Source organism: Paracidovorax oryzae ATCC 19882 (assembly GCF_000687165.1).
In the GTDB taxonomy this organism is placed as follows: Bacteria; Pseudomonadota; Gammaproteobacteria; order Burkholderiales; family Burkholderiaceae_C; genus Paracidovorax; species Paracidovorax oryzae.
Genome location: NZ_JMKU01000027.1, coordinates 1 through 56556 on the forward strand (window position 1 = coordinate 1; position 56556 = coordinate 56556).

Annotated in this window: 49 protein-coding genes (1 of these 49 only partly in view); 27 read left to right on the forward strand and 22 right to left on the reverse strand. The window is 70.4% G+C overall.

What is annotated here, in order from left to right; genetic code table 11:
- Positions 1-1049: tartrate dehydrogenase (locus T336_RS0118430; protein ID WP_026433654.1), on the reverse strand; the 1049-nt coding region annotated here is incomplete at its 3' end.
- A 105-nt stretch (positions 1050-1154) separates the two neighbouring features.
- Here T336_RS0118430 and T336_RS0118435 point away from each other — a divergent pair.
- The 3 genes from T336_RS0118435 to T336_RS0118445 all read left to right on the forward strand — a co-directional run bounded on the left by T336_RS0118435 (position 1155) and on the right by T336_RS0118445 (position 3530).
- Entirely contained in the window at positions 1155-2072 is a 918-nt protein-coding gene (locus T336_RS0118435) for a LysR substrate-binding domain-containing protein (protein WP_209435984.1), read from the forward strand.
- Positions 2069-2782 carry a helix-turn-helix transcriptional regulator gene (locus T336_RS0118440; RefSeq protein WP_026433656.1) on the forward strand — a complete coding sequence of 238 codons (714 nt, stop codon included), beginning with the start codon at positions 2069-2071 and terminating at the stop codon, positions 2780-2782. The genes T336_RS0118435 and T336_RS0118440 overlap by 4 nt, the downstream gene beginning before the upstream one ends.
- Positions 2783-2846: 64 nt before the next feature.
- Positions 2847-3530 carry a glutathione S-transferase family protein gene (locus T336_RS0118445; RefSeq protein WP_026433657.1) on the forward strand — a complete coding sequence of 228 codons (684 nt, stop codon included), beginning with the start codon at positions 2847-2849 and terminating at the stop codon, positions 3528-3530.
- A 78-nt stretch (positions 3531-3608) separates the two neighbouring features.
- Here T336_RS0118445 and T336_RS0118450 read toward each other — a convergent pair whose 3' ends face one another.
- Positions 3609-4073, reverse strand: a complete 465-nt coding sequence (locus tag T336_RS0118450) for a GatB/YqeY domain-containing protein (RefSeq protein WP_026433658.1) — start codon at positions 4071-4073, stop codon at positions 3609-3611.
- A gap of 351 nt (positions 4074-4424) precedes the next feature.
- Positions 4425-4637 (reverse strand): 30S ribosomal protein S21, encoded by a 213-nt coding sequence (gene rpsU / locus T336_RS0118455; RefSeq protein ID WP_007833691.1) that lies wholly within the window; start codon positions 4635-4637, stop codon positions 4425-4427.
- 320 nt (positions 4638-4957) lie between these two features.
- On the opposite strand from rpsU, the gene T336_RS0118460 reads away from it, so the two are divergent.
- The gene (locus T336_RS0118460) at positions 4958-8209 is read left to right on the forward strand and encodes an EAL domain-containing protein (RefSeq protein WP_026433659.1); all 3252 of its coding nucleotides are present in this window, start codon (positions 4958-4960) and stop codon (positions 8207-8209) included.
- Between the two features lie 3 nt (positions 8210-8212).
- On the opposite strand, the gene T336_RS0118465 is transcribed toward T336_RS0118460, so the two are convergent.
- Together T336_RS0118465 and T336_RS0118470 are read right to left on the reverse strand one after the other, a co-directional pair.
- Positions 8213-8605: an antibiotic biosynthesis monooxygenase family protein gene (locus T336_RS0118465; RefSeq protein ID WP_026433660.1), complete on the reverse strand. Its 393-nt coding sequence runs from the start codon at positions 8603-8605 to the stop codon at positions 8213-8215.
- A complete protein-coding gene (locus tag T336_RS0118470) occupies positions 8602-8979 on the reverse strand; it encodes an NIPSNAP family protein (RefSeq protein WP_026433661.1) in 378 nt (125 codons plus the stop codon). Before T336_RS0118470 ends, T336_RS0118465 begins: the two co-directional genes overlap by 4 nt.
- Positions 8980-9102: 123 nt before the next feature.
- On the opposite strand from T336_RS0118470, the gene T336_RS0118475 reads away from it, so the two are divergent.
- Complete coding sequence (locus T336_RS0118475; RefSeq protein ID WP_026433662.1) at positions 9103-9870, forward strand: winged helix-turn-helix domain-containing protein; 768 nt, start codon at positions 9103-9105, stop codon at positions 9868-9870.
- A 39-nt stretch (positions 9871-9909) separates the two neighbouring features.
- Here T336_RS0118475 and T336_RS0118480 read toward each other — a convergent pair whose 3' ends face one another.
- The 4 genes from T336_RS0118480 to T336_RS0118495 form a co-directional block, all read right to left on the reverse strand.
- A complete protein-coding gene (locus tag T336_RS0118480) occupies positions 9910-11172 on the reverse strand; it encodes a BaiN/RdsA family NAD(P)/FAD-dependent oxidoreductase (RefSeq protein WP_026433663.1) in 1263 nt (420 codons plus the stop codon).
- Positions 11172-12296 (reverse strand): sterol desaturase family protein, encoded by a 1125-nt coding sequence (locus T336_RS0118485; protein ID WP_013595451.1) that lies wholly within the window; start codon positions 12294-12296, stop codon positions 11172-11174. Before T336_RS0118485 ends, T336_RS0118480 begins: the two co-directional genes overlap by 1 nt.
- A gap of 102 nt (positions 12297-12398) precedes the next feature.
- The gene (locus T336_RS0118490) at positions 12399-14066 is read right to left on the reverse strand and encodes a SulP family inorganic anion transporter (RefSeq protein WP_026433664.1); all 1668 of its coding nucleotides are present in this window, start codon (positions 14064-14066) and stop codon (positions 12399-12401) included.
- Between the two features lie 19 nt (positions 14067-14085).
- The gene (locus T336_RS0118495; protein ID WP_019701897.1) at positions 14086-14751 is read right to left on the reverse strand and encodes a carbonic anhydrase; all 666 of its coding nucleotides are present in this window, start codon (positions 14749-14751) and stop codon (positions 14086-14088) included.
- A 231-nt stretch (positions 14752-14982) separates the two neighbouring features.
- Here T336_RS0118495 and T336_RS0118500 point away from each other — a divergent pair, with 231 nt between their 5' ends.
- Positions 14983-15489: an acyl-CoA thioesterase gene (locus T336_RS0118500; RefSeq protein WP_013595448.1), complete on the forward strand. Its 507-nt coding sequence runs from the start codon at positions 14983-14985 to the stop codon at positions 15487-15489.
- A 54-nt stretch (positions 15490-15543) separates the two neighbouring features.
- On the opposite strand, the gene T336_RS0118505 is transcribed toward T336_RS0118500, so the two are convergent.
- Positions 15544-16983, reverse strand: coding sequence for a cellulase family glycosylhydrolase (locus T336_RS0118505; RefSeq protein ID WP_026433665.1), 1440 nt, complete (start codon positions 16981-16983; stop codon positions 15544-15546).
- Between the two features lie 118 nt (positions 16984-17101).
- Positions 17102-17836 carry a maleate cis-trans isomerase family protein gene (locus T336_RS0118510; protein ID WP_019701895.1) on the reverse strand — a complete coding sequence of 245 codons (735 nt, stop codon included), beginning with the start codon at positions 17834-17836 and terminating at the stop codon, positions 17102-17104.
- 155 nt (positions 17837-17991) lie between these two features.
- Here T336_RS0118510 and T336_RS0118515 point away from each other — a divergent pair, with 155 nt between their 5' ends.
- On the forward strand, positions 17992-18735 hold the full coding sequence (locus T336_RS0118515; protein WP_019701894.1) for a GntR family transcriptional regulator: 744 nt from the start codon (positions 17992-17994) through the stop codon (positions 18733-18735).
- Between the two features lie 9 nt (positions 18736-18744).
- Here the strand turns inward: T336_RS0118515 and T336_RS0118520 are convergent, their stop codons facing one another.
- Positions 18745-20169, reverse strand: coding sequence for an amidase (locus T336_RS0118520; RefSeq protein ID WP_051647326.1), 1425 nt, complete (start codon positions 20167-20169; stop codon positions 18745-18747).
- A gap of 269 nt (positions 20170-20438) precedes the next feature.
- Here T336_RS0118520 and T336_RS0118525 point away from each other — a divergent pair, with 269 nt between their 5' ends.
- The 7 genes from T336_RS0118525 (at position 20439) to T336_RS0118555 (ending at position 27854) form a co-directional block, all read left to right on the forward strand.
- Positions 20439-21542: an ABC transporter ATP-binding protein gene (locus T336_RS0118525; protein ID WP_026433667.1), complete on the forward strand. Its 1104-nt coding sequence runs from the start codon at positions 20439-20441 to the stop codon at positions 21540-21542.
- Between the two features lie 73 nt (positions 21543-21615).
- Entirely contained in the window at positions 21616-22665 is a 1050-nt protein-coding gene (locus T336_RS0118530; RefSeq protein WP_209435985.1) for an ABC transporter substrate-binding protein, read from the forward strand.
- Between the two features lie 25 nt (positions 22666-22690).
- A complete protein-coding gene (locus T336_RS0118535) occupies positions 22691-23560 on the forward strand; it encodes an ABC transporter permease (RefSeq protein WP_026433669.1) in 870 nt (289 codons plus the stop codon).
- An 18-nt stretch (positions 23561-23578) separates the two neighbouring features.
- Positions 23579-24391, forward strand: a complete 813-nt coding sequence (locus tag T336_RS0118540; RefSeq protein ID WP_026433670.1) for an ABC transporter permease — start codon at positions 23579-23581, stop codon at positions 24389-24391.
- Between the two features lie 55 nt (positions 24392-24446).
- Positions 24447-25877, forward strand: a complete 1431-nt coding sequence (gene hydA, locus T336_RS0118545; RefSeq protein ID WP_026433671.1) for a dihydropyrimidinase — start codon at positions 24447-24449, stop codon at positions 25875-25877.
- Positions 25878-25906: 29 nt separating this feature from the next.
- Positions 25907-26653: an aspartate/glutamate racemase family protein gene (locus T336_RS0118550; protein ID WP_026433672.1), complete on the forward strand. Its 747-nt coding sequence runs from the start codon at positions 25907-25909 to the stop codon at positions 26651-26653.
- A gap of 4 nt (positions 26654-26657) precedes the next feature.
- On the forward strand, positions 26658-27854 hold the full coding sequence (locus T336_RS0118555) for an MFS transporter (protein ID WP_026433673.1): 1197 nt from the start codon (positions 26658-26660) through the stop codon (positions 27852-27854).
- Positions 27855-27890: 36 nt separating this feature from the next.
- Here T336_RS0118555 and T336_RS0118560 read toward each other — a convergent pair whose 3' ends face one another.
- From T336_RS0118560 to T336_RS0118575, 4 genes are all read right to left on the reverse strand, one after another.
- Positions 27891-28592 carry a type IV pili methyl-accepting chemotaxis transducer N-terminal domain-containing protein gene (locus T336_RS0118560; protein ID WP_026433674.1) on the reverse strand — a complete coding sequence of 234 codons (702 nt, stop codon included), beginning with the start codon at positions 28590-28592 and terminating at the stop codon, positions 27891-27893.
- A gap of 45 nt (positions 28593-28637) precedes the next feature.
- A complete protein-coding gene (gene cobA, locus T336_RS0118565) occupies positions 28638-29498 on the reverse strand; it encodes a uroporphyrinogen-III C-methyltransferase (RefSeq protein ID WP_026433675.1) in 861 nt (286 codons plus the stop codon).
- Entirely contained in the window at positions 29495-30421 is a 927-nt protein-coding gene (ybiB, locus tag T336_RS0118570) for a DNA-binding protein YbiB (RefSeq protein ID WP_026433676.1), read from the reverse strand. The genes cobA and ybiB overlap by 4 nt, the downstream gene beginning before the upstream one ends.
- Positions 30422-30495: 74 nt before the next feature.
- The gene (locus T336_RS0118575) at positions 30496-33453 is read right to left on the reverse strand and encodes a nitrate reductase (protein WP_026433677.1); all 2958 of its coding nucleotides are present in this window, start codon (positions 33451-33453) and stop codon (positions 30496-30498) included.
- Between the two features lie 161 nt (positions 33454-33614).
- Between T336_RS0118575 and T336_RS0118580 the strand changes: the two genes are divergently transcribed.
- From T336_RS0118580 to T336_RS0118595, 4 genes are all read left to right on the forward strand, one after another.
- A complete protein-coding gene (locus T336_RS0118580; protein WP_026433678.1) occupies positions 33615-34559 on the forward strand; it encodes an electron transfer flavoprotein subunit alpha/FixB family protein in 945 nt (314 codons plus the stop codon).
- 127 nt (positions 34560-34686) lie between these two features.
- Positions 34687-36480 (forward strand): acyl-CoA dehydrogenase, encoded by a 1794-nt coding sequence (locus tag T336_RS0118585; protein WP_026433679.1) that lies wholly within the window; start codon positions 34687-34689, stop codon positions 36478-36480.
- Between the two features lie 59 nt (positions 36481-36539).
- Entirely contained in the window at positions 36540-37496 is a 957-nt protein-coding gene (locus tag T336_RS0118590; protein WP_026433680.1) for an NAD(P)H-dependent flavin oxidoreductase, read from the forward strand.
- A 161-nt stretch (positions 37497-37657) separates the two neighbouring features.
- Positions 37658-38833, forward strand: coding sequence for an acyltransferase family protein (locus T336_RS0118595; RefSeq protein WP_026433681.1), 1176 nt, complete (start codon positions 37658-37660; stop codon positions 38831-38833).
- A 103-nt stretch (positions 38834-38936) separates the two neighbouring features.
- On the opposite strand, the gene T336_RS0118600 is transcribed toward T336_RS0118595, so the two are convergent.
- On the reverse strand, positions 38937-39551 hold the full coding sequence (locus T336_RS0118600; RefSeq protein ID WP_244883986.1) for a hypothetical protein: 615 nt from the start codon (positions 39549-39551) through the stop codon (positions 38937-38939).
- A gap of 139 nt (positions 39552-39690) precedes the next feature.
- On the opposite strand from T336_RS0118600, the gene T336_RS0118605 reads away from it, so the two are divergent.
- Positions 39691-40809: a PA0069 family radical SAM protein gene (locus T336_RS0118605; RefSeq protein WP_026433683.1), complete on the forward strand. Its 1119-nt coding sequence runs from the start codon at positions 39691-39693 to the stop codon at positions 40807-40809.
- 316 nt (positions 40810-41125) lie between these two features.
- Here T336_RS0118605 and T336_RS0118610 read toward each other — a convergent pair whose 3' ends face one another.
- On the reverse strand, positions 41126-42160 hold the full coding sequence (locus T336_RS0118610) for a hypothetical protein (protein WP_244883987.1): 1035 nt from the start codon (positions 42158-42160) through the stop codon (positions 41126-41128).
- Between the two features lie 272 nt (positions 42161-42432).
- On the opposite strand from T336_RS0118610, the gene T336_RS0118620 reads away from it, so the two are divergent.
- On the forward strand, positions 42433-43131 hold the full coding sequence (locus tag T336_RS0118620; protein WP_026433686.1) for an HAD-IA family hydrolase: 699 nt from the start codon (positions 42433-42435) through the stop codon (positions 43129-43131).
- Complete coding sequence (locus tag T336_RS0118625) at positions 43128-44312, forward strand: amidohydrolase (RefSeq protein ID WP_026433687.1); 1185 nt, start codon at positions 43128-43130, stop codon at positions 44310-44312. Before T336_RS0118620 ends, T336_RS0118625 begins: the two co-directional genes overlap by 4 nt.
- A 690-nt stretch (positions 44313-45002) precedes the next feature.
- Here T336_RS0118625 and T336_RS0118630 read toward each other — a convergent pair.
- From T336_RS0118630 to T336_RS0118645, 4 genes are all read right to left on the reverse strand, one after another.
- A complete protein-coding gene (locus tag T336_RS0118630) occupies positions 45003-45497 on the reverse strand; it encodes an Lrp/AsnC family transcriptional regulator (protein WP_026433688.1) in 495 nt (164 codons plus the stop codon).
- A 69-nt stretch (positions 45498-45566) separates the two neighbouring features.
- Complete coding sequence (locus T336_RS0118635; RefSeq protein WP_019701813.1) at positions 45567-46970, reverse strand: aspartate aminotransferase family protein; 1404 nt, start codon at positions 46968-46970, stop codon at positions 45567-45569.
- A 160-nt stretch (positions 46971-47130) separates the two neighbouring features.
- Positions 47131-48057, reverse strand: a complete 927-nt coding sequence (locus T336_RS0118640; RefSeq protein ID WP_026433689.1) for a 2-hydroxyacid dehydrogenase — start codon at positions 48055-48057, stop codon at positions 47131-47133.
- Positions 48057-48950 carry a GNAT family N-acetyltransferase gene (locus tag T336_RS0118645; protein ID WP_019701815.1) on the reverse strand — a complete coding sequence of 298 codons (894 nt, stop codon included), beginning with the start codon at positions 48948-48950 and terminating at the stop codon, positions 48057-48059. The genes T336_RS0118640 and T336_RS0118645 overlap by 1 nt, the downstream gene beginning before the upstream one ends.
- 622 nt (positions 48951-49572) lie before the next feature.
- Between T336_RS0118645 and T336_RS0118650 the strand changes: the two genes are divergently transcribed.
- The 6 genes from T336_RS0118650 to T336_RS0118675 form a co-directional block, all read left to right on the forward strand.
- On the forward strand, positions 49573-50238 hold the full coding sequence (locus T336_RS0118650) for a haloacid dehalogenase type II (RefSeq protein WP_026433690.1): 666 nt from the start codon (positions 49573-49575) through the stop codon (positions 50236-50238).
- A 31-nt stretch (positions 50239-50269) separates the two neighbouring features.
- Complete coding sequence (locus T336_RS0118655) at positions 50270-51559, forward strand: NAD(P)/FAD-dependent oxidoreductase (protein ID WP_026433691.1); 1290 nt, start codon at positions 50270-50272, stop codon at positions 51557-51559.
- A 73-nt stretch (positions 51560-51632) separates the two neighbouring features.
- A complete protein-coding gene (locus tag T336_RS0118660; RefSeq protein ID WP_019701818.1) occupies positions 51633-53252 on the forward strand; it encodes an ABC transporter substrate-binding protein in 1620 nt (539 codons plus the stop codon).
- 208 nt (positions 53253-53460) lie between these two features.
- The gene (locus T336_RS0118665; protein ID WP_026433692.1) at positions 53461-54417 is read left to right on the forward strand and encodes an ABC transporter permease; all 957 of its coding nucleotides are present in this window, start codon (positions 53461-53463) and stop codon (positions 54415-54417) included.
- A 31-nt stretch (positions 54418-54448) separates the two neighbouring features.
- Positions 54449-55348 (forward strand): ABC transporter permease, encoded by a 900-nt coding sequence (locus tag T336_RS0118670; RefSeq protein ID WP_026433693.1) that lies wholly within the window; start codon positions 54449-54451, stop codon positions 55346-55348.
- Positions 55348-56556 carry the 5' portion of an ABC transporter ATP-binding protein gene (locus T336_RS0118675; protein WP_019701821.1) on the forward strand. 432 nt of this gene lie beyond the right edge of the window, so the window shows 1209 of its 1641 coding nt (coding positions 1-1209); it begins with the start codon at positions 55348-55350; its stop codon lies beyond the right edge, outside the window. Before T336_RS0118670 ends, T336_RS0118675 begins: the two co-directional genes overlap by 1 nt.

Here is a 56556-nt window from a genome sequence, read left to right on the forward strand (position 1 = left end):
CTGGCCGAGCCGCCCAGGTCCGGCGTCTTCGGCCCGCTCTTGATCACTTCTTCGATCGCCGCCACGATCGCATCGTGCGCCTGCCGCCCCGCGCCCTGGCCCTGCGTCAGGAAGTCCAGCATCAGCGCCCCAGACCAGACCATCGCGATCGGGTTGGCGATGTTTTTGCCATAGATGTCCGGCGCCGAGCCGTGCACCGGCTCGAACAGGCTCGGGAACGTGCGCTCCGGGTTCAGGTTCGCCGACGGCGCCAGCCCGATCGTGCCGGTGGTCGCCGGGCCCAGGTCCGACAGGATGTCTCCGAACAGGTTCGTCGCCGCCACCACGTCGAAGCGCCCCGGCTGCAGCACGAAGCGCGCCGTCAGGATGTCGATGTGCTGCTTGTCCAGCGTGATCTCCGGATACCCCCGGGCCACAGCATCGGCCCGCTGGTCCCACCACGGCATGCTGATGGCGATGCCGTTGCTCTTGGTGGCCAGCGTCACGTGCTTCTTCGGGCGGCCCTGCGCGAGGTCGAAAGCGAACTTCAGCAGCCGCTCCGCACCACGGCGCGAATACACCGACTCCTGGATCACGATCTCGCGGTCCGTGCCCTCGTACATGATCCCGCCCAGCGAGGTGTATTCGCCCTCGGTGTTCTCGCGCACCACGTAGTAGTCGATGTCCCCGGGCTTGCGGCCCGCCAGCGGGCACGGCACGCCCTCGAACAGACGCACGGGCCGCAGGTTGATGTACTGGTCGAACTCGCGGCGGAACTTCAGCAGCGAGCCCCACAGCGAGACATGGTCCGGCACGGTGGCCGGCCAGCCCACGGCGCCGAAGAAGAGCGCATCCATGCCCTTGAGCTGCTCCTTCCAGTCATCGGGCATCATCTGCCCGTGCGCGAGGTAGTAGTCGCAGCTGGCCCACTCGAAGGTGTGCAGCTCCAGCGCGAAGCCGAAACGCCCGGCCGCCGCCTGGATCGACCGCAGCCCCTCGGGCATGACTTCCTTGCCGATGCCGTCTCCGGGCAGCACCGCGATCCTGAACGTGGGGGTAGGGCTGGACATGTGCGAAGTCTCCTGAAATGGGGCAGAAAAATGGAAGTGCGCCGATTCTTCGGCAAACCACCACGCAATACAATCCGCTGCCTGTGGTTCCATTGTTCACATATCGTGCATAAAACGCCCGCCACCGACGACCTGCGTGTCTTCACCACGGTGGTCCGCAAGGCCAGCTTCGCCGAGGCAGCCGCCGAGCTGGGTGCCTCGCCCGCCTATGTGAGCAAGCGCATACGCCTGCTCGAGGAAGAGCTGGCCGTGAAGCTGCTGCACCGCACGACGCGCCGCGTGGCCGTGACGGAGGAGGGCGAGCGCGTCTTCCACTGGGCGCAGCGCATCCTGGACGATTGGGACCAGCTGCTGCAGGAGGTGGCCGTGACGCGGCGCGAGCCCCGCGGACTGCTCCGGCTGAGCTGCAGTTTCGGCTTCGGGCGGCGCATCGTGGCGCCCGCGGTGTCGCGGCTGGTGGAGCGCCATCCGGGCCTGCAGGTGCGGCTCGAGGTGTTCGACCGGCTGGTGGACGTGGCGGGCGAAGGCTTCGACCTGGACATTCGCGTGGGCGACGAGATCGCCCCGCACCTGATCGCCCGCCGGCTGGCGGGCAACCACCGCGTGCTGTGCGCGGCGCCGGTCTACCTGGCACGCAAGGGCACGCCCCGGGCGGTGGATGACCTGGCCGGCCACGATTGCCTGGTGATCAAGGAGCGCGACCATCCCTTCGGCGTCTGGCGGCTGCGCAGCGGCGCGGCAGACCGCACGGTGAAAGTGCGCGGACCGCTGTCGGCCAACCATGGCGAAATGGCCGTGCAATGGGCCGTGGACGGGCGCGGCATCGTGCTGCGGTCCCTGTGGGACGTCGGGCCCGACCTGGCCGCGGGCCGCCTGGTGCGTGTGCTGCCCGAATGGCAGCAGGAGGCCAACGTATGGGCCGTGTATCCCACGCGGCTGGAGCGTTCGGCCAAGGTGCGGGTATGCGTGGAGTTCCTGCAGGCCCATTTATCGCAGGCAACGTGGGGGGGAGAAGTGGCATGAACCGTCCCGTCCGTTCCGCCCGGTTGCTGCAACTGCTCGATGAACTGCGCCGCTGCCGCAGCCCCGTCTCCGGCGCCCGGCTGGCCGAGCGCCTGGGCGTGAGCCTGCGCACGCTGTACCGCGACATCGCCGTGCTCCGGGCCCAGGGTGCCGACGTGGCAGGCGATGCGGGCGTCGGCTACCAGCTGCGTCCCGGCTTCCTGCTGCCGCCGATGATGTTTCCGGCCGAGGAGCTGGAGGCGCTGCTGCTGGGCGCGCGCTGGGTGGCCGCGCATGCCGATCCGGTGCTGGCCCGCGCCGCGGCGCAAGGCATGGAGCGCATCGCCAGTACCTTGCCGGCCCTGCTGCGCCTCGAAGTGGAGACCAGCGGGCTGTTCGCGCCCCAATGGGCGGGCCCGCCGCCCGAGCCGTGGCTGGGGGCCTTGCGCAATGCGATCCGGGTGGGCCACGCGGTGCGCATGCGCTACACGGATGCGGACGGTGCCGTGACCGAACGGGTGGTGTGGCCCTTCGCCATGGCATTCCTCGACCAGATGCGCCTGCTGGCGGGCTGGTGCGAGCTGCGCCAGGACTTCCGCCATTTCCGGGCGGACCGGGTGCTGGCGCTGGAGGATACCGGCGTACGCTATCCGGCCCAGCGCCATGACCTCCTGCGGCGGTGGCGCAGGGAGCGCCTGCCGGCCGGCAGCGATGCGCGGGACCTGGCCTGACTGCTGACAGGATCTGACAGCGGCGGCGCGCAGACTGCGGGCTCTTTCAACCCTGGAGCGCGTGATGCACAACGAATCCCTGACCTTCTACACCCATCCCATGTCCCGCGGCCGGGTCAGCCGCTGGATGCTGGAGGAGACTGGCCTGTCGTACGAGGAGGTCATCCTGGACTATGGCAGCACCATGAAATCGCCGGATTACCTCGCCATCAACCCCATGGGCAAGGTGCCTGCGCTGCGGCACGGCGGCGTGACGGTCACGGAGAACGCCGCCATCTGCACGCACCTGGCGGACCTGGTGCCGGAGAAAGCGCTGCTGCCGCAGCCCGGCTCGCCGCTGCGCGGCCTGTGCTACCGCTGGCTGTTTTTCGCCGCCGGGCCGCTGGAGTCGTTCCTCACGGCGCGCAAGTACGGCACCCTGGCGCCGACCTCCGAGGCGGGCTACGGCAACGAGGCCGACCTGCTGCGCACCCTGGAGCAGGCGGTGGCCGGCAAGGCGTACCTGGTGGGTGACGCCTTCACCGTGGCCGACCTGTACATGGCATCGCTGATGGGCTTCTACATGCGCTTCGGGATGCTGGAGCGCAGGGCCGCTTTCGAGGACTATGTCCGGCCGCACCAGCAGCGCCCCGCCGCGCTGTGCGCTGCCACCCGCGACGAAGCCTTGATGGCCGCCCATCCGCATCCCGCGGCGGCTGCAGCTGCGGCGGCCGCAGCAGCCAGGACGACGGCAACGGGAGCACCATGAAAAACTGCCAGCCTCCCTGCGGGAGCGCTGGCAGTCACCGTGCGGCGCATTGCGGCGCACCGGCAGGGCGGGGAGCCGTCAACCGGCCAGGGCGGCCTTCACGGCGGCCGAGACCTGGCCCATGTCGGCCTTGCCGGCCAGGCGCGTCTTCACCACGCCCATGACCTTGCCCATGTCGCCTGGGCCCGCTGCACCCAGTTCGGCCACGATGGCCTTCACCGCGGCGGTCACTTCGTCGGCCGACATGCGCTCGGGCAGGTAGGCCTGCAGCACGGCCATCTCGGACTTCTCCTTGTCCGCCAGGTCCTGGCGGCCCGCGCCCTCGAACGCGGCGATCGAGTCCTTGCGCTGCTTGATGAGCTTGTCCACGATCGCGACGATGGCCGCGTCGTCCAGAGTGACGCGCTCGTCCAGAGTGACGCGCTCGTCCACTTCTTTCTGCTTCATCGCGGCCTGCAGCAGGCGGATGGTGCCCAGGCGCTCGGAGTCCTTGGCGCGCATGGCGGTCTTCATGTCTTCGGTGATCTGTTCTTTGAGTCCCATGGCAGATTTCCTTGTATTGATTGGATCAGGCAGAGAGGAAGGGTTTGCACAAAGCCTTCCTGGCTAGGCGCAACGCCGCAGACAGTAGTGTTGCTACGGCAAGGCGTTGCAACTAAGAGCCGCTAACAGAACCCTTCTGGCGTCGTTGCCTCATCTTGTCGTACTACTCGTACTGCCTGCGATGCGGCGCCTAGCCAGAACCGCTTCGCTGGGTTCTGTTAGCGGCTCTAAGCCGGAGGGGCTTTTTGCAGACCCGTAAAACGAAAAAACCCGCGCTTGGCGTCCCTAGCGCGGGTTTCTCGGCGGCGAGGCCGGCCGTATGAATCGTCGATACGGCGACCGATGTGCCGATCAGTACAGCTTCTTCGGCAGCTGCATGCTGCGAACGCGCTTGTAGTGGCGCTTCACGGCGGCAGCCTTCTTGCGCTTGCGCTCGGCCGTCGGCTTTTCGTAGAACTCACGGGCGCGCAGGTCGGTCAGCAGGCCCAGCTTTTCGATGGTGCGCTTGAAGCGGCGCAGTGCCACGTCGAAGGGTTCGTTCTCTTTTACACGGATGGTGGTCATTCAGTGATGTTTCCAATAGGTGCTGCCAGCGGGTTGCGGGGAAGATCGGGCCCTGCAGCCATTCACAGCGGTTTTCCCCGTCTCTAACTAGTATTGGCCGACGGGGGTTTGCCAGCAAAGCCGAGGATTATAGCGTTTCCGGCTGCGGCGTGCCATGTCCCATGCCGGCCCGATGGCAGCCGCCTCCTGATGTCCCCGGAAGGCCCGGCCGCAGCCTGTGATGGTGCGGAAATTGCTAATAGTTGTAACGGCCTGGATTCGCCAGGCTTTTCCGGGGACGGGCGGGCGGGACGGTGCCTGCCTTCCCCCGCTGCAACCTCATGTCGATCATGCACCGCATCACGGGCCGGCTGGGCCGCTGGCTGGGCCGTCTCAGCGTGGGCCGCAAGCTCATGCTCATCTACCTGCTGGACCTCACGGCAGTCATCTACGTTTCGGGAATCCTGATCCACGAGAAATTCCTCGCCATCGATTTCGCGCGCAAGGAGATCGTCGGCACGGAGTACGCGGCGGTGGTGCGCGACGGCCTGATGGGCTCCTTCCTGCCTGGCGATCCGGTGGCGCGCGTCCTGCTGCGGGACCGCTTGCGGGATGTGCGCGCCGATCACGATGCGGCCCTGCGCACCGGCGACATGGCCGAGCGCTTCGCGCAATCGCTGCAGGCCGCGGCGGAGGATGGCTCCGCGCCCGTGCGCCCGCAGGAGCGGGGCGCGCTGCTGCGACAGGGGCGCGAGCTCCTGACCACCGTGGCCAACCAGTCGAACCTGATCCTGGACCCGGACCTGGACAGCTACTACGTGATGTCGCTCACCATGCTGCGCTACCCCGAGCTGCTGCAGGTGGTGCACGACACGCTGGGGTTCCTCTCGGCACGGCCTGCGCCGCGCCCGCAGCAGGCCGTCCCGGGGCCGCACCGTGCCGCCGAGCTGCTGACGCTGGTGGGTCGGCTCGATGCCGTGCTGGTGGGCATCGATTCGGATTTCGACCAGGCTTTCATCGCCGGCAAGCCGGCACTGCGCGAGCGGCTGGGCGCGACGCGCCAGGGCCTGCAGGCGTCGGGACAGGCCTTGCAGGCGCTGCTGCAGCGCGTGGCCCAGGGCGAAGTCGGGCCCGACACCGCGGCGCAGGAGCTGCACGGCCGCCAGCAGGCGCTGCTGGCCTCCCTGGGCAGCGCCTGGGTGGCCGGCACGGAGGCCATGGACGATCTGCTGCGCACGCGGGTGCACGACCTGTTCGCGCGCATGTGGCTGCATCTGGGCACGGCCGTGCTGCTGCTGGGCTGCATCCTGAGCCTGGTCACCCTGGTGGCGCGGCAGATCGCCAAGCCGCTGCAGCAGCTCGCGCGGGTGGCGGGGGAGGTGCGGCGCACCGGCGACCACTCGCTGCGCGCGCACTGGAACAGCGGCGACGAGATCGGCCGCCTGGTGACCGCGTTCAACGACATGCTCGCGCAACTGGACCGCGAGCGCCTGCTGCAGCAGGAGCTGGCCGCCAGCGCGCGCGCCGCGGAAGCCCAGCGCGAATTGGTGGAGGCGCTCCCGATCCCGATGGTGGTGACCTCGGTGCCGGAGCACGAGGTGCTGCATTCCAATGCGCCCGCCGGCCACTGGCTGGATGGCGTCACCCATGACCCCTGGCGCGCCGGGCTGGAGCCGGGCGTGCGGGCGCGGTTCTTCCAGCGCCTGGCGGACCATGGCGTGGTGGACGAATTCGAGGTGCGCTGGAAAGGTGGAAAGGAACCTGCATGGGCGGTGCTGTCCGCGCGGCGGCTGCGCTTCCAGGGCCGCGACGCGATGCTCACCGCGTTCGCGCCGATCAATGTGCTCAAGGTGATGGAGCAGCGGCTGGAGCTGTGGGCGAAGGTGTTCGAGGCCTCGTCCGAGGGCATCATCATCATGAACGCCGCGCAGCGCATCGTGAGCGTGAACCAGGCGTTCTGCCGCAGCACGCACTACGATTTCTACGAGGTGATCGGCGAGCAGCTGGGCATGCTGCTCGATGCGCCGGGCGAGTCTGCGCCGGGCGAGGCCATCGCGCGCGCGCTGGCGGACAAGGAATCCTGGCAGGGCGAGGTGCGCTTCCGCCGGCGCTCGGGCGAGAGCTACCCGGCCTGGCTCATGGTGTCGGCCGTGCGGGAAGGCGGCAAGGGCGGGGCGGTCACCAACCACATCGGCATCGCCATCGACATCACCGACCGCAAGCGCAACGAGGAACGCATCCGCTTCCTGGCGCACCACGACGTGCTCACCGAGCTGCCCAACCGTTCGCTGTGCGTGCAGCGCCTGCAGGCGGGGCTGGAGCAGGCGGCCCGGACCGGCGAGCAACTGGCCGTGCTGTTCATCGACCTGGACCGGTTCAAGGCGATCAACGACACGCTGGGCCACCACATCGGCGACGGCCTGCTGCGCTCGGTGGCGGCGCGGCTGGTGCAGTCCGTGCGGGAAGGTGATACGGTCAGCCGCCTGGGGGGCGACGAGTTCGTGATCGTCATGCGCCAGGTGGAAGGCGCGCAGCAGGTGCTGCGCGTGGTGGAGGAGCGCCTCATCCCGCTCATCCGGCAGAGCCATCCGGTGGAAACGCATGAACTGAGCGTGTCGTGCAGCGTGGGTATCGCGGTCTATCCCGAGGATGGCGCGGACCTGGACGAGCTGATGCGCAGGGCCGACGCGGCCATGTACGAGGCCAAGACGGCCGGGCGGGACATGGCGCGCCTGTATTCGCTGGAGACGGACCGCCGCGTGCAGGCCCGGCAGGCCATGGAGCAGTCGCTGCGGCGCGCGCTGGAGCGCCGGGAGTTCGCGCTGCACTACCAGCCGCGCATGTCCGCCCGCACCGGCATGCCCACCGGCCTGGAGGCGCTGCTGCGCTGGCGGCATCCTTCCCTCGGGGAGGTGCTGCCGGGCGAGTTCATCCCCATCGCGGAAGAGGCCGGCCTCATCCGCGCCATCGGGGCCTGGGTGCTGGACCAGGCCTGCGCGCAGTGGGCGGCCTGGCGGGCGTCGGACGCGGGCGGCGGCCTCGCGGGCCTGCCGGTGTCGGTGAACCTGTCGGCCGCGCAACTGGCCGACCCGCTGCTGGTGCCGGACATCGCCGCGCTGCTGACGCGCCACGGCATGCCCGCGCGCTGCCTGGAATTGGAGATCACCGAGTCGCAGCTGATGGACAACGCCGGCGTTGCGCAGGGGCAGCTCGCGGCGCTCAAGCAACTGGGCGTGCAGCTGTCCATCGACGATTTCGGGACGGGCTATTCGAGCCTGGCCTATCTCAAGCGCTTCGCGATCGACAAGCTGAAGGTGGACAAGTCCTTCATCCGCGACATGCTGGCGAGCCCGGCCGACATGGCGATCACGCGCGCCATCATCGGCCTGGGCCGCACCCTCGGGCTGCAGGTGGTGGCCGAGGGCGTGGAGGATGCGGCCACCCTGCGCATGCTGGAATCGCTGGACTGCGACGAAGTGCAGGGTTACCTGTTCAGCCGGGCGCTGCCGCCCGAGGCGCTGCAGCGTTGGGTGGCGGAGGCGGCGGCGCAGCCGCCGCGCTCCCGTCGGCCGGTGGCGGCCGTGGATGGATGACGTTCAAGGGTTGCAGGAAGCGGTGCCGGCGGTACCGTGCGCCTGCATGTCGGGGCAGGAACCGGGGCCTGTGCCGTCCGGCGCCTCGGCGCGGTCGTGCAGGCCGTAGTCCCGCAGCACGCGGGCCACGCGCAGCCGGTAGTCCGCGAAGACACCGCTGCGGCCCGCGGCCTGCGCACCGCGGTGGCTCGCATGGCCGCGCCAGCCCACCACCGCGGCCTCGTCGCGCCAGAAGGACAGCGACAGCAGCTTGCCGGGCGTGGCCAGGCTCTCGAATCGCTCCAGGCCGAGGAAGCCGTCCATGTCCTGCAGTGCCGCATGCAGGGCCGCGGCGCGCGCGAGGTATTCCTCGCGGCCCGCGGCAGAAGGCAGTGCCTCGAAGATCACCGCGATCATGGCGCGGCTCCTCCGGCCGGAGGCGCTTCGCTGCCGGCGTCCACGGGCCATGCGGGCTTGCCGAACGTGCCCGGCACCGCCACGGCGAAGCGGCGCTCCTCGCGCAGGATGAAGCGCTGGCGCTGCGCCCGCTCGAAATTGGCGCGGCCTTCGGGATCGGTGCGCAGGCGGGCGCGGTAGGCCTCGTAGGCCGCGAGGCTGTCGAAGGCGACCAGGCCCCAGGCCTCGAAGTTGCTGCCCTCGTGGGGCAGGAAATAGCCCACGAGGTGGCCGCCGCAGCGGGGGATGATGCGGCCCCAGTGCTCGGCGTAGTCTCTGAAGGCGTCGATCTGGAAGGGATCGATCTCGTAGCGGATGAAGCAGGTGATGGGCACGGCGTGCGCTCCTGGTGAGGGTGGCAGGGAATGGCGCGGTGCATGCGGCGGAAGGTGCATGCGTTGCGCACCACTCCATTGGACGGGCCGTGCCGGAGGGGATGCTTCGCCCGGGAGCGAAGCGTGCCGGTGGCCGCCTGCGGCACACTGCGGAGCGTGAACACCAACCAGATCGCCCGCGTGGCCGGGCTCATCGGCGAACCCGCCCGCGCGGCCATGCTGCTGGCCCTCATGGACGGGCGGGCGCTCACCGCGCGCGAGCTCGCGGGCGCTGCGCGGATCTCCGCGGCCACCGCCAGCCGGCACCTGGCGCTGCTGGTGGATGCCGGCCTGCTGGCCGTGCGCAGCCAGGGGCGCCACCGCTACCACGCCCTGGCCGGCGCCGAGGTGGCGCGGCTGCTCGAAGGGCTGATGCAGTTCACCGTGCGCCCCGCGGCCCTACCGCCGCCCACCGTGGCCGCGGGGCCGCGCGATGCGGCGCTGCGCATGGCGCGCACCTGCTACGACCATCTGGCGGGCCGGCTGGGCGTGGCGATGGCCGACCACCTGCAGGAAGAGGGCGCCGTCGTGTTCGACGGCGAGGAGGGCGGCCGCGCCACGGACCGGGCCGCCGCCGTGCTCGCGCGCCTGGGCCTGGAGGCGGTTGCCGCCCTGGACGGCGGCTCGCGCCGGCCCGTGTGCCGCCCCTGCCTGGACTGGAGCGAGCGCCGTCCCCACCTGGCCGGCCGGATGGGCGCCCTGGTCTGCGCCCATTGCCTGGACAGCGGCTGGCTGGCGCGCAGCGCCGGCTCCCGCGCGCTGGCCATCACGCCGCGCGGTGCGGTGGCGCTGCGGGATGCGCTGGGCGTGGCCCGCTGGGCCGAGGTCGTGGGGCCCGCGGAGAGGGGCTGAGCAGGGGCCGGGGAGGACGCGCGCCGCCCGCCCGTGCAGCTATGCTCCGGTGCCGTCCCGTGCCGCCGGCAGCGCCTGCGCACAGGCATGCGCGCTCGCCCACGCCCACTGGAAGTTGTAGCCGCCCAGCCAGCCGGTGATGTCCACCACCTCGCCGATGAAGTACAGGCCGGGCTGCGCGGTCGCCTCCATGGTCTGCTGCGACAGCGCGCGCGTGTCGATGCCGCCCAGCGTCACCTCGGCCTTCTTGTAGCCCTCGGTGCCGGTGGGCGTCAGTTCCCAGCGCGCCAGCTGGTCCGCCAGCCGCGCCAGCGCCTTGTCGGAGGCTTCGTTGATCGGGCGCTGCCATTCCGGGCTCTGCTGTGCCCAGGCATCGGCCAGGCGGCCGGGCACCAGCGTGGCGAGCTCGTTGGCGATCAGCTTTTTCGACCGTGCCTTGCCCTGCGCGAGTGCTCCGGGCAGGTCGGTGCCGGGCGCCAGGTCGATGGCCAGTGGCGTGCCCGGCTGCCAGTAGCTGGAGATCTGCAGCACGGCCGGCCCCGACAGGCCGCGGTGCGTGAACAGCAGGTCTTCCAGGAAGGCCGTGCGCTGCTTCTTCGTGCCGGTGGCGATCTCGACGGGAAGCGCCAGGCCGGCCAGTTGCGCATAAGGCGCCCAGGCATCGCCGTCGAAGGTGAGCGGCACGAGGCCTGGGCGGCGTTCCACCAGCGGGATGCCGAACTGCTGCGCCAGCCGGTAGCCGAAGTCGGTCGCGCCGATCTTGGGAATGGAAAGCCCGCCCGTGGCCACCACCACGCTGCGGGCCTGCACCGGGCCGCGGTCGGTATCGACGTGGTAGGTGGCAGCGTCCGCTCCCTGGGCGCCTGCCGGGAGGAATCCCACCTTCTTCACGGCGCAGGGCTGCCAGCGCTCGACCTGGCCGGCCTCGCATTCGGCCAGCAGCATCCGGATCAGGTCTTCGGCCGACCGGTCGGCGAAGAGCTGGCCCTTGTGCTTCTCGTGGTAGGCGATACCGTGGCGTTCGACCAGCGCGATGAAGTCCGACGGGGTGTAGCGCGAGAGCGCCGAGCGCGCGAACTGCGGGTTCTGCCCCACGAAGTGCCTGTGGGGCGCACGCACGTCCAGGTCGCGGTTGGTGAAATTGCAGCGCCCCCCGCCGGAGATGCGGATCTTCTCGGCCACCTTGTCGGCATGGTCGATGAGCAGCACCTTCAGCCCCCGCTGGCCGGCCTGTGCGGCGCAGAACAGGCCGGCGGCGCCGGCCCCGACGATGACGGCGTCGAACCGTGGCGGGGGAAGCATCAGCCTTTCCAGGTGAACGGGAACTTCAGCTGCTTGATGAACCCGTTGGGCACGTAGTCGCCCAGCACGCCGTACTTCTCGGGCCAGAGCCGGTCGCTCCGCACCGCGGTGCCGAAGAGGTAGTCGAGGAAGGCGAAGTGCGCGGCATAGTTGCGGTCCAGCGCCTCCTGGTCCTGGCTGTGGTGCCAGTGGTGGAAGTTGGGCGTGACGAGCACGTAGCGCAGCGGGCCGAGGCGCACGCTCACGTTGGCATGGTTGAACACCGCCTGGAACCCGACGATGACGATGTAGGCATCGATCACTTCCTTCGAGAAACCCAGCACGTAGATGGGTGCCAGCACCAGCGTGCGCGTGATGAGCAGCTCCAGGATGTGCTGGCGCGAGCCGGCCATCCAGTCCATGCTCTTGACGCTGTGGTGCACGGCGTGCAGGCGCCACAGCGTGGGCACCTCGTGGTAGGCGCGGTGCGTCCAGTACTGCACGAGGTCGGCCACCAGGATGATGAGGAAAAGCGCTACCCAGAAGTTCAGGCCCTGCACCCAGCCGCGGATGCCGTCGCTGGCGGCCCAGCCGAACAGCTTGTGCACCAGCAGGTTGGTGGCCAGCAGCACGAAGCCCACCACCATGTGGTTCACGATGAAGTGGTGGAAATCACACTGCCACTCGGGGCGGAAGATGGGCTGGTCGCGCCGCAGGGCGAAGAGCTTCTCGATGAAGATGAAGATCAGCGCGCTGCCCAGCAGGTCGAGGATGAACCAGTCCAGGCCGATGTAGGGCGTGTTGTCCGCGAAATCGTGCACGGGCACCTTGTGGCCGCCGAGCAGCGCGGCCGAGGTCACGAGCAGGAAGGCCGCGGACGACAGCCAGCGCGAACGGTTGAACACGATGTTGACGAGCGAGAGCCCCCCGGCGACCACCAGCGCCGCGAACAGCACCATGCGCAGCACATCGACGTTGTAGGCCTTGCGCAGTTGCGGCGTGGTGAGGTATTCGGGGAAGTGGAAGGCGAGCACGCCCAGGAAGCTCAGGATGCCGAGCGAGAGGGCGATGACGCCGGAGATGTGGCCGCGGCCCGGACGCAATTCGCCGTGGCTGGCGGTGAAGTCGTTGAGTTTGTCGAGCATGGGACTGCCGCTGGGGTCTGTAACGCGAGGCGCGAGTGTAGCGAACCCGCGCCCCGCCGGGCAGCCCCCACCAGGGTGGGGACGCCTACGCGCCCAGGCGGTTCAGCCCGCGGCAGCGCGGGGGCGCAGCAGGGCAGCGAGGCCGGCGATGCCCACCGCGCCCCCGAGCCCGGAGTCCGGCGTGGCGGCCGGCAGGGAGCGGCATTCCACGTGGATGCCGCGCTCTTCGGCGTGCGCGAGGAAGTCCTGCAGCGTCTCGCGGATGTCCCGGTCCAGGAAGCGGCAGTCGCAGCCGTCGATCACCAGCGTCTGCCCTTCATGGACCCGCGAGAGGTAGCCGCGCAGGCTGGCGCGGCTGAAGAACGAGACGTCCTTGTTGAGCCGCAGCAGGTGCATGTCACCGTCCGACACCATCGACAGCGCGCCGCGCGTGTTGGACTCGATGACGAACAGCATGCTGCTGGCCAGGCCGATGAGGATGCCCATGAGCAGGTCGGTGGCGAGGATGGCCCCCACGGTGACCGCGAACGGAATGAACACGCCCCAGCCTTCGCGCCACACGGCCGCCACCAGCGAGGGCTTGGCGAGCTTGTAGCCGGTGTGCAGCAGCACGGCGGCCAGCGCCGCGAGCGGAATCCATTCGAGGAACTCGGCCAGGAACAGCAGGCTCGCGAGCAGCAGCAGACCGTGCAGGATGGCCGAAAGCCGGGTGCGCGCGCCGGCCTGCACGTTGGCGGAACTGCGCACGATCACCGCGGTGATCGGCAGGCCGCCGAGCAGGCCCGCGACGATGTTGCCGATGCCCTGGGCGCGCAGTTCACGGTTGGGCGATGCCACGCGTTTCATGGGATCGAGCCGGTCGGTGGCTTCGAGGCTCAGCAGCGTCTCCAGGCTGGCGACGAAGGCCAGGGTCAGCGCGACGGTATAGACCTGCGGGTTCGCGAGCGCCGACCAGTCGGGCGTGGAGAACTGCGCCCAGAGCCCCGCGAGGCTGTGGACATCCGGCAGGGCCACGCGCTGCGCGTCGGTGAGGGCGGCCGAGGGGCGCGCGGCGAGCGCGGCGGCATGGCAGCCCACGCCCCAGACCACGGCGACCAGCGGCCCGGGCAGCCGCCCGAGCACCGGCAGCCGCTTGACGAAGGCGGTGTCCCAGGCGAAGAGGATGGCCAGGGCGCCGGCCGCGATCACCGTGGCGCCCACGCTGACGGAGCCGAAGAGATGGCGCGCGGCATCGAACGTGTCCGCTGCCGAGGGCACGGTGCGCATCGCGTGCTCGGTGGACTGGAAGCCGAAGGCCACGGGCAGCTGCTTGATGATCAGCAGCAGGCCGATGGCCGCGAGCATGCCCTTGATGACGGCAGCGGGAAAGCAGGCGCCGATCTTGCCGGCATGCAGCCGTCCGAGTACCCATTGCAGCACCCCTGCCAGCACCACGGCGGTGAGGAAGGCCGGGTAGCCGCCCAGGCTGGCGATGGAGCCCACGACGATCACGACCAGCCCCGCGGCGGGGCCGCTGACGCTCAGGTGGGAGCCCGAGAGCGCGCCCACGACGAGGCCGCCCACGATGCCGGAGACGAGCCCGGCCATGAGGGGGACCCCGCTGGCGAGCGCGATGCCCAGGCACAGCGGCAGTGCCACGAGAAAGACGACGAGGCTCGCGGGCGCATCCTGCCGTACATGGGCGAACAGGCCGTGCGGGGCGTGCGCCGCGGGGGCTGAGGAGGGCGTGGAGGTGGCAGCCTGGGCTGCTCGCAGGTGGGGAGTGGACATGGCGTGTCTCCTGGTGGCGTCAGGCCGCTTCGGCCCAGTGGCGGCTTTCGGCGTCGAGGGCGATCACCTGGCGCAGGCGCCCGTCGCGCAGCGCATAGACCCAGCCCAGCAGGGCGAGCGGCTGGCCCCGTTCCCAGGCCTGGCGCACCGGCGCGGTGGCAGACAGCACATGCACCTGCTCGGCCACGTTGAGCGCGACGAAGCGATCCACGCGCGAGCACAGGTCCTGCTCGGAGTCCGGCAGGTTCTCGCCCGCTTCGATCTCCTGCACCCGGCGGCGGTAGAGCGAGCGCAGCGGGCGGATGTGGCGGCCGAGGTAGTCGCCATCGCCGGGCTCGCCCACCCGTTCGCGCGACTGCAGGAGCGCGGCCCGTACGCCGCCGCAGCCTTCGTGGCCGCAGACGATGACGGCCGGCACGCGCAGCACGTCGATGGCGTACTGGAGTGCGCTCATGATGTTGGTGTCGTCCGGCCGCACGAGGTTGGCGACGCTGCGGTGGACGAACAGTTCGCCCGGCAGGGCATTGGTGATGCGCTCGGCGGGCACGCGGCTGTCGGCGCATCCGATCCAGAAGGCCCGGGGTTGCTGGCCGCTCACGAGGTTCTCGAAGAAGGCGGGATCGCGGGAAGTCATCTCGTCGGCCCAGGCGCGGTTCTGGAGCAGCAGGCGGGTGGTGAGGTCCATGGTTTCCTCCTTGGAGTGGGCGGTGATTCGGGATGTTGCAGTGCAGCATTCAAGGTTACCGCCAGACGGAATTCCTGCCAGTGGAATTTCGGATGCTTACATGGATGTTTCTCTGCATGCGTTGGATAACAGCCCGTTGCAGATCCGCCGCCCGCTTCTCCCCGGAACGGCCGGGTCGCCGACCCTGCGGAAAGCAAGGGCTTTCAGCCGCCGCCCCCTAGAATCGCCGCCATGACCATGCCCCACAGCCCCGCCCACCAGCTCAGCATGACGGTGCTCATGTCGCCCGACATGGCCAATTTTTCCGGCAACGTGCACGGGGGCGCGGTCCTCAAGCTGCTGGACCAGGTGGCCTACTCCTGCGCCGCCCGCTATTCGGGCAGTTATGTGGTGACGCTGAGCGTGGACCAGGTGACCTTCCTGCAGCCCATCCACGTGGGCGAACTGGTCACCTTCCTGGCGAGCGTGAACTACACCGGCTCCTCGTCGATGGAGGTGGGCATCAAGGTGGTGGCCGAGGAGATCCGCACTCAGGTCGTGCGGCATGTGAACAGCTGCTTCTTCACGATGGTGGCGGTGGACGAGGCCCGCAAGCCCACGCCGGTGCCGCCACTGTCGCCTTCCACGGCGGATGAGCGGCGGCGCTGGGAGGCGGCGTTGCTGCGCAAGAGCCTGCGCAAGGAGCAGGCGGAGCGTTTCGCGCAGATCCAGCGCGAGGCGGCGCTGGCGCACGGCTGACGGCGCGAGGCAGGGCGCAGGCACCGCTGCGCCTGGCGCCTGCCGGCATGGCGGTCAGCGCGCCGCGCAGAAACCGAATTCCGCGGTGCCCCCGGGCGCGAGCGTCCGGTTCCACGACACGCCGGAGGCCTGCAGCGTGCTGCCCGACTGCGCCCAGACCGCATTCCAGAGATTGTTGACCGTGCCCTGCACGCCTATGGATACCGTCCAGTCGCCCGCTGCTGCGCCGCTGTTGGTCACCTGCACGCGCTGGCAGTAGCCTGCGCCCCAGTCGTTGTCGGTGACCTGCTGCACACCGAAGCTCGCCCCCGGGTTCGGGTTCGGGTTCGGATTCGGATTCGGATTCGGATTCGGGTTCGGGTTCGGGTTCGGGTTGGCCCCGCCCGTGCCCCAGAGCCGGTTCAGGAGTTGCACCTTGTCCGTGCGCACCGTGTTCCAGTCGTCGTCCAGGATGCCACCGGTGTCGCTGCTGTTGGGGTTCCACGACCAGTAGAAGCCGCTGCGGATGCCCTTGCCGATGAGGTAGTCCACCAGGGCGTTCTGCCACTGCACGTCGCGCGGGTCGCCGCGGCCGTACTTGCCGCCGAATTCGCCCGGCAGCACGGCGTGGCCGGCCTGCACGAAGCGGCCGAAATGCTGCTCCCAGATGGCGGACATGTTGGCCGGGAAATCCGCTGCGTTGAAGTACGACTGCATGGCCACGTCCGGCCCGTAGGTGTGCGGCGCCAGCAGCAGGCGGTCGGCGGGGATGTCCAGCGGCGTGCAGGCCAGGGGTTCCAGGTTGCCTCCCCAGAAGTGGCCGCTGCTGGCGGAGCACGAGGGGTTCTCGCCGATGCCCTCCACCGCGACGATCCAGCGCGGCGCGGCCTGCACGACTGCGGCGGCGGCACGCTCGGCGGCACGGTTCCAGTCGGTGGCGGCGTTGCCGGTGCCCCAGGTGGCGGCGCCATGGGGCTCGTTCTTGAGGTCGATGCCGATCACCCCAGGCACGCTCTTGTAGCGGTTGGCGGCGAAGACCAGGTCGGCGATCCACTGCTGCTCGCTGTAGGCCGGCGTGTACCAGAGTTCGCTGATGGCCTGGCAGTCCGGCGTGTGGTGGTCCAGCAGCACGAACATGCCGCGGTCGCTGATTTCCTGCACGACCTTGTCGAGGATCTGTTGCGAGTTCAGTCCCTGCAGGTCGGGGTTGCGGCTGTAGTCGATGCTGCCGGGGGCGGTGCCGCGCAGGCTTTGCGGGCAGAAGGGCAGGCGCACGGCATTGAAGCCCTGCTGCTGCATCTGGCCGATCATGTCCTTCCAGTTGCGCGCCCAGAGGCCGTGCACCACGTGTTCTCCGCCCTCGAAGCCGAACCAGTTCACGCCGCGCAGCTGCACCGCCTGGCCGGCGTCGTCCACCACCTGGCCGTTCTGGATGCCGTAGCTCCAGGCCATGCCGGAGGCGAGCAGGCAGCCTGCGAATGCCAGCGCCCGGCCAATGGATCGTGTGAATGCCATGGTGTTTCCCTCTCCCAGTGTTGGATCATCGACGGCCTGGATGTTAGGCGGGGCGGGACGGTGCGGCACACCCGGATTCCGCAGTTTTGTAAGAACGTGTGCGCGTCGCCATACGGCGCTAGCGGATGCCGAAGATTCGGCCCCAGCCCGCGAGGGGGGCCGTGTCCACGCCGGCCAGCTGCAGCGCCTTCCAGACCACCGTGGCCACGGAGTCGTACACCGGCACGCCCCACTGCGCTTCCAGTTCGGCCGCCAGCGGCGCGCCGCGCAAATTGGTGCAGTAGATGGCGATGGCCTCCGGGCGTTCGCCGCCGGTGGTCATCACGTCGTGCACGCACTGCCGCAGGGTGCCGGCATCGACTTCGGAGAACGCGAAGTTGTCCTGGATGCCGAGGTGGCGCTCGGCCACGCAGGCGATGCCCAGGCCCGCGTAGTTGCGCACGATGGCCTGCTGCACCTCGGGCAGGTAGGGCGAGACCAGGCCCAGGCGCCGCACGCCCGTGCGCAGCAGGATCTCGTTGAGCGCCAGCACGGAGGTGCAGGCGCGTACGCCCGTGGCGGCCTCGATGGCGGCGCACAGGGCGTGGTCGGTGTCGAAGCCGAGCCAGCCGGCGGAGGTGCCGTTCCAGCCGATCACGCGGCAGCGGGCGTGCGAGAGCAGTTCGGCAGCGTCCAGCATGCCGCGGTTGCCGAACTGTGCATTGGCCTGCGCGGAGAGCGCGATCTCCGTGACCTTGAAGCGCCCGAAGTGCGCGGACACGTGGGGCAGGCCGTGCAGCATGGCCGCGGTGACGGGCTCCAGCACGGTGTTGGACGAGGGCGTGAGCATGCCGATCAGGGTGCGTGGTTCCATGGTGTGCGGGGCGGGAGGAGCTTTTCGATGCGGGCCGTGATGCGAGAACCGTGCCATGCCGGCCCGTCTTGGATGCAATATGCTTGGGCATTGCATCCAATTGTTGCGCCTGCTGTGGACGGCCACTGCGCACGATTCCTGCATGGACCCTTGCCATGACCACCCAGCGATCCTCCCGTAAAGCCGCGGCCGCGCCGGCCGCCGAGCCCGCGCCCCGCCGCGTGGCCAGCCAGGCCGACATCCACGAGACCATCTACAACGCCATCGTGGAGCACCGCCTGCTGCCAGGCACCAAGCTGGCCGAGGAGAAGATGGCCGAGCTTTTCGCCGTGAGCCGCACGCAGGTGCGCGGTGCGCTGCAGCGGCTGGCCGTGGCGCAACTGGTGACGCTGGTGCCGCACCGCGGCGCCTTCGTGACCACCCCCACGGCGGACGATGCCCGCGACGTGCTGTGGGTGAGGCGCACGCTGGAGCCCGCGGCCATGGCCCGCCTGATCGAGCGCATCGCCGCAGGCAAGGCGCCCAGCGCCACGCGGCAATTGCGGGCCCTGGTGCAGCGCGAGCAGCAGGCGCACGCCCGGGGAGACCGGCGCAAGGCGGTGCGCCTGTCGGGCGAGTTCCACGTGCTGCTGGCGGAGCTGTCGGGCAGCCCGCAGCTTGCGCGCATGGTTCGCGAGCTGACGCCGCTGACCTGCCTGGCCATCCTCGCCTTCGATGCGCCCACCGATTCGGCCTGCCCGAACGACGAGCACTCCCAGCTCATCGACGCCATCGAGCGGCGCGACACGGCCGGCGCCTGCCGCCTCATGGAGGAGCACCTGGAGCACATCGAACGCTCGCTGCGGCTGGACGGGCGCCCCGAGGTGGAGATCGACCTGGCCGAAGCGCTGCTGGGCTGATCCGCGCTTTCACCCGGCCATCAGGGGTGAGGGCGCGCACGTGCCCAGCACCTGCTCGGCGTGCCTGGCCAGCCGGAGCACGAGCGCATCCGCGAAACGCGGCCCCGCGATCTGCAGGCCCACGGGCAGGCCACTGCGGCCGGTGCCGCAGGGCAGCGACAGGGCCGGCACGCCGCCGTAGTTGAAGAGCGGCGTGAAGGCTGCATGTCCGCGCGGCCCGGCCGGCAGGCCGCCGATCTCGGCCGGGCCCAGGCTGCCCAGGGGCCAGGCCTCGACGGGGCTGGTGGGGCAAAGCAGGGCATCGTACCGGTCGAAGAACTGCGTGAAGCTGGCGTGGAAGGCCTCGCGCAGCTTGAGCAATTCGGTAATGCGCGTGCCGGTGATGGCGAAACCCAGCTCGATCTGTGCGCCGATGTCCGGGTCCAGCCGCTCGGGCTGGGTGCGCCAGATGTCGCCGAAACGCTGGGCCAGGCCTGCCTGCTGCAGCGCGATCATGGGGTACTCGCGCGCGCCTTCGGGCCAGGCCGGGTCGGCCTGCTCGATCTGCCAGCCCGCGCCACGCAGGCGTTCCACGGCGGCTTCCAGCGTGGCCAGCACGTCGGCGTCCACGGGCAGGCCGCAGCCCAGGTGGGGCGACCAGGCCAGGCGCGGGGCCCCCGGCGGCCGGCGCAGGCCGGCCATGGCGTCGGGCACGGCGAAGGCGGGCGAGGAGAGCGGGTCGGCCGGGTCCCAGGCGGTGAGCGCGTCCAGCAGGAAGGCCACGTCTTCCACCGTGCGGCCGACCTGCCCGATCACCGACAGCAGGTGGTTCGGATCATCGAATCCCCAGGCGTTGGGCACGCGGCCCAGGGTCGGCTTCATGCCGACCAGGCCCGTGTGCGCAGCGGGGCGGCGGGTGGAGCCTCCTGCATCGGTCACCAGCGCCAGTGGACCCAGGCCGGCGGCCACCGCAGCGACGGCACCGCCGGAGGAGCCGCCGGGCGTGCGCTCCAGGTCCCAGGGGTTGCGCGTGGCACCGTGCAGGGGTGTGTCGGTAATGCCCTTGCAGGCGAATTCGGAGCAGTTGGTCACGCCCAGCGGAACGGCGCCCAGTGCGCGCAGGCGGGCCACGCACCAGGAGTCGCGCGGGGCGATGAAGTCGGCGAACACGCGCGAGCCGAAGGTGGCGGGGCGCCCGCCCAGCCACAGGTTGTCCTTCACGGTAAACACGACGCCCGCCAGCGGCAGGGACTCGCCGGCTGCCAGCCGGGCATCGACGTCGCGCGCGGCCTGCAGCGGCACCTGGGGGTCGAAGTCGGCGAAGGCATTGAGCCGAGGCTCCAGCCTCGCGACGCGTGCGCAGATCGCCTGGGCGATCTCGGTGGCGGAAATGCGGCGCGCGGCCACATGGGCGGCGGTCTGCAGTGCGGTCCACTGGTGGACGGGGTCTGTCATGGCGGCTCCTGGAAAGGGGGCTGGGAGAGATGAGGGCGTCGCACGCATGGATGCACTTTTTTCGGGATTTGTATCCAAAATGGACCATCGATGCACCACGACGGAACGCGGGCAGTGTCGCGGGATTGGATACAAGCAAGACGGGTTCCAGTTCTTCGGGTAGCGGTTTTTCGTGGTGGATTGGCCGTCCGTGTCTGGTTTTTCCTGGCATGCGAAGACTTTCCAAATTGGATACAAGAACTGGCACGCCGATTGCGTAAGTCCTGCCCATGGACAAGACCTTCGGACAAAGCCTCACGCTCGACGACATCGTTCACCGCTACGGCGGCGCGCTCGCCGTGGACCACGTGACCCTCGAGATCGCCGCGGGCGAACTGGTGGCACTGCTGGGCCCCAGCGGCTGCGGCAAGACCACGCTGCTGCGCATCATCGCGGGCTTCATCCAGCAAAGCGGCGGCAAGGTGGTGGTGGGCGGGCGCCGCATCGACGAGCTGCCGCCCGCGCGCCGCAACATCGGCATCGTGTTCCAGAACTACGCCCTGTTCCCGCACATGACGGTGCAGGAGAACGTGGCCTACGGCCTGGCCGCACGGGGCACCGACCGGCAGGCGGCCCGCAAGCGCACCGCCGAGATGCTGGAGATGGTGCAGCTGGGGCACCTGGCGGGCCGGCTCACGCGCCAGCTCTCGGGCGGCCAGCAGCAGCGCGTGGCCTTGGCCCGGGCGCTGGCCATCGAGCCGCAGGTGCTGCTGCTGGACGAACCGTTCTCGGCGCTCGACAAGAGCCTGCGGCTGGACATGCAGATCGAGATCAAGCGCATCCAGCGCGCCGCGGGCACCACGGCCCTGATCGTGACCCACGACCAGGAGGAGGCGCTGGGCATGGCCGACCGCGTGGCGGTGCTGAGCCAGGGCCGGCTGGAGCAGTTCGATGCGCCCTCGGCCGTGTACGACACGCCAGCCACCTATTTCGTGAACCAGTTCGTGGGTACGGCCAATGTGATACCCGGCACGTTGCAGGGCGTGGACGCCGGCCAGGCCCTGGTGCGGCTGGACGGCGGCGGCCTGATCGCCGCGCGGCCGCCGGCCGGCGTGGCGGTGGGCAGCCGCGTGGTGGCCTGCATCCGGCCGGAGAACCTGCGCGTGCTCGATGCCGGCGATGCGACCGTCCACGGCGAAGGCGTGCTGCACGGCGCGGTGGAACTCGGCATGCCGCTGGGCGCCACCGTGGTCCATGAGATCCGCACCCGCTCCGGGCAGGCGCTCAAGCTGGTGGAGCCCCGCGTTCCCGGCCTGCAGCCGCGCGGCGCGGGCACCACGGTGGCCGTGCTGCCGGCCTCGGCCCAGAGCGTTTCCGTGTTCGCCGCTCCATGACGTGTGCCGGCTTCCCGCCTTTTCTTTCTTTCCTCCGTTTCCTCCCGCAACCTTCCCCACCAAGAGAATCGCCATGACCCTGCCTCTCTCTCGCCGCAACATCCTGGGCAGCGCGCTCACCCTGGGCGCCATGCAACTGTTCCCCGGCATCAGCCGCGCCCAGGCGCGCAAGCTGGTGTTCGCCACCTTCACCGGCAGCTGGGAGGAGGCGCACCGTGCCGTGCTGGTGCCCGCTTTCAAGAAGGTCACGGGGCAGGACGTGCTGCTCGATCCCATGCTGTCGGTGGACCAGATCGCCAAGGTCACGGCGGCGCGCAACAACCCGCCCATCGACGTGATGCTGCACGACCCGGGCCCGGCCCTCACCGCCGTGGCGCAGGGCCTGGTCGAGCCCTTCCCCCATGCGCAGAGCGCGAACTACAAGGACCTGATCCCCGAGGCGCAGGATCCGAACGGTCCGGCCATGTTCTTCCAGGTCGTGGGCATCACCTACAACCCCGAGAAGATCAAGACACCGCCCACCTCGTGGGCCGACCTGTTCAAGCCCGAATACAAGGGCCGCGTGGGCATCACGAACCTCAATTCCACGCTGGGCACGGGCTTCCTGGTGGAGCTGGCGCGCATGCACGGCGGCAACGAGGGCAACGTGGAAGAGGGCTTCAAGGCGATCGAGCGCCTCAAGCCCAACCTGGCGGCGGTGGCCGCCAACCCGGGCGCGCTCGCCGCGCTGTTCCAGCAGGGGCAGATCGACATCAGCCCGGGCAACTTCAACGCGATCCAGCTGCTGAAGGCGCGCGGCGTGCCGGTGGAGTTCGTCGCGCCCAAGGAAGGCGCCATCGCCTTCCGCACGCAGATCGAGATCGTGAAGAACACGCCCCACAAGGAGCTTGCCGCCAAGCTGATCGAGGTGGCGCTATCGCCCGAGGTGCAGACCAGGCTGATGCAGGCGCCCTACCTGGTCGTACCCACGAACAGCAAGGTCAAGCTGGACGGCGAGATCGCGCGCGTGCTGGTCAAGGACGTGGCGGAGATGAAGAAGAAGTTCGTCTTCCAGGACTGGGCGAAGATCAACGAGCACCGCGCCGCCTGGATCGACCGCTTCAACCGCGAGATCAAGCTCTGATCCGCCCGACGAGGAATCCCGCGCGATGACCGCTGCCACCGCCAAGCTCCCTTCCGCCACGGGCTACAGCCTGGCGTTCGCCACGCCGCTGGCGGCTTTCTTCGTGCTGTTCTTCGTGGCTCCGCTGCTGCTGCTGTGCGTGGTGAGCTTCTACACCTCGCCCGAGCTCAAGGGCTTCGGCCTGGACCAGTACATCAAGGTCGCCACCGACGGGTTCACGCTACCGGTGCTGTTCGACACCCTCTGGCTGGGCGTGCAGACCACCCTGCTGTGCCTGGTGCTGGGCTATGCGCTGGCCTGGTGCTACGTGCGCAGCCCGGGCAGCGTGCAGCGCGTGCTGATGATCGCCATCCTCATGCCGCTGCTCACCAGCGTGGTGGTGCGCACGTTCGCGTGGGTGGTGATCCTGGGGCGCCAGGGCATCGTCAACGCGGTGCTGCTGGACCTGCACTGGATCCAGGAGCCGCTGAAGCTGCTCTACACCCGCCACGGCCTCATCGTGGTGCTGGCGAACGTGCAGCTGCCGCTGATGGCGCTTCCCCTCATCACCGCGCTGCAGAAGCTCGACCCGAACCTGGAGGACGCCTCGGCGGCCCTGGGCGCGGGCGCGCTGCGCACGTTCTGGCGCATCACGCTGCCGCTGACGGTGCCGGGCATCCTCGCGGGCTGCCTGCTCACTTTCTCGGCCAGCATCACCGCGTTCATCTCGCAGTCGCTCATCGGCGGCGGGCAGATGCTGTTCATGCCCATGTACATCTACCAGCAGGCGTCCTCGCTGCAGAACTGGCCGTTCGCTGCGGCGATCTCGCTGGTGTTCCTGGTGGCCGTGCTCGGCTGCGTGTCCCTGTTCAACCTCGTGGGCCGGCTCAGCCAGCGCCACGCCACCGCTGCCTGACCGCAGGCCGCCGCCACCATGACCGCTCGCCGCCGCGAAACCTCCGCCATCGTCCTGGGCCTCGTGCTCGGTTCCCTGGCCTTGCTGGCCTTCCTGCTGCTGCTCGCCCCCACCGTGGTGGTGGTGGTGCTGTCGTTCACCGATGGCTATTCGCTGAAATTCCCGCCCCCGGGCTACTCGCTGCGCTGGTATGCCGCGCTGGCCGATGCCGACCAGTTGCAGTACGCCGTGCTCAACAGCCTGCAGGTGGCGGGCGGCGCCACGGCGGCTTCGGTGGTGATGGGGGTGGGCGCGGCCCTGGCCATCGCCCGCTCGGAGTCGCGCGTGGCGCGGGGGCTGGATGCGTTCTTCATGTCTCCGCTGATCCTGCCGGGCCTGGCCTTCGGGCTGGCGGCGCTGATCTATTTCTCGCACGTGGGCGTGTCGCTGTCGCTGTGGACGCTCATCATCGGCCACACGGTGGTGGGCGTGCCCTACGTGATCCGCACCACGGGCGCGGCGCTCACGCAACTGCCCGGCGCGCTGCTGGAAAGCAGCGCCAGCCTGGGCGCCAGCCGCTCCTACACGTTCCGGCGCGTGACGCTGCCGCTGATCGCGCCGGGCATCGCGGCCGGGGCGTTCATCTGCTTCATGTCCTCGTTCGACAACGTGCCGGTGTCGCTCTTCCTGCGCGATGCCTCCAACGACATGCTTCCCATCCGCATGTGGTCCGACCTGGAGAGCCGGCTGGACGTGAGCATCGCCGCCATCTCCAGCCTGATGGTGTTCTTCACGCTCGTCCTGATGGTGCTGATGGAGCGCTTCGCCGGCATCAGCCGCCGCATGCGCTGAGCCGTTCCGCGCCGCCTCTCCATTCCCTGCATCCCGCCGTCACCACGCCCTGTCCATGAGTACTCCCGACTTCGACCTCGTCGTGCGCCATGCGCACGTTTTCACCGCCGCCGACGAGATGCACTGCGACATCGCCGTCCGCGCCGGCCGCATCGTGCAACTGGGCCAGGGCCTGGGCCCGGGCGCGCGCGAGATCGACGCCGCCGGGCGCGCCGTGACGCCGGGTGGCGTGGACGCGCACTGCCACCTCGACCAGCCCATGGAGCCGCCCGCCCGCATGGCGGACGACTTCGACACCGGCACGCGCTCGGCGGCCTGCGGCGGCACGACCACGGTGATTCCCTTCGCCGCGCAGCACCGGGGGCAGTCCCTGCGCGCGGCGGTGGAGGACTACCGGGCCCGCGCGGCCGGCAAGGCCCACGTGGACTACGCCTTCCACATGATCGTGAGCGACCCGACGCCCGCCGTGCTGCGCGATGAGCTGCCGGCGCTGATCCGCGAGGGCTTCACCTCGTTCAAGATCTACATGACCTACGACGACATGAAGCTGGACGACGGGCAGATCCTCGATCTGCTGGACGTGGCGCGGCAAGAGGGTGCCATGGCCATGCTGCATGCCGAGAACGCCGACTGCATCGAGTGGCTCACGCGGCGGCTGGAGGCGGCGGGCCGCACTGCGCCTCGCTACCACGCGCATGCGCGCCCCATGCTGGTGGAGCGCGAGGCCACCCACCGCGCGATCGCGCTGGCCCAGCTGGTGGACGTGCCGATCCTGATCGTCCACGTCTCGGGCCGCGAGGCGGTCGAGCAGATCCGCTGGGCGCGGGCGCATGGCCTGCAGGTGTTCGCCGAGACCTGCCCGCAGTACCTGTTCCTCACCGCGGAGGACCTGGGCATCGACGACAGCTACCAGGGCGCGCGCTGCGTGTGCAGCCCGCCGCCGCGCGATGCCGGCAACCAGCAGGTGATCTGGGACGGCCTGACCGACGGGCTCTTCACCGTGTTCTCGTCCGACCACGCGCCCTTCCGGTACGACGCGCCCGAGGGCAAGAAGCCCGGCGGGAAGGAGGTGCCGTTCCGCCACATTCCCAACGGCATCCCGGGCCTGGAGACGCGCATGCCGCTGCTGTGGTCCGAGGGGGTACTGGCAGGGCGCATGACGCCGCAGCGCTTCGTGGAACTGACGGCGACCGGCCCGGCCCGGGCCTACGGACTGCACCCGCGCAAGGGCTCGATCGCGGTGGGCGCGGATGCCGACCTGGTGGTGTGGGACGAACGCCCGGTGGAGATCCGCAACGAGCGCCTGCACCACGCCGTGGACTACACGCCCTACGAAGGGCGCATGCTGCGCGCCTGGCCGGGCCTGACGCTGAGCCGGGGCGAGGTGGTGTGGGACGGGCAGGACTTCCACCCCCGGCCGGGGCGCGGCGAGCTGCTGGTCTGCGGGCGGCCCAGCCTGTGGCCCCGCCGCCGTGCCGGCCATTGAGCTTGCATCCAGAAACGAAGGACCTGGCCATGCGTATTCTCGTGCTCAATCCCAACATCTCCGACAGCGTGACCGCGCTGATCGGCGCCGAGGCACGCCTCAGCGCTTCGCCGGGGACGGAGATCACCCTGCAGACCGCGCCGCTGGGCGTGGCCTACATCGAAACCCGCTTCGAGGCGCTGATCGGCGCCTACGCGGCGGCGCAGATGGCCGCCGAGCACCATGCCGGGCACGACGCGGTGATCGTGGCCGCGTTCGGCGATCCGGGCTTGGCCGGCCTGCGCGAGGCGCTGCCCGTGCCCGTGCTGGGCATGACCGAGTCCGCGCTGGCGAGCGCCTGCCTGCTGGGGCAGCGCTTTTCGATCATCGCGATCTCGCAGCGCATCCAGTCGTGGTACCGCGAGGTGGTGCAGGCCAACGGACTGGCCGGGCGGCTGGCCAGCATCCGTGCGCTGGACCAGCCCCTGTCACGCATCGACCAGGTGCAGGGCGACCATGCCCAGGCCCTGCGCACGCTGTGCGAACGGGCGGTGGCGGAGGACGGCGCCGACGTGATCGTGCTGGCCGGCGCCCCGCTGGCGGGGCTGGCGCGCAGCCTGCACGGGCAACTGCCTGTGCCGGTGGTCGAGGGCGTGTCCAGCGCCGTGCGGCATGCCGAATCGCTGGTGGCTCTGCAGCCGGGCAAGGCCGTGGCCGGCAGCTTCGCGCGGCCGCCGCGCAAGCCGCACCGCGGCCTGCCCGAGGCGCTCGCCCGCCTGCTCGACGGCCCGCCCTGACCGCATGGCGCGCCCCGCAGACTCCGGCCTGCCCACGGCGCTGCCGGCCATGACGGCGGTGCAGGCGGCCGTGGCCCTGGGCACCTTCGCGCTGTCGGTGCTGGCCCCGCAGCTGGGCGTGGGCGTGCAAGCGCTGGGCTGGCTGGGCAGCGCGTTGTTCGGCGTGGGCGCGCTGGCCGCGCTGGGCAGCGGCGCGCTGATCCGCCGCTGGGGCGATGCGCGGCTGGCGGCGCTGTGCATGCTGCTGGTGGCGCTGGCCATGGCCTGCCTGGCCGCCGATGCGCTGGGCCTGGGACCGGCCCGGTGGTCGCTGTGGCCGGCCGTGCTGCTGCTCGGGCTCGCTTTCGGGCCCGAGACCCCCGCCAGCGCCTCCGTGCTGGCCCGCGTGACGCCCCCTGCGCGGCGGCCCTGGGTGTTCTCCATCCGCCAGACGGGCAACCAGATCGGCGCGATGGCCGGCTCGCTGCTGCTGCCCTGGCTGTTCCTGCGCCACCGTGCTGCGCCCTTCATGGCGGTGGCAGCCGTGGCGCTGGCCGTGGGCGTGGCCTGTCTGCGGGTGGCCCGCGCCCTGGCCGGGGCGCACGCCGCGCCGGCCGTGCCACCGGACGCGGCCGGGCGGCGCAGCGGGCTGCGCGACATCGCCGCGTCGCCGCACCTGCGCATGCTCACGCTCGCGGCGGCGGTGTTCACGGCGGTGCAGGTGTGCCTGAACTTCTTCGCCGTGAGCCATGCGGTGCACCACTGGCACCTGCCCGTGCCCACGGCCGTGGCCTGGGTGGCCTGGATGCAGGCGGGCGGCCTGGCCGGGCGGCTGCTGTGGGGCCGGGTGGCCCTGCGGCCGGGCGTGGCCTTGCGGCGCCTGCTGGGCGCGCTGGGCTGCACCATGGGCGCCGCCGGCCTGCTGCTGTTCCTGTGGCCGGGCGTGCCTGGGCCCGGAGTGCTGGCCCTGTTGCTGGGATTGCTGGGGCTGAGCGCGAGCGGCTGGAACGGCGTGCTGCTGGCCGAGGTGGCGGGCACGGCCGGGCCTGCGCGCGCGGGGGCCGTCACCGGTGCGGTGCTGCTCTTCGGCTATGCGGCGCTGGCGCTGGCGCCGCTGGGTTTCGCGGCCCTGGGCGCCCGGATGGGAACCGGCGCCGCGTACTCCGTGTTGCTGGCCCTGGCCGGGCTGCTCGGGGCGGGGCTGCTGGCCCGCCGGCCCTAGCGACCTGTTCCCGCCCCGGGAGCGGCCACGGCGCCTTCAGGCGGCCCGGCGCCCGCCGCGCCCCGCGAGCGATACGGCCTGCAGCGACAGGCGGTCGATTTCCGCCGTGATGCCCGAAAGCACGTTGGCCACGACGGCGAACTCGCGGCCGTGCGCGGCGGCACGGGCGGCCATGACCTGGGCGTTGAAGCTCACCACCTTGGCCTCGCGGGCGACGGTCTGGATGGAGGCGACGATGCCCGACAGCTCGCCCATCATGGCCTCGGACTGCCGCCGCTGGATCTGGTCGAAGACCGTGGTGGCGGCATTCAGGGCCTCGAGTACGCCATCGGTGGCGGCCACCAGCGGCGCCAGGGCATCCGCCGCGCGGGCGCTGCTCTGGTCGGCCAGGTCCAGCGTGGCGCGGGCCTGGCGGGCAAACGCATCGATGGTGGCGCCGACGCCGCGGGGGCCGTGGTACATGGCATCCACCTCGCGTGCCGAGGCGGCATCCAGGTGGCGCGGCGTTTGCACGAGGCGGGCCTGGCTGGTCTCGAAGGTCTGGAGGGTCTGGCGCGCCGCCCGGGCCTGGGCGGCGTCACCCTGCACGGCCAGGATGGTCTGCAGGACGATGCGCTGCGACAGCATGCGCTGGCGCGCGGCGAGGTTCACGAGGGAGATGTCCGCCTCCCCGCTGCCGGCCGGGCCCGGGGTGGAAGGCTTTGGGGAGTGCGCTGCGGGGATCGGGAGGGCGGCCATGGAAACCTCTTCGGGTGAAAACTCTCGCGCAGGCCGCCGGCGCCTTCAGCCGGCGTGCCGCAGCGGTGGCGGCGCCACCGACAGGGGCTGGCCCAGGCCGTTGCCGGCCGCGGCGGCCACGCCGGCAGTCACGTCGCCCACCACGATGACCGAGGGGCTGCCGAGCTGTTCGCGCTCGATGGTGGCGTGCAGCTCGCCCAGCGTGGTGAGCGCGTGGCGCTGGCAGGGCAGGCTCACGTGCTGGATGATGACCACGGGGGTGCAGGCCGGCAGGCCGGTGAGCAGTTCTTCCTGGATGTGCGCGGCGCTGCTCACGCCCATGTAGATCACCAGCGTCAGGCGCGCGGCGCGGGCCGTGGCGGCGAGCTGGCGCCAGTCGATGCCGCTGTCGCCGGGCTTGGCGTGGCCGGTGACGAAGACCACGCCGTGGGCGTGCTCGCGGTGCGTGAGCGGCGTGCCGAGCAGCGTCATGCCCGCGAGGCCGGCCGTGATGCCGTTGACCACGGTGACCTCGATGCCGGCCGCGCGCAGGTGCTCGACCTCTTCGCCGCCGCGTCCGAAGATGAACGGATCGCCGCCCTTGAGCCGCACCACGTTCTCGCCTTCGTTCACGGCCATGACCATGAGCTTCTCGATGAAGGCCTGCGGCGTGCTCTTGCAGCCGCCGCGCTTGCCGACATGCACCACCCGCGCGCCGGGCGCGGCGAGGGCGACGATCTCGTCGCTGACGAGGTCGTCCACCAGCAGCACGGTGGCCGCCTGGATGGCCTTGAGGGCCTTGAGGGTGAGCAGTTCGGGATCGCCCGGCCCCGCGCCGACGAGCGTGCAGGTGCCGCGCGGCGCGGCGCCATAGGGGCGGGCCGGCGGAGTGGGGCCAGTCTGCGAGGGAGGGGCGGAACGGTTCATGGGGCTGTCTCCGTGGGGTTCTGGCGGGCAAGACGCAAGATGTGTTCCACCTGCCGGGAGAGCGGGGCGGGCACGGGCAGTTCGCCCGCGAGCACCTGCTGCGTGTAGCGTGCGGTGGTGTCCACGTCGATGTCCGCGGGCAGGCCGGGCACCTCGGCCGCGGTGCCGGGCTGCTGCTCATCCCACACATGGTGCGCGCCGCGCACGAAGGCGTCGTAACGGGGCGTGCGGCGCGGGTCTGCGGCGACCTCGCCCTCCAGGCCGCGCGAGAGCAGCACGTCCATGCCGCGCGCGGCGAAAGTGGCGTGCAGCATGTCCAGGTATTCGGGGTGGGTGTAGGCGGTGACGAGCAGCGACGGGCCGCGCACCGGGTTCATGAGCTTGACCACGCTGTGCCCCGGGTTGCGCAGGCCGACGACCTCGCGCACTGCCAGCAGCCGCGCGAGCCCCGGGCAGAGCAGGCCCGTGCGGACGTGCGCGACGCTGCCGGGCGCGACCGCCTCGGGCGATTCCATGGGCGCGACGCCCAGGGCCTGCAGCACGTCGCTGGCGAGCACGCGGCGGGCCTCGGTGCGCATGCCGTGCAGCAGCACGGGCAGGCCCTCGCGGGCGAGCAGCAGGGCGAGCAGCGGCGTGAGCACGGGCAGCCGGCGCGCGCCGTTGTAGCTGGGCAGCACGACGGTGGGCACATCGCCTGCGGGAACGGGCGCGAGGCGGGCGTGGGTGGCGTCGAGGAAGCCGCACATCTCGTCGGCGGTTTCGCCCTTGATGCGCATGGCGATGCAGAAGGCGCCCACTTCATAGTCGGTGACCTGTCCGTCGAGCACCTGCCCGAAGAGATCGGCGGCCTGTTCGCGGCCAATGGCACGGGCGCCGCGCGCGCCGCGGCCGAGGTCCTTGAGATAGTGGCTGATGCTGCCCATGGAAGCGGAAATTGGTGTGCGTGGAGCGGATGTCGCGGGGACGCGCATTCTCCCGTAATTCAGAGAACTTCCGGTTATATGGAGGACTCCGCGGCCGGCAGGGCCGCGCTGTCGCGCACCATGCGGCGGAGTTCCGGCAGGCAGGAGCCGCACTGCGTGCCGCAGCCCAGCGCCGCCTGCAGCTGGCCCAGCCGCTCGGCATCGCCGCCGTGGCATTGGCCGAGCTGCGCCGCGATCGCCCTATCGCTCACGTTCATGCAGCTGCACACGGGGCGGCTGCGCGGCGGGGCAGGCGTGGCGCCGTCCGGGGCCTGCAGGCCGGGCGACAGCAGCCGGCGGCCATAGCCCTGCGCGGGTCGCTCTTCCTGCAGCAGGCCGCGCAGCCAGGCTTCCGCGCTGGTGTCTCCGGCCAGCAGCAGGGCGCCCAGCCGCAGTTCGTTGCCATCGGCGCTGCCGGTGCCGCGCTCCATGCCGGGCCCGCCGGACGCAGGTGCTGCCTCGAGCCGCAGGGCCCGCCGCTGGCCGCGCCGGGCGTCGGCATAGCGGAGCGTGTCGGCGCCGCCCAGGCCGAGCAGGGCCTCGATGCGTGCCAGCAGGGCATCGGGTGCGGGAGCGGTGCCGGCCGCCCGCAGGAGCACCCCGTGGCGCTCGCGTGCGGGCTCCGAAAGGGGGGCGTTGTTGCCGAACGGCACGCAGACCGCGAAGGGGAAGCCTGCCAGCAGGCCGGCAAGCTGCGCACGCACGGCCAGGGCCTCGTCCGCCGGCAGCCAGGCCATGCCGTAGAGCCGCCAGGGCAGGGTGGCCCGCTCGATGTGGACGGCCGCATGCTTGAGCTCGGGCTGTTTCGATGCCGGGCAGAAGGCCGGCGAGGTGACGGCGTTCACGCCCAGGGCGGGAGGCGGCGCATCCGTGCCGCCTGCGGTGCCGTCCTGCGGGCCCGCGTGGCCGCAGAGCATTTCGCCGCCCCAGTGCATGGCGATGAAGGCCTGCGAGAGACCCACGTCGGTGGTGGCCTGCACGGGCACGATGACCGCGCCCCGCCGGCTTTCCACCCGCACCAGCTCGCCTTCGGCGAGCCGGCGGCGCTCCATGTCCTGCGGATGCAGCTGCACGCAGGGTTCGGGCGTGTGGCCGAAGAGGCGGCCCAGGGTGCCGGTGCGGCTCATGCCGTGCCACTGGTCGCGCAGGCGGCCGGTGGTGAGGCTGAACGGATAGCGGGCGCTGCGCGGCTCGGCGACAGGCTTCCAGGCGGCAGGGGCGAAGCGCGCGCGGCCGTCCGGCGTGGGGAAGACTCCATCTTCATAGAGGCGGGCACGTCCCTGCGTGGCCCCTTCCGGAAACGGCCAGTGCTGCGGCCCCTGCATGTCGATCAGCGCCCACGACAGGCCCGTGATGTCCAGGTCGCGCCCGCGCGTGGTCTCGCGGTGCTCGTTCCAGATCGCCTCGGCGCCGGCCTCGGCGCAGCCGGTGTCGTAGGGGAACAGTCCGGCGCCCTCCGGGTTCAGCCGGGCCTGCAGCCGGCGCGCGAATTCCACCGCGATCGCCCAGTCGTGCCGGGCCTGCCCCGGCGCCGGCACGGCCGGCCGCACCCGCGAAATGCGGCGCTCGCTGTTGGTGACGGTGCCCGTCTTCTCGCCCCAGGTGGTGGCGGGCAGCAGCAGGTCGGCGTAGGCGCAGGTGGCCGTCGTGGAGAAGGCTTCCTGCACCACGACGAATTCCGCGCGCTCCAGGGCACGCCGCACCGTGGCCTGGTCCGGCAGGCTCTGCGCGGGATTGGTGCAGGCGATCCACAGCGCGCGGATCTCCCCGTCGGCGGCGGCCTGGAACATCTCCACCGCCGTCCTGCCCGGCGTGGCGGGCACCTGGGACACGCCCCAGAGCGCGGCCACCTCGGCGCGGTGCGCGGGGTTGGCCAGGTCGCGGTGGGCGGAGAGCAGGTTGGCCAGGCCCCCCACCTCCCGCCCGCCCATGGCGTTGGGCTGGCCGGTGAGCGAGAAGGGGCCCGCGCCGGGCCGGCCGATCTGGCCGCAGGCGAGGTGGAGGTTGACGAGGGCCGCGTTCTTGTCCGTCCCGCTGCTGCTCTGGTTGAGGCCCTGGCAATAGAGGCTCAGCGTCGGGGCGCGGCCCCCGGCGCTGCCGGCGGGCACGTCGGCCCCGCCCAGCGCGAACCAGCGCGCGGCCGTGGCGAGCTGCGCCTCGGTGATGCCGCAGACCTCGGCCACCCGCGCGGGCGTGCAGTCGCGCACGGTGGCCTTGAGCGTCTCGAAGCCCGTGGTGTGCGCCGCGATGTAGTTGGCATCCACCCAGCCCTCCCAGAGCATGAGGTGCAGCATGCCGTGGCAGAGCATGACGTCGGTGCCCGGCAGGATGGGCAGGTGCAGGTCGGCCATCGCCGCCGTCTCGGTGCGGCGCGGGTCGGCCACGATGATCTTCAGGCCCGGGTTCGCGGCCCGCGCGTCCTCGATCCGCCGGAAGAGGATGGGGTGCGCCCAGGCCGTATTGCTGCCGGTGATGAACAGGCACTGCGCCAGCCCCAGGTCGTCATAGCAGGCCGGCGGCGCGTCCGCGCCCAGCGTGGCCTTGTAGCCCGCGACGGCGCTGCTCATGCACAGGCGGGAATTGGTGTCGATGTTGTTGGTGCCGATCAGTCCCTTGGCCAGCTTGTTGAAGACGTAGTAGTCCTCGGTGAGCAACTGGCCCGACACGTAGAACCCCACTGCATCGGGTCCGTGCGCCTGGATGATGTCCGCGAACCTTCCGGCGGCCATGTCCAGCGCGACATCCCAGCCGATGGCGTCTGGCGCCTGGCCGCGGCGGGGGCGGTGCAGCGGCGTGAGCAGGCGGGTCTGCAGGGTGACGGGCTGCGTGGCGGTGAGGTGCAGCGTGGAGCCCTTGGTGCAGAGGCGGCCGAAATTGGCGGGGTGGGTGGGGTCGCCGCGCACGCCGGTGATGCGGCCGTCGGTGGATTCGATGATGACGCCGCAGCCGGTGCCGCAGTAGGGGCAGGTGGAGTGGGTTTCTTTTGTGTGCATGGCGGGGGCTGCTGGTTGGTTTTTTCCCGGGGCCGGGGTGTGCGCCCGGCGGCGCACCTACTTTCTTTTGCTTCGCCAAAAGAAAGTAGGGCGGCAAAGCCTGGTCGAAAAGCTGAAGAACGAAGCCAAGGTCATCTGAAGAATCGAAGGAGAACACGAACATGACCGCACTCGTCATTGCAGAACACGACAACGCTTCGATCAAGCCCGCCACGCTCAACACCGTCACGGCGGCTGCCGCCTGCGGCGGTGACGTACACGTGCTGGTGGCCGGCCAGGGCGCGGATGCAGCCGCCCAGGCGGCCGCGCAGATCGCGGGGGTCTCCAAGGTCATCCTGGCCGACGGCGAGAGCCTCAAGGACGGCCTGGCCGAGAACGTGGCCGCCCAGGTGCTGGCACTCCAGGGCAATGGGGCCGGCAACTACAGCCACATCCTGTTCCCGGCCACGGCCGGCGGCAAGAACGTGGCGCCGCGGGTGGCCGCGAAGCTCGATGTCGCGCAGATCAGCGACATCACCAAGGTGGACGGCCCGGACACCTTCGAGCGCCCGATCTACGCGGGCAACGCGATCGCCACGGTGCAGAGCAGCGACAGCGTGAAGGTGATCACGGTGCGCACCACGGGCTTCGACGCCGCGGCGGCCACGGGTGGCTCGGCGGCGGTGGAGAAGGCCGATGCGGCTGCGGATTCGGGCAAGAGCCAGTTCGTGGGCCGCGAGGTCACGAAGAGCGACCGGCCCGAACTCACGGCGGCCAAGATCATCGTCTCGGGCGGCCGGGCGCTGGGCAGCGCGGAGAAGTTCAACGAGGTGATGACGCCGCTGGCGGACAAGCTGGGCGCGGCGATCGGCGCGAGCCGCGCGGCGGTGGATGCGGGCTACGCGCCGAACGACCTGCAGGTGGGGCAGACGGGCAAGATCGTGGCGCCGCAGCTCTACATCGCGGCGGGGATCTCGGGCGCGATCCAGCACCTGGCGGGCATGAAGGACTCCAAGGTGATCGTGGCGATCAACAAGGATGCCGAGGCGCCGATCTTCAGCGTGGCCGACTACGGGCTGGAGGCGGACCTGTTCACCGCCGTGCCTGAACTCGTGAAGTCCCTCTGACCCCGGCGGCCCCGCCAGCGCCGCAGGCTGCCGGCAGGGCCTCCACGAGGGCATCGCACGCGGTGCCCTTTTTTTTGCCCGGCCCGCGCGGTCCGCGGCCGTTTTCATCGATTCCGGAGACATTCCCATGAGCTACACCGCCCCCGTCAAGGACATGCTGTTCGCCATCGAGCACCTCGCGGGCATCGCGCAGGTCGCCGCGCTGCCGGGCTTCGAGGAGGCCGGCCTGGACACGGCGCAGGCGGTGCTGGAGGAATGCGCGCGCTTCAACGAAGGCGTGGTGGCGCCGCTCAACGTGGCGGGCGATCGCAACCCGTCGTCCTGGAAGGACGGCCAGGTGGCGACCACGCCGGGCTTCAAGGACGCATTCCGCCAGTTCGCGGAAGGCGGCTGGCAGGGCCTGCAGCATCCAGTGGACTTCGGCGGCCAGGGCCTGCCCAAGACCATCGGCGCGGCCTGCGCGGAAATGCTCAACAGCGCCAACATGAGCTTCGCGCTGTGCCCGCTGCTGACCGACGGCGCCATCGAGGCGCTGATCACCGCGGGCAGCGATGCACTCAAGACCACCTACCTGGAAAAGCTGGTGACGGGCGAGTGGACCGGCACCATGAACCTGACCGAGCCGCAGGCCGGCTCGGACCTGGCCCTGGTGCGCACGCGCGCCGAGCCGCAGGGCGATGGCACCTACAAGGTCTTCGGCACGAAAATCTTCATCACCTACGGTGAGCACGACATGGCGGAGAACATCGTGCACCTGGTGCTGGCCCGCGTGGCCGGCGCACCGGAAGGGGTGAAGGGCATCAGCCTGTTCGTGGTGCCGAAATTCCTGGTGAATGCCGATGGATCCCTGGGCGCGCGCAATGACGTGCAGTGCGTCTCCATCGAGCACAAGCTCGGCATCAAGGCCTCGCCCACGGCGGTGCTGCAGTTCGGCGATGCGGGCGGCGCGGTGGGCTACCTTGTCGGCGAGGAGAACCGCGGCCTGGAATACATGTTCATCATGATGAACGCGGCGCGCTACGCCGTGGGCCTGCAGGGCATCGCGGTGGCCGAGCGCGCCTACCAGCAGGCCGTGCAGTATGCGCGCGACCGCGTGCAGAGCCGCCCCGTGGACGGCAGCCTGCCGGGCAGCGCCGCCATCATCCACCACCCCGACGTGCGCCGCATGCTCATGACCATGCGCGCGCTCACCGAAGGATGCCGTGCCATGGCCAGCGTGGCCGCCGCGGCCTACGACGCTGCGCACCACCATCCCGACGCGGCGGTGCGCAGGGAGAACCAGGCGTTCTACGAATTCATGGTGCCGCTCGTGAAGGGCTACAGCACCGAGATGAGCCTGGAAGTGACCAGCCTGGGCGTGCAGGTGCACGGCGGCATGGGCTTCATCGAGGAAACGGGCGCAGCGCAGCACTATCGCGATGCGCGCATTTTGCCCATCTACGAAGGCACCACGGCCATCCAGGCCAACGACCTCGTGGGCCGCAAGACGGCGCGCGACGGCGCAGCCACGGCGCTCGGCGTCGCGGCGCAGGCCCGCAGGACGGCCGACGAACTGCGCACGGCCGGCACGTCCGAAGCCCAGGCCGTGGCACGCCGCCTCGCCGAGGCCTGCGATGCCTTCGAGGAAGTGGCGCGCTTCATCGCAGCCAACGCCAAATCCGACCCGAACGCCGCCTTCGCGGGCAGCGTGCCCTACCTGATGCTGGGCGGCAACCTCGTCGCCGGCTGGCAGCTGGGCCGCGCGCTGCTCAAGGCCCAGGCGCTGCTGGGGGCCGGGCAGGGCGATGCCGCCTTCCTGCAGGCCAAGGTGGCCACGGCGCGCTTCTATGCGGAACACATCCTGGTGCGCACGAAGGCCCAGCGCGACGCCATCGTCGAAGGCGCGGCCAGCGTGACCGCGCTCGCGCCGGAGGCCTTCTGAGCGGCCACTTGCCGCAGCCACCGCCTTCACCGCCCACGACAACATCCGGAGACTTTCCCATGCGCAGCACCCTGCCGCCCGTTTTCCAGAAACTTTCGCTGCCGGTCATCGGCTCGCCGCTCTTCATCATCAGCAACCCGAAGCTGGTGATCGCGCAGTGCCAGGCCGGCATCGTCGGCTCCATGCCGGCGCTCAACGCCCGGCCCGCCGCACTGCTGGACGAATGGCTTGCCGAGATCACCGAAGCCCTCGCGGCCTGGGATCGCGCCCATCCGGATTCGCCCGCGGCGCCGTTCGCGATCAACCAGATCGTGCACAAGAGCAATGACCGGCTGGAGCACGACATGGAGGTGTGCGCCAAGTACAAGGTGCCGATCGTCATCACGTCCCTGGGCGCACGCGAGGACGTGAACCAGGCGGTGCATGGCTGGGGCGGCGTGGTGCTGCACGACATCATCAACAACAAGTTCGCCCACAAGGCCATCGAGAAGGGCGCCGACGGCCTGATCGCCGTGGCGGCCGGCGCGGGCGGCCATGCGGGCATCAAGAGCCCGTTCGCGCTCGTCCAGGAAATCCGACAGTGGTTCGAGGGGCCGCTGGCACTCTCGGGCTCGATCGCATCGGGCGGATCCATCCTGGCCGCGCAGGCCATGGGCGCCGACTTCGCCTATATCGGCTCGGCGTTCATCGCCACGCACGAGGCGCGCGCGCAGGAGGCCTACAAGCAGGCGATCGTCGACGGCAACTCCGACGACATCGTCTACAGCAATCTCTTCACGGGCGTGCATGGCAACTACCTCGCGCCCTCCATCCGTGCCGCGGGACTCGATCCTGACCACCTGCCCGAATCGGATCCGAGCAAGATGAACTTCGGCGGCGACGCGAAGAAGGCCTGGAAGGACATCTGGGGCTGCGGGCAGGGCATCGGTGCGATCACCGAGGTGACGGGCGCGGCAGAGCTGGTCGGGCGCCTGCGCCGCGAGTACGCCGAGGCGCGCGAACGCCTGGCGCTCTGAACGGCGGCGGCGCTTTCCGCGCGCCTGGGGTGCAACGGCCGCCCGCGGGCGCCGTGCTGGGGCAAAATACCGCCCCCCGCGGGCCCCGCACAACACCAAGAACCGCTCGTCGCACATCGCGCCGCCCTGCACGGGCGCGCCGCGCTGTGTCCGCCTTCCGCATGCCGTCCTCACCGTCCCGCAACACCCTGATCGATTCGGTCAAGGGCATCGCCTGTGCCACGATCGTGGCGCACCACCTCGCCTTCTACGGGCCCATGTCCGAAGTGGCCCAGCCCCTGATGCCCGGCCTCATCGCCTGGCTCGCCCACCATGGCCGCATGGCCGTGCAGGTCTTCCTGGTGCTGGGTGGTTATCTGGCGGCTGGGCGCCTGGCCGCCGCGGGGGGGCCACGCTGGAGCGGCACCGCGCCGGAGATCGGGCGGCGCTTCGTTCGCCTCGCGGTGCCGTATGCCGTGGCTCTGGTGCTGGCCGCGGCGGCGGTGCGGCCCTGGCTGGACCATCCTTCCGTGCCGGCGGAGCCGAGCCTGCCGCAACTGCTGGCCAACGCGCTGATGCTGCAGGATGTCGTGGGCGAGGAGGCGCTGTCGGCCGGCGTCTGGTATGTGGCGATCGACTTCCAGCTTTTCGTGCTCTCGGCGCTGCTGCTGGCCGCCGCGCGGCGCGGCGCCCGCGTGCTGCCGGTGCGAGCCCGCGGCTGCGCCCAGCCGGCGGCACGGCTGGCCGTGGCCGCGGCCACGGCGCTGTCGCTCTGGGAGCTCAACCGCCATCCGTCACTCGATGCCTGGGCGGTGTATTTCTTCGGTGCCTATGGCCTGGGCATGATGGCGCGCTGGGCCGTGGCTGCACCTCGCGGCAGCCGCGCCGCTGCCGGGTGGCTGGTGCTGATCGGCCTGTGGGGCGCGGTGGCGCTGGCGCTGGATTTCCGGGAGCGCATCGCGGTGGCGTGGTGCACGGCACTCGGGCTGGTGCTGCTGCTGCGCTGGCAGGAGGGCCGCGCGGCGCTGCAGCGAGCCGGGGCGCCGGCTGCGCATCAGGCGCATGCCGCGGGGCACGGCGGATTGGCGCGTCTCGGCCGCATTTCCTATTCGGTATTCCTGGTGCACTTTCCCGTGTGCCTGCTGGTGAATGCCGCCGTCACCGCGGCCTGGCCCGAGTCTGCCGCCCTCAACGCCCTGGGCATGGTGGCCGCGCTCGCGCTCTCCATCGCGGCGGGATGGCTGCTTTATGAGCGGGTGGAACGGCAGGTACCGTCATGGACGGTGGCACTGCGCTGGCAGGCGGGCCTGGTGGGGGCCGGCCTGGTAGTGGCCCTGGCGGCAGGCCACCTGGGCTGAGAAGCCACCGGGAGCCGCCGCCACCGCGCCGCCGCCAGCGGCAGCAGGCGCCATCCGGGCACGGGCCAGCCGGCGTGGCCGGGCTGCCAGGCGCAGGACCCGGTCAGCGGGCCTGGCCTGCGGGCCGGGGCGAGGTGTCGATGAGCGGGCCATCCTCCGGCCCGCCCGGCAAGGGGCTGGCGGCTGCCGGCAGTGCAGGGGTGGACAGCACCGCCACCACCGGCAGGCCGTCTTCCATCGGCACCACGGCCAGCGCCGCACGCTCGCGTGCGCCGCGGCGCCAGTCGATGAACCATGCCATGAACGGCAGCAGCAGCATCGAGCCCGGCACCGCCCAGATCAGCAGGTAGGGGCTGACGGACGAGGCCGAGCGCATCAGGCCGCGCAGGCGCTCACGCTCCTCGGCGCTCCAGCGACCCTGGCGGCGCTGCCGCAGCAGCCACGCCACGGAGCCGCGCATGGTGGCCAGCTCCTGGCGGAAGCGGCCCTGCTCGCGCCGGTTGCCCGCCAGGAAGGCGCAGAACCATTCGGGCGTCCAGTCGCCGCGCAGCCAGCGACGGGTGGCAGCGCAGCCGGTCTCTGCCACCGGGCGCATGCGGGCCGATCCGGATGCCGACGCCGGCATGCCGTCCTGCGGCAATCCGGACGACGGGAGGGCCTCCGGCAGGGGCGCCGGAACCTGGGGGTCCACTGCGGATGCGGCAGAAGGCGGGTTCATGACAGGAGGGTGGACTGGTGATGCGGGGCAGGGAGCACCGGGATATCCAGCACTGTGCCATGGCGTGAAATCTCTTGCTGCGCACAGTGTATACGATTGCTGTATATTCATACAGTTTTCGGCGTATCTGGAGCTGCCCGTGACCGAAGTCCACATCCCCCTGCAGAGCATCAAGGGCCGCGGCACGGCCGCACGCACGCCGCACCGCTTCATGCGCGATGCCCGCGCCTCGTTCGACGATGGCTGGGGCGGTCCCGCTGCGCAGGAGGGCGACGACGGCGCGCCGCCTCCGCACGCCACCCAGGTGATCCTGGAAACCGCGCGCAGTGCGATCTGTGCCAATGATTCTCCCGACATCTTCTTCGACCATTCCGTCAATCCCTACCGCGGCTGCGAGCACGGCTGCGTGTATTGCTACGCGCGCCCTACGCACAGCTACCTCAACCTGTCGCCCGGGCTGGATTTCGAGACCCGCATCATCGCCAAGCACAACATCGCCGAGGTGCTGCGCGACGAACTCGCGCGCCCCGGCCACGTGCCGCACCTGCTCAACGTGGGCTCGGCCACCGACTGCTACCAGCCGGTGGAACGCGACCTGGGCCTCACGCGGGCCGTGATCGAGGTGCTGCGCGACGTGCGCCACCCGTTCTCGCTCATCACCAAGTCGAGCGGCGTGGAGCGCGACATCGACCTGCTCGCGCCGCTCGCACGCGACCGCCTTGCCGCCGCCTATGTGACGATCACCACGCTCGACCCCGTGCTGGCGCGTCGGCTGGAACCGCGCGCCGCGGCCCCGCACCGCCGGCTGCGCACCATCCGCACCCTGGTGGAGGCGGGCATTCCGGTGGGCGTGAGCGTGGCCCCGCAGATCCCGTTCGTCACGGAAGACATGGAGCAGGTGCTGGAGGCCGCGCGCGATGCCGGCGCCACCTCGGCCTTCTACACCGCCATCCGCCTGCCGTGGGAGCTGGACGGGCTCATGCGCGAATGGCTGGGCTTGCACTACCCGCAGCGCGCCGAGCGCGTGATGGCCCGCATCCAGGACCTGCACGGCCTGGATGCCGAAGCGCGCGCGGCCGGCCGCACCTATGACAGCCGCTTCGGCTCCCGCATGAAGGGCAAGGGCTTGTGGGCCGACCTGCTGCGCCAGCGGTTCATGGCCGCGTGCCGGCGGCTGGGGCTGAACCGGGAGCGGATCGAGCTGGACATGGCGCAGTACCGGCCGGGGTTGGCGCGGGGGCAGGGGAGCCTGTTCTGAGGGCCGATGAGGCGCCGGTGGCTGCCTGCGGTTCCGTGTCCCAGTGAACGTAAAGGTTCACGGCCAGGGCGAGCGCGGTCGAAAACACCGCGAGGGCGAGCAGGGCCAGCAGGGATGCCCGGCTGGGGGCGATGGCCTGCAGCAGGAACGCCGTCCAGGCCCCTCCATCCCGCGGCAGGTGCAGGCCGCGCCAGCGTGCGATGCCGAGCAGCAGCAGGCCTGCGACGAGGGTACGGGCCGCGATCAGGGTGACGGGCGGAATGGTCTCGAGGCGATATGGCCATACAGCGCGGGACACGCCGTCGCTGTCGGCGCGTCAGTCCCGCTTCTCCTGCAGGCGCAACCGCGTCAGCAGATGGTCCCGGGGCGGCATGGGCTCCGTCAGCCAGCGATCGAGCATGGTGCTGTGATCGGACTCAGGGCTGGCGGCAGTGCGGGCACCGGAGGGCAGTCGAGGGGCGGGTTGTCCTGCCTCCGTGCCTGCATCCGTCGGGTTTCCGGTGTCCTGCAACGATGCCATCGCGTCATGGTACGAAGCCGTACTGGCAAGGGACGGCGGGGTTGCTTCCGGGTGGAGGCTGGCGAGCGACTGGGAGGTTCGCGCGTCCTCGTATTCCGTGGAGGTTGCAAAGGAATGCCAGTCTGTGCGGCTGCTGGCCTCTGATCCGTCCATGGGCGTGCGCGTGCCCGGGGAGTGCGCCGGGGTGGGTGATGCCATCGGCCGCAACCGAGCGTATCCCGAGTGGGGGACCGGGGGTTGGGGATTCTCTTCACGGAGGCGCTGGCGGCGCTCCTCTGCGTCCTCCACCTTCTCCCGCCGCAGCGCTTCCCGGAGCGTCATGCCTCCGGGAGGCGCCAGTTCGTCCGCAGGGCGCTCCCGGATGGTTGCCAGGGATGGAGGGCGCGGCTCCCGCGTGCCGGTGTGCCCTCTCGACCACGGATTCATGGTGTCCGAGCGCCCTGGCCGCGGGCCGGCGTCTTCCACCTCGTGGGTTTCCGCGGAAATCCATCCATCGTCCCGCAGGCCCTTCAGCAGGTTCTCGATGCCTTGGTCGCTGAGGTCCATCGCGGCATCGTCCGGAAAATCGTGGAGGCCTGCTCCAGCATGCGGGCTCGATGCGATGGGCCGGCCCGCATCCCTCGGCATTTCCGGCAAGGCATTGCGCGGCGGCAGGCCCGACGCGGATCCCTGGGCATGGCGGGCCGAGATCGGCACCGATGGCATGGTTTGCCTGCTGCCCCGGTGCGCGGAGGTGCCCGCGCCCGACGTCGATGCTTCCGGTACCGCCCCGGAGGGGACGTGTTTGCGCGACGCCGCGCCGCTGTGGAGCCAGGCAAGGAGTTTGGTCATGGTGGTGGGCCGCGGTTGTGCGTGAAAGTGATTTCCATGCTGCGGCAGACCGGCAGGCGTCTTCGTGCGCCTGCGAAGTGCAGTGCGGCGGGGCGAAGCGCGTTGCCTCCGCAAGGTGCGTGGATCCACGGGGCCGTGGATGCAGGAAGAATCTGCCGCCACCGCCATGAAAACGCAATTCGCTGCGGTTGCCGAGCCGGTTTCGGCCGCGCGGAGCAGGCGGAAATTCCTAAGCTCGATGCCATCCATCCCCGTTTCCAGGAGTTCGACCCATGGCCTTGCGTGATTTCAAAGTGCTCACTTTCGACGTCGTCGGCACCCTCATCGATTTCGAGGGCGGCATGCTGGCCTACCTGCGCGAGGCCGTGCCGGGTTCGCCCGTGCCTGACGAGGCGTTCCTCTCGGCCTACCGCACGGCCAGGAAGAGCAGCGATACCGATGCGTATCCCGATGACCTCGTGCGCTGCTGGCATGCGATCGCACCGCAGCTGGGCCTGCCCGACAGCGACGCGCTCGCGCAGGGCTTTCGCGATTCCGTGCCGCGCTGGCCGGCGTTCCCCGACGCTCCCGAGGCACTGCAGCGCCTGCGCCGGCATTTCAAGCTGGTGACGATGACCAATGCGCAGGCCTGGGCGCTGGCGCATTTCGACCGCACGCTGGGCGCCCCGTTCGACCTGCTGCTGTCCGCCGACGATGCCCTGTGCGAGAAGCCCGATGCGCGCTATTTCGCCTATGCGCGCGGCCGCTACGAGGGCGCCTGGGGTTTCCGGCAGGCGGACAACCTGCACGTGGCGCAGAGCCAGTACCACGACATCGGCATCGCGCGGCGGCTGGGCATCCGCAGTTGCTGGATCGAGCGGCGCCACGGCATGCAGGATTCCGGCGGCACCATCGAGTCCGAACACACCGTGCCGGATTACCACTTCCATACGCTGGCGCGGCTGGCCGACGCGGTGGAGGCGGGGCAATGAGCGTGCAGGACGTCGCCTGGCCCGTCGCCGACCTGTTGCCCGATCTGGTGGCGCTGCGCCGCGACCTGCATGCCCATCCGGAACTGGCCTACCAGGAGCGCCGCACGGCCGGCATCGTGGCGCAGTCGCTGCGGCTGCTGGGCCTGGAAGTGCACGAGGGCATCGGCGGCACCGGGGTGGTGGGCACGCTGCGGATGGGCTCCGGGCCGCGCAGCGTGGGCCTGCGGGCCGACATGGATGCACTGCCGATGGTGGAGCTGGGGCGCTCGCCATACGCGAGCCGCCATGCGGGCGCCCATCACGGCTGCGGGCACGACGGGCACACGAGCATGCTGATCGGCGCGGCGCGCCAACTGGTGCGTGCGGGCGGGCTGGACGGCACGGTGCATTTCATCTTCCAGCCTGCGGAGGAGGGGCAGGGCGGCGCGCGGCGCATGATCGAGGACGGCCTGTTCGAGCGATTTCCATGCGACAGCGTCTATGCGCTGCACAACTGGCCCGATCTGCCACTGGGCTCGGCACGCACGCGGCCCGGCCCCATCATGGCGGCGGCCGACCGCTTCGACATCGCCGTCCGCGGCCGCGGCGGTCACGCGGCGCAGCCGCACCACACGCCCGACGCGATCCTGGCCGCGAGCCAGCTTGTCGCCCAGCTCAACACCATCGTGTCGCGGCGCATCGACCCCGGCGAATCGGCCGTGCTCTCCGTCACGCGCATCGAAGGAGGCCAGAGCCACAACGTGCTGCCCGCCGAGGTGCGTGTCACGGGAACGGTGCGCAGCTTCGATCCCGATGCGCAGGACCGGATCGAGGCTGCGCTGCGTGCCACCTGCCAGGGCATCGCGCTGGCGAGCGGCACCACGGTGGAGGTCCAGTACCTGCGCTATTACCCGGCCACCATCAACACGGCCCCCGAAGCCGCGCTGGCACTGGAGGCTGCGGCCGCCATCGGCCTGCAGGCGGAGGTGGCGCCGCGCGCGGCGTTCACGTCGGAGGATTTCGCGTTCATGCTGCAGCGCAGGCCGGGGGCGTATCTCTGGCTGGGGCAGGGGCGGGCGGATCCGGGGCCGGAGGGGGAGCGGCCTTTGCACCATCCTTGTTATGACTTCAATGATGAGGTGTTGGGGTTGGGGGTGCGGTGGTTTTGCGAGGTGGCTGGGCGGGCGTTGCTGTTGTTGTGATTTTTTTCCCGGGGCCGGGGTGTGCGCCCGGCGGCGCACCTACTTTCTTTTGCTTCGCCAAAAGAAAGTAGGCAAAGAAAAGGCGAGCCCTGGTGTCTGCGTCCCCCTTCGCCCCGGTGGGGCGAAGGGGGCAGCCTGTGGTGCTCGGTCGCGGGGCGGCGCCGTGGAACTCGCTTCGCGCTGGCGCGCTGCGCTCGGACAACCACGGCGAGTCAGATCACGAAGCAGGCGTGTCCTTCGGCACGCCTGCCCGCCCCGCGCCCTGCGCTCCTCGGCGCAGACACGAGGGCGGGGTGCCGCATACGGGCCATTGCTTCGCTCGGCCCTTGGTGCGCGAGTGCTGCGCACCGCGCACCGTTTTTCTTTGGGGCCGAGCAACGCGAAGGCCCGGGTCACCCCTTCTGGATGCGCCTGGGGCGCGCAGGGGGTGGGGTGGCGGGCGTGCCGAAGGACACGCCCGCATCGTGAACTGACTTGCCGTGGTTGTCCGAGCGGAGCGCACGCAGTGCGCGAAGCGAGTTCCACGGCACACCCCACCCCCGAGCACCCCAGGTTGCCCCGTTCGCCCTGCGGGCGAACGGGGTCGCATCCAGCAGGGTCGCCTTTCTTTTGGCTACTTTTCTTTGGCGAAGCAAAGAAAAGTAGCTCGCCCGCCGGGGCGAGACCCGGCCCCCGCCCTTAAAAAGAAAATCACCTCTGATGCGGAAACAACCGCTCGATCGGACAGTGCGTCTTGATGAACGGCGACTTGATGACGATGTAGCTGAAGTACTTCGCAATGCCGATGTTGCGCTGCAGCAGTTCCTCGATCACTTCCTGGTAGTGGTTCACCCCCCGCGTGATGAAGCGCAGCAGGTAGTCGTAGCCGCCGCTCACCAAGTGGCATTCCAGCACCTCGTCCACTTCGCGCAGCGCGGCTTCGAAGCGTGAGAAGTCTTCGCGGCGGTGGTCCGAGAGGGTGACTTCGGTGAACACCGTGAGGGTGTCGCCGAGCTTCTCCAGGCGCAGGTGGGCGCCGTAGCCGGCGATGTAGCCCGCCTGTTCCAGGCGCTTGACGCGGATCAGGCAGGGGCTGGGCGAGAGGCCCACCGCGTCCGCGAGGTCCACGTTGGTCATGCGCCCGTTCTTCTGCAGCTGCGCCAGGATGCGCAGGTCCAGTCGGTCGATCTTGAAGGCTTCGTTCATGGCGGCTTGGCAAGCAGGATGACAGGCAGGCAGTGTGCGCGCTCCGGCCGGGTTCTGCGCGGTTTCTCGTCAGGCCGCGAGGGCTTTCCGTACGTCGGGCCATTCCAGCACCTCGTCGAGCGTCTTGCGCAGGCGCTCGAACAGGAGGGTGAATTCCCCTTCGCTGAAGACCAGGGCAGGAGCGAAGCCGAGGATGTGGTCGCCGAAGGAGCGGAACACCAGGCCGTTGCGGTAGCCGGCGGCGAAGATGCGGTCGGCGAGGCCCAGGGCGGGGTCGAAGCCGCGCTTGCTGGCCTTGTCGCTGACCAGTTCCAGCGCGCCGAGCAGGCCGCGGTGGCGTGCGTCGCCCACCAGGGGGTGGCCACGCAGCATGTCCAGGCCGGCCGCGAAGTGCGCAGCGCCGCGCTGGCCGTTGGCCAGGATGCCGCCTTCCTCGTAGAGCCGCAGCACTTCCAGGGCGACGGCCGCGCTCACGGGGTGGGCGGAGTAGGTGGCGCCGTGCCCGATGGGGGCGCCCCTGGGCGCGCCGTCAGCGATGCCGGCATAGACCTTGTCGCTCAGCAGGGTGGCGCCCATGGGTGCGTAGCCGGCGGTCAGGCCCTTGGCCATGGTCATGATGTCGGGCTCCACGCCTTCGGCATCGCAGGCGAACATGGGACCGGTGCGGCCGAAGCCCGTGATGACCTCGTCCACGACGAAGAGGATGTCCAGTTCGCGGGCGGCTTCGCGCATGGCCTTGAGCCAGCCCGGGGGCGGCACGATCACGCCGCCCGAGCCCTGGATGGGTTCGCAGAAGAAGGCCGCGACGTTGTCCGCGCCCAGTTCGGCCACTTTGGCCCGCAGGTCCGCGACCGAGGCGGCGATGAGCGCCTGCGCATCGGAGCCCGCGGGATGGCGGTAGGGGTTGGGGGAGGGGATGTAGTGCTGCGTGGCCAGGGGCAGGTCGAAGCCCCGGTGGAAGGCCGGCAGCGCCGTGAGGCCGGCGCCGGTGGAGGAAGAGCCGTGGTAGCCGCGTTCCAGCGCGATGAAGTGCTTCTTGGAGGGCCGCCCGGTATTGTTGTAGTACTGCACGATGAAGCGCACCGCGGCGTCCACCGAGTCCGAGCCGCCCAGCGTCAGGTACACGTGGTTGAGCGATCGCGGCGTGATCTGCACCAGCTTCTCGGCGAGGCGGATGGCCGGCTCGCTGCTGAAGTGGAAGTAGCCCGTGGCGTACGGCAGGCGCCGCATCTGTTCGGCCGCCGCCTGCACCACGCTTTCCTGCCCGTAGCCGACGTTTACGCACCACAGCCCGGCGAAGGCGTCCAGCAGTTCATGTCCCCGGGCATCCGTCAGCCACGCACCGCGGCCGGACGACAGTACGGTCGGGCCGCGCTCCTCGTGGGTACGCCACGGCGACACCGGATGGATCAGGTGGGCCCGGTCGATGGCGTCGAGCGAGGCGAGCGAGGAAAGATCGGCGATCTGGTTCATGGCGGGGGCTCCTCCGGAAGCGGAATGGAATGGACAGGGCTGTCGATGTGGTACAGCTTAGGACGGACGGCTTCCACCGTGGTGCTGCTTTCCACCCCCGCTGCAAAGCAGGCTGCGGTTGTGCGTGGCCGAACGGCAGATCGTGCGGCGGGATCCGTGCTCAGTAGCCGCGGCCCCGGTCCACCAGGCCTTCCATGGGCTCGCCGGCCTCGAAGCGGCGCAGGTTGGCGATGGCCGCGGCCGCGGCGGTGCGCGGCTGCGTCATGCTCGCGATGTGCGGTGTGAGGCGCACCCGGGGGTGACGCCAGAAGGCGTGCGCGGCGGGCAGTGGCTCGGGATCGACCACGTCGAGCACGGCCTCGGCGATCTGACCGATGGCGAGCGCGGCCAGCAGGTCGGCCTCCCGCAGTTGCGGTCCGCGGCCCACGTGCACGAGGCTGGCGCCCTGCGGCAGGCGGGCGAACAGCCCGGCGTCGAGGAAGCCGCGCGTGGCATCCGTGAGCGGCAGCAGGCAGACCAGGATGTCGGTGCGCGCGAGGAAGGCGGGCAGCTCGTCCTCGCCCGCGAAGCACTGCACACCGGGTATGGCGTGGCGCGACCGGCTCCAGCCAGCGCAGGCGAACCCGAAGCCCGCGAGCTGCGCGAGCACGGCCTGGCCCAGCGATCCGAGGCCCAGCACGCCCACGCGGCGCTCCGCAGCGGTGCGCACGGACAGCGGCTGCCATTCGGCCATCTGCTGCTGGCGCCGGTATTGCGGCATGTCGCGGTGCAGGTCGAGCACGGCGTGGCAGACGTATTCCACCATGCCGCGCACGATGCCAGGCTCCACCATGCGGACCACGGGCAGCTGCGGTGGCAGCGCGGAAAAGTCGAACTGGTCCACGCCGGCGCCCGAGGAAAACAGCACCTGGAGGTTGGGAAAGCGCGTGGCGATGTCCGGTGGCGGTTCCCAGGCCGCGAGGAAGCGCACCCGCTCCGGATCGCCTACGTCGGGCCAGGTGCGGAACTCGATGTCCGGCGCCTGGGCTGCGAACACCTCGGCCCACTGGCGGCCGCGCACGGGGTCGGATTTGTAGAGAAACACCATCAGCCCACAGCCTGCGTCACGATCGCGAAGAGGTGCGCGCCGCCCTCCGGCGGCAGTTCCAGGGGGGTGCCGCGCACCATGGTGGTGGGCGCGTCCACGCGCAGCAGGCCGATGCTTTCCAGCCATTCGGCGAGGCCGCTCGCCCAGTCGATGTCGATGCGCGTGAAGTGGCCCGCATTCAGGCCCGCCAGGTGGGCGATGAGGGCCTTGGCGCCCTGGGCGTCCGGCGCGACCACGGGACCGATGGCATGGCCGCGGCCGAAGCGGCGCAGCATGGCGAAGCCGCGCGGCGTGGCGTCCTGGTCCACCAGTACGACGCAGGCTTCGGCCGTGGCCGCGAGGTCATCGACGAGTGCGTCGCGCGGCATGCCGCGCGCCTCGGCATCCAGGCGCCGCAGGGCCTCGGCCTCGTTGAGGCCGGCAGGGCGCAGGCGCCAGCCCGGCTCCAGCGCGATCAGCGGCGTGGGCAGGGCCGTGCCCTGGTGCTGGCGGATCTCTCCGGTGCGGATGAAGCCCAGGCGTTCGTAGAGTCCCCGGCCTTCCGCCGTGGCGTGCAGCAGCACGGTGCGATCTTCCATTCCTTCGAGCAGCGCATGCATGAGGCGGTGGCCGATGCGCCGGCCCTGGCAGGCCGGCGTGACGATCACCAGGCCGATGCAGGCATGCCGTTCGCCCCAGAGCCAGCGCTGCGCAGTGGCGATGATCTGCCCGTCGCGCTCGGCCACCAGGCCCTGCGCGTGCGCGAACATCTGCGTCCAGTCGCTGGGGCGGTGCGGCCAGCGCAGTTCCGCCGACAGCGCATGTGCCTGGGTGAGGTCGGCCTCGGTCATGGGGCGGATCAGCACGCCATCGTCGGCGACGGTGCCGGCGGCGAGCGAAGGGGTGGAAAGCATCGGCGAAGTCCTTTGGTGGGCGAAAGAGGGGTGTGGCCCGTGCACAGTGGTCCTATCTTGGACGACATCCGCGTGCCGTGCCATAGCGTGCTAGGGGTTTGCCCGCAACTTGCAAGCTTCGTCTGCGCGGTGGGGTGGTTTTGCAATTCGCTGCGGCGCGGCCCCCGCCAACGGGCACAAATGCCAGGGGTTGTTACCTAGGATCACCCATCACCGCGGCACCCCTTGCAAGCGGTGATTTTTCACGGATCCGACGCACCATGCTCCCTCACGTTGTCTCCCGCACTTCCACGCGTTCGCCCTGCTGCGGGGCCGCACGCGCGTTGCTGCGGCATGGCGCGGACGGGGTGCCATGCTTCAAAAGCGTGCCTGGCGCGCTTGCTGCAGCGCACCAACGGTGCAGTTCCGCACGCAAGCGGTGCGCGCCGCACAGCATGCCGCCGGAGCCCCTGCAAACCGCAATTTTCTCGCGTGCCGCCCCCGCAATTCCCAACGACGGCCGCGAAGCCGCGTGCTTCAATCAGTTCGTAATGAAAACGTCGCACAGGGCGCGCAGGCACCCGGCGGCCCGCCCCGGTCGGTGACCGGCAGAACCCCGAGAGAACCTCAGGAAACCGAGACCATGACTTTCCGTCCCAAGTACATCACCTTCGACTGCTACGGCACGCTCACGCGTTTCCGCATGGGGGAGATGGCCCGCGAGATGTTCGCCGATCGCGTGCCTGCCGATCGCATGGAGCAGTTCGTCGCCGATTTCACGGCCTACCGTTTCGACGAGGTGCTGGGCGACTGGCAGCCTTACGAGCAGGTACTGAAGAACGCGATCCGCCGGCTGTGCAAGAAGTGGAACCTCCAGTATTTCGACCACGAGGCCCAGCGCTACTATGACGCCGTGCCGACCTGGGGTCCGCATGCCGACGTGCCTGCGGGCCTTGCCAAGGTGGCCAGGGAGATTCCGCTCGTGATCCTCTCCAATGCCTCGGACGACCAGATCCACCGCAACGTGGACATGCTGGGCGCGCCGTTCCACCGCGTGTATACCGCGCAGATGGCCCAGGCCTACAAGCCGCGCCTGAAGGCGTTCGAGTTCATGTTCGATTCGCTGGGCTGCAATCCCGAGGACGTGCTGCACGTGTCGTCCAGCCTGCGCTACGACCTGATGTCGGCCGACGACATCGGCATCGTGAACAAGGTGTTCGTGAACCGCGGCCATGGCCCCGGCAATCCGGCCTACCGCTACACCGAGATCCAGGACATCGGCGGCCTGGCCGGCGTCGTCGGTCTCTGATGTTCCGCCCACAATCTTCCGCAGCCCTTCCATGAAGCTCGACTCCTACTGGCTCGATTCGCTGCCGCCCCTGGCGACGCCCGCGCCCGGCCTGCCTGCGCGGGTGGATGTGGCCATCGTGGGCGGGGGCTTCACGGGGCTGTCCGCGGCCCATGCGCTGGCCCGGCAGGGTGCCAGCGTGGCGTTGCTGGAAGCGGGCGCGACCGTGGCGCCGGAGGCGTCGGGCCGCAATGGCGGCCACGTGAACAACGGACTGGCCGTGGACTATGCGGACGTGGCCGCACGCGTAGGCGTGGAACAGGCACGCGCCTGGTACCACGCCTACGATGCCGCAGTGGACACGGTGGCGCGGCTGGTGCGCGAGGAGGCCATCGATTGCGACTTCCTGCGGCACGGCAAGCTCAAGCTCGCCACCCGGCCGCAGCACCTGGACGCGCTGCGGCGCAGCGCCGAGAGGCTCGTCGCGGACGGCGTGGACACCGATGTCGAAGTGCTCGACGCAGCCCGCGTCGCCGGGGAGGTGCAGAGCGACCGCTTCGTCGGCGGCCTGCTCTACAAGCGCAGCGGCCAGATGCACATGGGGCGCTTCGCCCTGGGCTTGGCCCGCGCCGCGGTGCGCCATGGCGCGCAGATCCACCTGGGCACCTGCGTGGACCGCCTCGAGCGATTGCAGGGCCAGGCCCACCGCCTGCACACGGCCCGCGGCCCGGTCGATGCGAAGCAGGTGCTGCTGGCCACCGGCGCCTCGCGCCATGGCGGCTACGGCACGTTCGGCTGGCTGCGCCGGCGCATCGTGCCGATCGGCAGCTTCATCGTGGTGACGGAGCCGCTGGGCGCGGAGCGCGCGCAGGCCCTGCTGGCCGGCCGCCGCACCTACGTGACGATTGCCAACATCCACCATTACTTCCGCCTCACGGCCGACCACCGCCTGGTGTTCGGCGGGCGGGCGAAGTTCGCGGTCTCCAGCCCGCAGCAGGATGCGGCCAGCGGCGAGATCCTGCGGCAGGGGCTGGCCGAGACTTTTCCGCAGCTCGGGCAGGTGCGCATCGACCACTGCTGGGGCGGACTCGTGGACATGACTCAGGACCGCCTGCCCCATGCCGGCGAGCGCGACGGCGTCTTCTATTCGATGGGCTACAGCGGGCACGGCACGCAGATGTCCGTCCACATGGGGCAGCGCATGGCAGAGGTGATGGCCGGCAATGCCGCGGCCAACCCATGGCGCGGTCGCGGGTGGCCGGCGATTCCCGGCCACTTCGGGCCGCCCTGGTTCCTGCCGGCCGTGGGGCTCTACTACCGCCTCAAGGACCGGCTCGGCTGATGCCGAAGCCACCGGTCCGCTTTTTTCCACCGTCCCTTCCTTCCCTTTCCCCAGGTCCCACAAGGAGTCCACCATGAGCGACAAAATCCCCGAGTTCGACCGCCTCGTCGGCCCCGCAGAGAGCCAGCGCGTGATGCAGTCGCTGGCACGCGGAGCATCGCGTCGCGATGTGCTGGCCATGTTCCTCGCGGGGGGCATGCAGGCGTCCCTGGCGGGCGGCCTGGCCACCATGGCCGCCAGTGCGCACGCGCAGACACCGCGGCGGGGAGGGCGCATCCGCGTGGCGGGTGCCACCGCGGCCGCCACCGACACGCTGGATCCGGCCAAGCAATCCAACCAGACCGACTATTCGCGTGGCAACATGCTCTACAACGGGCTGTTCTCGCTGGACGGCAGCCTCACGCCCCAGCCGGCCCTGGCCGAGTCGTACTCCACGGCCGACGCGAAGACCTGGGTGTTCAAGCTGCGCAAGGGCGTGGTCTTCCACGATGGCAAGGCCCTGGCGCCCGAAGACGTGGTTTTCTCGCTCATGCGCCACAAGGATCCGGCCACGGCCTCCAAGGCCAAGGCGCTGTCCGACCAGATCGACAGTGTGAAGGCCTCCGGCCCTGGCGAGGTGACGGTGGTGCTGTCGCAGCCCAATGCCGACCTGCCCGTGATCCTGGGCACCTTCCACTTCCACATCGTCAAGGACGGCACCACGGATTTCAACGCCGGCATCGGCACAGGCCCGTACAAGCTCAAGGAGTTCAAGCCGGGCGTGCGCTCCCTGGTGGTGCGCAACGACGCCTACTGGAAGCCCGGCAAGCCCTACCTGGACGAGATCGAGTTCGTCGGCATCGGCGACGAGACGGCGCGCGTGAACGCGCTGCTGTCCGGCGGCATGGACCTCGTCGCCTCGGTGAACCCCCGGGCCGTGGCCCGCGTCAAGGGCACGCCAGGCTACGCGATCTTCACCACGCAGTCGGGACAGTACTCCGACCTCATCCTGCGCAAGGACATGGGCCCGGGCGCGAATCCGGACTTCGTCCTGGCGATGAAGCACCTGTTCGATCGCGAGCAGATGAAGAAGACCATCGCGCTCGACTACGCGGTGCTGGGCAACGACCAGCCCGTCGATCCGACCAACCGCTTCTACTTCGCGGGCCTGCCGCAGCGCACCTTCGACCTGGACAAGGCCAAGTTCCACCTGCAGAAGTCGGGCGTGACGGGCAAGATCCCGATGGTCACCTCGCCCGCTGCGATGTATTCCACCGAGATCGCGCTGTTGCTGCAGCAGTCGGGCCAGCGCATCGGCCTGGACCTGGATGTCAAGCGCATGCCGGCCGACGGCTACTGGTCCAACCACTGGCTCACCAATCCCGTGGGCTTCGGCAACGTGAACCCGCGCCCCAGCGCGGACACGCTGCTCACGCAGTTCTTCAAGTCCGACGCGGCATGGAACGAGTCGCGCTGGAAGAGCCCGCAGTTCGACCAGTTGCTCGTGGCCGCGCGCGCCGAGACCGACCAGGCCAAGCGCAAGCAGATGTATGCCGACATGCAGACCATGATCCACCAGGACGCAGGCATCGGCATTCCGCTGTTCCTCGCCAGCATCGACGGCCACAGCTCCAGGCTCAAGGGCCTGTCGCCGATCCCGCTGGGCGGCCTGATGGGTTACGCATTCGCGGAGCATGTGTGGCTGGACGCTTGAAGCACCCCCCTGAGCGGCTGCGCCGCTTCCCCCTGCTCTCGCCATGCTGTGCACGGCGGGCAGGGGGACGACGCCAGTGGCCGGGCGAAGCCCGTTCCACGGCGTCTGCCGGCGTGGCCTGCTCCGCGGCCTGCCGACGGGTGACGCTGCGCCGTTTTCCTGGGTGAAGGCGGCACGCAGCGCCATGGACAACTGATACGGACCCCTCATGAACCGTGTGATTCTCAAGCTCCTGGGGCAGCGCGTGCTGCTCGCGCTGCTGTCGCTGCTCGCGGTGTCGGCCGTCGTGTTCGCCATCACGGCCGTGCTGCCCGGCGATGCCGCGCAGGAGCAGCTCGGCCAGGATGCCACGCCCGAGGCATTGGCCGCGCTGCGGTCGCAGATGGGACTGGACGTGCCTGCGCCCCTGCGCTACGTGCGCTGGCTGGGCGGGGCGGTCCGGGGCGACCTGGGCATGTCTGCCACCACGCAGATGCCGGTGGGCGAACTGATCGCGAGCCGGCTGCCCAATTCGCTGCTGCTCGCGGCGGTGACGGCGCTGTTCTCGGTGCCCATCGCGCTGGCGCTCGGCATTGCCTGCGCGGTGTGGAGGGGCTCGTGGTTCGACCGGGTGGTTTCCACCGGGGCGGTGGCTGTGGTGTCCGTGCCGGAGTTCCTGGTCGCCACCCTCGCGGTGCTGGTGTTCGCGGTGCAGCTGCGCTGGCTGCCTGCCCTGTCCTATGTGAACGACATTGAATCCGTGGGCCAGATGCTGCGCGCCTTCGCGATGCCGGTGCTCAGCCTGTGCTGCGTGATCGTGGCGCAGATGATGCGCATGACCCGCGCGGCCGTCAGCGACCAGCTGCAGGCCCCCTACATCGAAATGGTCCGGCTCAAGGGCGCCTCGCCGCTGCGCACCGTGATGGCGCATGCGCTGCCCAATGCGGTGGGGCCCATCGCCAATGCGGTGGCGCTGTCGCTGTCGTACCTGCTGGGCGGCGTGATCATCATCGAGACCATCTTCAATTACCCGGGCATCGCCAAGCTCATGGTCGATGGCGTGACGCAGCGCGACATGCCGCTGGTACAGGCCTGCGCCATGATCTTCTGCGCGGGCTACCTGATCCTCGTCACGCTGGCCGACCTGTGCGGCATCGTCGCCAACCCGCGCCTGCGCCACCGCTGAGATGGCGCATTCCGACCAAGGAGCTCCACTGATGGATACCGTTTCTCCTCCGTCCGGTGCGCCCGCGGCGCCCGCGGCCCGGCGCGGCGGCCTGCACCGCGCGCTGCACTGGCTCGCCGGCCTCGGCCCGCTGGGGTTGCTGGCACTGGCCGTGCTGCTGTTCTGGATGCTGGCCGCGCTGGTCGGCCCCTGGTTGCTGGGCGCCACGCCCACCGCTTCCGGCGGCGGCATGGACGTGTTCGCGCCCATCGGCGCGGCGCACTGGCTGGGCACGGACTACCTCGGCCGCGACATGCTGGCACGCGTCGTGAACGGCGCACGCTACACCGTCGGCGTGGCGCTGCTGGCCACGCTGCTGGCCAGCGGCACCGGCACCGTGCTTGCGCTGCTCGCCGCGGCCGTGGGGGGCAAGCTAGACGCGGTGCTGAGCCGCGTGCTGGATACGCTCACGGCCATCCCGAGCAAGATGTTCGCGCTCATCATGGTCGCCGGCTTCGGCTCGTCGGTGGCCATGCTGGTGGCCACGGCCGCCATCATCTACGTGCCGGGTGCCTACCGCATCGCGCGCTCGCTGGCGGTGAACATCAATGCGCTCGACTATGTGGTGGTGGCCCGCACGCGCGGGGAGGGCACGCTCTACGTGATGCTGCGCGAGATCCTGCCCAACATCCTGGGCCCCATGCTCGCCGACCTGGGGCTGCGCTTTGTCTACGTGGTGCTGCTGCTCGCCAGCCTGAGCTTCCTCGGCCTGGGCATACAGCCGCCCGAGGCGGACTGGGGATCGCTGGTGCGCGAGAACATCGGCGCGCTGCCCGAGGGAGGCGCCGCCGTGATCGCCCCTGCCATAGCCATCGCGAGCCTGACCATCGCCGTCAATCTCGTCATCGACAACCTGCCGGGCCGCGCCGCCCGCGAACGAGGAGCCCGCTGATGGGAGCATCCGTCACCGTGCAGGACCTGCACATCACCGCGGGCACCCAGACGCTGGTGGACCGCGTCAGCTTCTCGATCGCGCCGGGCGAGGTGCTGGCGCTGATCGGCGAATCCGGCTCTGGCAAGACGACCACCGCGCTGGCCCTCATGGGCCATGCACGCGAGGGCTGCAGCATCTCCGGCGGCAGCGTGCGCATCGGCGACGTGGATGTGCTGGGGCTCTCCACGGCCGGCCAGCGCGCGCTGCGGGGCCGCACCGTGGCCTACATCGCGCAGAGCGCCGCCGCCTCGTTCAACCCGTCGCGCACCCTCATGGACCAGGTGGTGGAGCCCGCGCGCATCCACGGGACCCTGCCGCGCGCCGAGGCCGAGGCGAAGGCCGTGCAGCTCTTCCGCGAACTGGCGCTGCCCGATCCCGACACCATCGGCAGCCGCTATCCGCACCAGGTGTCCGGCGGCCAGCTGCAGCGCATCATGGCCGCGATGGCGCTCATCACCGATCCGGACCTGGTCATCCTCGACGAGCCCACCACGGCGCTCGACGTGACCACGCAGATCGAGGTGCTGCGCGCCTTCCGGCGCGTGGTGCGGGAGCGCCGCGCCACGGCCGTGTATGTCAGCCACGACCTGGCCGTGGTGGCGCAGATGGCCGACCACATCCTGGTGCTGCGCGGCGGGCAGATGCAGGAACTCAATTCCACCCCGCGCATCCTGGAGGCGCCGGAACATCCCTACACCCGCAGCCTGCTGGCGGCGGCGCGGCCCGCGGCGCGAGAGGGCGGTGCGGGCGAGGAGGGCGCCGTGCTGCTGGACGTGCGCCACCTGTCGGCCGGCTACGGCCCGAAGGACGCGCAGGGCCGGCCGGCCGCGCTGATCCTGGACGACGTGAGCCTCACCGTGCGCCGGGGCCAGGCCATCGGCGTGATCGGCGAATCCGGCTCGGGCAAGACCACGCTCGCGCGGGCCATCGCGGGCCTGATCCCCGCGCATGCCGGCTCCGTGGTGTTCAACGGGCGCGAGCTCAAGCCCACGCTCGCGCAGCGCGAGCGCGAGGAGCTGCGCCGCATCCAGATCGTGTTCCAGATGGCCGATACGGCGCTGAACCCGTCGCACACCATCGGCCGCATCCTGGCGCGCCCGCTCGAGTTCTACAAGGGCCTGCGCGGGCCGGCGCTGCAGCAGCGCATCCGCCAGCTGCTGGATCTC

Bases quoted from the DNA above. Each gene is read 5' to 3' on its own strand.
- T336_RS0118620 (WP_026433686.1), top strand. From the start codon at position 42,433: ATGGCCTTGCGTGATTTCAAAGTGCTCACTTTCGACGTCGTCGGCACC.
- T336_RS0118520 (WP_051647326.1), bottom strand. From the start codon at position 20,169: ATGACAGACCCCGTCCACCAGTGGACCGCACTGCAGACCGCCGCCCAT.
- cobA (WP_026433675.1), bottom strand. From the start codon at position 29,498: ATGAACCGTTCCGCCCCTCCCTCGCAGACTGGCCCCACTCCGCCGGCC.
- T336_RS0118610 (WP_244883987.1), bottom strand. From the start codon at position 42,160: ATGACCAAACTCCTTGCCTGGCTCCACAGCGGCGCGGCGTCGCGCAAA.
- T336_RS0118640 (WP_026433689.1), bottom strand. From the start codon at position 48,057: ATGGTGTTTCTCTACAAATCCGACCCCGTGCGCGGCCGCCAGTGGGCC.
- T336_RS0118550 (WP_026433672.1), top strand. From the start codon at position 25,907: ATGCGTATTCTCGTGCTCAATCCCAACATCTCCGACAGCGTGACCGCG.
- T336_RS0118585 (WP_026433679.1), top strand. From the start codon at position 34,687: ATGAGCTACACCGCCCCCGTCAAGGACATGCTGTTCGCCATCGAGCAC.
- T336_RS0118595 (WP_026433681.1), top strand. From the start codon at position 37,658: ATGCCGTCCTCACCGTCCCGCAACACCCTGATCGATTCGGTCAAGGGC.
- T336_RS0118510 (WP_019701895.1), bottom strand. From the start codon at position 17,836: ATGGAACCACGCACCCTGATCGGCATGCTCACGCCCTCGTCCAACACC.
- T336_RS0118440 (WP_026433656.1), top strand. From the start codon at position 2,069: ATGAACCGTCCCGTCCGTTCCGCCCGGTTGCTGCAACTGCTCGATGAA.
- T336_RS0118665 (WP_026433692.1), top strand. From the start codon at position 53,461: ATGAACCGTGTGATTCTCAAGCTCCTGGGGCAGCGCGTGCTGCTCGCG.
- T336_RS0118670 (WP_026433693.1), top strand. From the start codon at position 54,449: ATGGATACCGTTTCTCCTCCGTCCGGTGCGCCCGCGGCGCCCGCGGCC.
- rpsU (WP_007833691.1), bottom strand. From the start codon at position 4,637: ATGACCACCATCCGTGTAAAAGAGAACGAACCCTTCGACGTGGCACTG.
- T336_RS0118630 (WP_026433688.1), bottom strand. From the start codon at position 45,497: ATGAACGAAGCCTTCAAGATCGACCGACTGGACCTGCGCATCCTGGCG.
- T336_RS0118655 (WP_026433691.1), top strand. From the start codon at position 50,270: ATGAAGCTCGACTCCTACTGGCTCGATTCGCTGCCGCCCCTGGCGACG.
- T336_RS0118625 (WP_026433687.1), top strand. From the start codon at position 43,128: ATGAGCGTGCAGGACGTCGCCTGGCCCGTCGCCGACCTGTTGCCCGAT.
- T336_RS0118635 (WP_019701813.1), bottom strand. From the start codon at position 46,970: ATGAACCAGATCGCCGATCTTTCCTCGCTCGCCTCGCTCGACGCCATC.
- T336_RS0118445 (WP_026433657.1), top strand. From the start codon at position 2,847: ATGCACAACGAATCCCTGACCTTCTACACCCATCCCATGTCCCGCGGC.
- hydA (WP_026433671.1), top strand. From the start codon at position 24,447: ATGAGTACTCCCGACTTCGACCTCGTCGTGCGCCATGCGCACGTTTTC.
- T336_RS0118535 (WP_026433669.1), top strand. From the start codon at position 22,691: ATGACCGCTGCCACCGCCAAGCTCCCTTCCGCCACGGGCTACAGCCTG.
- T336_RS0118480 (WP_026433663.1), bottom strand. From the start codon at position 11,172: ATGCTTCCCCCGCCACGGTTCGACGCCGTCATCGTCGGGGCCGGCGCC.
- T336_RS0118500 (WP_013595448.1), top strand. From the start codon at position 14,983: ATGACCATGCCCCACAGCCCCGCCCACCAGCTCAGCATGACGGTGCTC.
- T336_RS0118450 (WP_026433658.1), bottom strand. From the start codon at position 4,073: ATGGGACTCAAAGAACAGATCACCGAAGACATGAAGACCGCCATGCGC.
- T336_RS0118555 (WP_026433673.1), top strand. From the start codon at position 26,658: ATGGCGCGCCCCGCAGACTCCGGCCTGCCCACGGCGCTGCCGGCCATG.
- T336_RS0118525 (WP_026433667.1), top strand. From the start codon at position 20,439: ATGGACAAGACCTTCGGACAAAGCCTCACGCTCGACGACATCGTTCAC.
- T336_RS0118485 (WP_013595451.1), bottom strand. From the start codon at position 12,296: ATGCTCGACAAACTCAACGACTTCACCGCCAGCCACGGCGAATTGCGT.
- T336_RS0118660 (WP_019701818.1), top strand. From the start codon at position 51,633: ATGAGCGACAAAATCCCCGAGTTCGACCGCCTCGTCGGCCCCGCAGAG.
- T336_RS0118530 (WP_209435985.1), top strand. From the start codon at position 21,616: ATGACCCTGCCTCTCTCTCGCCGCAACATCCTGGGCAGCGCGCTCACC.
- T336_RS0118575 (WP_026433677.1), bottom strand. From the start codon at position 33,453: ATGCACACAAAAGAAACCCACTCCACCTGCCCCTACTGCGGCACCGGC.
- T336_RS0118650 (WP_026433690.1), top strand. From the start codon at position 49,573: ATGACTTTCCGTCCCAAGTACATCACCTTCGACTGCTACGGCACGCTC.
- T336_RS0118600 (WP_244883986.1), bottom strand. From the start codon at position 39,551: ATGAACCCGCCTTCTGCCGCATCCGCAGTGGACCCCCAGGTTCCGGCG.
- T336_RS0118505 (WP_026433665.1), bottom strand. From the start codon at position 16,983: ATGGCATTCACACGATCCATTGGCCGGGCGCTGGCATTCGCAGGCTGC.
- T336_RS0118590 (WP_026433680.1), top strand. From the start codon at position 36,540: ATGCGCAGCACCCTGCCGCCCGTTTTCCAGAAACTTTCGCTGCCGGTC.
- T336_RS0118465 (WP_026433660.1), bottom strand. From the start codon at position 8,605: ATGATCGCGGTGATCTTCGAGGCACTGCCTTCTGCCGCGGGCCGCGAG.
- T336_RS0118580 (WP_026433678.1), top strand. From the start codon at position 33,615: ATGACCGCACTCGTCATTGCAGAACACGACAACGCTTCGATCAAGCCC.
- T336_RS0118460 (WP_026433659.1), top strand. From the start codon at position 4,958: ATGTCGATCATGCACCGCATCACGGGCCGGCTGGGCCGCTGGCTGGGC.
- T336_RS0118490 (WP_026433664.1), bottom strand. From the start codon at position 14,066: ATGTCCACTCCCCACCTGCGAGCAGCCCAGGCTGCCACCTCCACGCCC.
- T336_RS0118515 (WP_019701894.1), top strand. From the start codon at position 17,992: ATGACCACCCAGCGATCCTCCCGTAAAGCCGCGGCCGCGCCGGCCGCC.
- T336_RS0118645 (WP_019701815.1), bottom strand. From the start codon at position 48,950: ATGCTTTCCACCCCTTCGCTCGCCGCCGGCACCGTCGCCGACGATGGC.
- T336_RS0118560 (WP_026433674.1), bottom strand. From the start codon at position 28,592: ATGGCCGCCCTCCCGATCCCCGCAGCGCACTCCCCAAAGCCTTCCACC.
- ybiB (WP_026433676.1), bottom strand. From the start codon at position 30,421: ATGGGCAGCATCAGCCACTATCTCAAGGACCTCGGCCGCGGCGCGCGC.
- T336_RS0118495 (WP_019701897.1), bottom strand. From the start codon at position 14,751: ATGGACCTCACCACCCGCCTGCTGCTCCAGAACCGCGCCTGGGCCGAC.
- T336_RS0118540 (WP_026433670.1), top strand. From the start codon at position 23,579: ATGACCGCTCGCCGCCGCGAAACCTCCGCCATCGTCCTGGGCCTCGTG.